Origin of the sequence: Bacillus sp. P14.5 (genome assembly GCF_003316765.1) — a bacterium.
Taxonomy (GTDB): domain Bacteria; phylum Bacillota; class Bacilli; order Bacillales; family Bacillaceae_B; genus Rossellomorea.
The window spans coordinates 1-57,671 of record NZ_NIJF01000095.1 but is presented as its reverse complement, the minus strand read 5'-3'; the positions used below and the strand labels follow the sequence as shown (position 1 = coordinate 57,671).

Below are 57,671 nucleotides of genomic sequence, written 5' to 3'. Positions count from 1 at the left end.
TGTCAGATCTTCAAGCGATTGCAGAAGTGCTTGTTCGACGAGGTTTTCAAGTTCATCGTTCTCTTCTTCTGTTTCTTCAATAGATATAAGTTCATCCCTCTGTAAGATATCCTGCAGCCGGACTTCATCCTTAAGGGAGAATTTTTCTTTCAAAGTATGTATGCTTTGTATATAATCATCGGCCAGCTGCCAATCGACCTTAAGTTTCCGGTGGACAAGCCCTTCCCCTGTAATTGTGATGAAGGCGTCTGCTTTCCCCCGCTTTATGTATTCGGTCATTCGTTTCTTTAACTTTTCCTCTATTTTAACCAGTTGTTTAGGCGTGCGGATATTTAACTCGCAAAAGCGGTGATTCACCGATTTCATCTCGACCGTAACCACATGTTGTCCCGACTCCACTCTAGCCCTGCCAAAGCCGGTCATGCTCACAACCATTAACAGTCACATCCAATCTTTCAGTCGTTTTATCACTTAGTTACGCTGTTTTGCATACACACTGCTGCTTGCTGCACCCTGTACATTGTAATAGCAGAGTAAAATAATTAAATAAAAGCCTTCAAATTTAGCATTATAGAAAGAAATCTGAAGTCAGCAAACGCAGCCCCATGTAATGAGAAAGCCTGTTAATTGTACTGCTATAACGTCTGTCATGCATTACAAGAGGAAACAATCATAAAAAAGGTAATAGAGTATGCACTCTACTACCTTTAGGATTATATCACATCTTAACGTTTTTTCCTGCAAAAAATGATCCAGCAAGTAAAAACGTCGGTAATGCACTCATTCCAGCGATCAAGAGCCAATCTTTAAGTTCAATTGAAACTGTATGGAAAATTGGCTGCAGTCCAGGCAGATAGATGACGAGCAGCATTAAGATAAGTGATGATATGACCGCCCAGACAAGATACATATTTCCGAATGGGTTACGGGCAAATACCGATTTTTCGCTTCTGCAGTCAAACACGTGGATTAATTGAGCCATGACCAGAGTAGCAAAGGCAACTGTCTGAGCGTAAGCAAGATGATCTGGATGCTGCTTGTAAGCCAGGATGAAAGCAGCAAGAGTCGCGAGTCCGATTAAAAATCCCCTGGAAACAACTTTCCAGCCCAGCCCCCTGGCAAACACCCCTTCTTTCGGATGCCTTGGCTTCCGCTTCATCACATCCTCTTCAGGCTTATCAAGTCCAAGAGCCATGGCCGGCAAGCCATCTGTGACAAGGTTGACCCATAGAATCTGAATCGGTACGAGCGGTAGTGGCAGGGCAAGAATCATCGCAAAAAGCATGACCAGTATCTCACCGACATTGGAAGCGAGAAGATACCGAATGAACTTCCGGATATTTTCATAAATATTTCTGCCTTCGTTGATAGCCGACTTAATCGTTGCAAAGTTATCATCCAGCAATACAAGGGAGGATGCCTCCTTTGCCACATCTGTTCCAGTTATACCCATAGCCACCCCGATGTCAGCCGCTTTGATGGCAGGAGCATCATTCACGCCATCACCGGTCATGGCAACGACATGTCCCCGGTTTTGAAGCGCTTTGACGATTTTCAATTTATGTTCAGGAGAGACCCTTGCAAACACCGAAACGTTTTCGACAACTTCCTCGAGATCCGAGACTTCCATGCTGTTCAATTCTGCCCCCTCGAGAACCTTATCCTGTGTTCTTAGTATACCGAGTTCCCTTGCAATCGCTTTTGCTGTTATGACGTGGTCTCCTGTGATCATCACTGTCTTGATGCCGGCCTGCCTGCATTCTTTGACAGCTTGTTTTACTTCCGGCCTCGGAGGGTCTATCATTCCCTGCAGCCCAATGAGAGTCAGTCCTTTTTCCGCTTCCTCCTCATTCTTCGGGAGTACAGTCGATGTCCAGGGGGCATAAGCGATAGCGATCGTTCTCAAAGCATTGGATGCCAGTTCATGAATGGCTCCCTGTACTTTTTCTGTGAATTCTTTAGTCCGGTATTGAAGCTTTTCATTCCAAAGAATCGATTCACTTATATCCACCAAGACATCAGGTGCACCTTTTGTCACAATGAACCGTTTGCCTTCATTGTCTTTAACCACTATACTCATCATCTTCCTGGTGGAATCGAATGGAAACTCCTTCTCGATTGTGAACTTTCCAAGAAGCGCTTCTCTTTGCATTCCAGCTTTTAAAGCAGCAACAAGCAGGGCTCCTTCTGTAGGATCTCCATCCAGGACATACTCTTCATCCTTCACCCGCAGTTTTGCATTATTGCACAGCAGTCCGAATGTCAGCAGCTGGTTTAACGATTTTTCCGAAACTGGGCTTACTCTTTCTTCACGATGGTAGAAGCTTCCTTCAGGATCGTAGCCTGTGCCGCTGACTGTCCATGTGTTTCCCCCACTCCAAAGATGTGTCACAGTCATCTTGTTTTGGGTCAATGTTCCTGTCTTATCCGAGCAGATGACAGATGCACATCCGAGTGTTTCCACTGCAGGAAGTTTTCGGACAATGGCGTTTCGCCTGATCATCCTTTGAACCCCCAGGGATAATGCAACGGTAACGATTGCGGGCAGTCCTTCTGGTATAGCAGCTACTGCCAAAGAAACTCCAGCAAGGAACATTGTGTACATATCATGTCCCTGAATGACCCCTATCCCGACTACAAGAGCGGTTAACACCAAAGCCACCGTAATCAAAATCTTTCCAAGCTGCTCAAGCCTTCTTTGCAGAGGAGTCACCATTGTCTCAGCTGTTTGGATCATGTCTGCAATTTTCCCCATCGCAGTACCCATCCCGGTAGCTGTCACTACACCGACTCCATTTCCTCTGGTCACCATCGTGCCCATGAAAGCCATATTTTCCAAGTCTCCAAGATTTACATTTTCTCCTACAACTTCCCCTGTTCTTTTGGCAACAGGTACAGACTCCCCTGTCAAAGCAGACTCTTCTATTTCAAGATTGTTAACCGTAATCAGCCTTACATCTGCCCCGATACGGTCACCGCTTGAGAATTTAATGATGTCACCCGGAACCACTTCTTTCGACGGAACTTTTGTCCAATTCCCATCCCGCAGTACATTCACTTGCGGCGCCGAGAGTTCCTTTAAAGCATTTAATGACTTTTCAGCTTTTCTCTCTTGAAAGAAACCAAGAAAGCCGTTTATCAGAACAATGGCTATAATGGCTATCGCATCTATATACTCTCCCAGCAGTCCCGAGATAAGGGTTGCAGCCAATAATACGATGACCATGAAATCTTTGAATTGACTGAAGAACAACAATAAAGCTGACTGCTTCTCAGCCTCCTGCAGTTCATTGAATCCAAACTGCTTTTGCTTTTTCTCTGCTTCCTCTTGGGTAAGGCCATTTGTAAAATCAGTATTGACCGTCTTTTCTATATCTTCCTGCCGCATCTCATGGTATCTCATTCAACCAACTCACTCTCCCATTTATTCTCCGAAAAGTTCTCCTGCTCATTGCATTATTATTCAGACTCGTCCCAAAAAATGATATGATTCTTATAGAAGGAAGAATAATTGAGGATTTACTTCAAGAAAACAAAAAAAGATGATAGATGAAAAAGCAAAAAAATAAGGATATGCTTTTTCACAAAGTGTAGTTGATTTCCGCTAAAGGTGTACGACTCCGCGGGGCGGGCGATGAGCCTCCTCGGCTACGCCTCTATAAAAAGTGGATGCGCCCTGCTCAGGCCCGACAGGCAAATGTTCCAAAGCGAAAAAAGGCGGTCTTTCCTTTTATTCTCTTGAGGTTATTTGACCCCGAGGGGCTAGGTGCTGGAACTAGACGCCCGCTAGTCAGGAGGTCGCACACCTTCCGCCACAATCTACGCTGAATAGCAAAGAGAGTTCACCAAGGTCATGTTTAAAAAAGGAATATTTCTTTCCATACAATTTTTTCTACCATATTATTAAGCTTTGCAAATGTGAATCCAAGGATTTTATAAATTGCTTTCTTCCCTCTGTATGTTGCTGCCTTTTAAAGTACGGATTGTTATCCTTTTAGGATTTCAACTAAAAATTCAGAAAACCAATTCTGCTTAAGTTGTATGTAACTATCAATACTTCGAAAAACGGGGACTATTCTAAAGCAAAAGACTCTAAGTACAAAAGCTAAAATTATAAATTCTAATTATCTATAGAAGAGGATGTAGAAGATGTCATTCGATGGATTATTTACTAAAGCAATGAGCGAAGAGCTCTGCGATAATTTAAGAGGCGGGCGCATCAACAAGATACACCAGCCTTATAAAAACGAAATCATTTTAATAGTACGATCTCAAGGGAAAAATCATAAATTACTGTTGTCCGCACACCCCAGCTATGCACGAGCGCAGCTGACTTCCCAAAGTTATGAAAATCCCGCAGCGCCACCCATGTTCTGTATGCTGCTGCGAAAACACCTTGAAGGCTACATCATAGAAGATGTTTACCAAAAAGAGCTCGACAGAATTATCATTTTTGAAATAAAAGGACGCAGTGAAATCGGGGACGTTTCTTATAAGCAGCTGATCATCGAAATCATGGGCCGGCACAGCAATATCGTCATCGTAGACAAGAGCAGGAATATGATCCTCGATTCGATCAAACACATTCCGCCTTCCATCAATAGTTACAGGACGGTGCTGCCTGGTAACGAATATAAGTTTCCACCGCCACAGGATAAAAAAAATCCTCTTGAGACAGACAGTGAAGATATCTTGAGAAGCATCGATTTCAATAGCGGAAAGCTCGATAAGCAAATTGTCGGCTCGTTTTCAGGTCTTTCTCCATTGTTTGCAAAAGAAGTACTGCACAGGGCAGGACTTCCGACCAGGACCAGTTTGCCGAATGCGCTTCTTCAGCTGCTGCTCCCGGTTAAAGAGCGTGCGTATCGGCCGACATTGATCAGAGGAGATAAAGAAACGTTTTATTTCCTGGATCTTCAGCATCTAGAAGGAGAGCATACCAGTTTTCCCAGCCTAAGCAGTCTCCTGGACCGCTATTTTCATCAAAAGGCAGAGAGAGACCGGGTCAAACAGCAAGGAAACGACCTCGAAAGGCTGCTTAAAAATGAGCGGGACAAAAATAAAACCAAAATCTTAAAACTTCAAAAGACCTTGAAAGAAGCCGAAAATGCGGACACCTATCAGCTGTACGGGGAACTTTTGACAGCCAACCTGTACGCGGTCGAAAGAGGTATGAGCGAGATTGAAGTGGTGAATTATTATGACGAAGAAAGCGGGACAGTCATTATCGATCTGGACACCAGGAAGTCTCCTTCCGAAAACGCCCAGCATTACTTCTCCAGATATTCAAAGGCAAAAACAGCCATCAGGATCGTCCAGGAGCAGATTGTAAAAGCAAAAGAAGAGATACTGTATTTAGATCAATTGCTGCAACAGCTTGAATCGGCCTCACCTAAAGATATCCTGGAAATTCGTGAAGAGCTTGGCGAAGAAGGCTACCTCAAAGCAAAAAAAGAGAAGAAGAAGAAGAAGGTCAATGAGAAGCCTTCCCTGGAGTCTTATTTAGCAAGCGATGGAACAACCATCCTTGTCGGCAAAAATAATAAACAAAACGATTATCTGACGAATAAACTAGCCGGCAAAGAAGAAATCTGGCTGCATACAAAGGATATCCCTGGTTCCCATGTTGTCATCAGAAGCAAGACTCCTTCTGAAGAGACAATAAAAGAAGCCGCAGTATTGGCTGCCTATTTCAGCAAAGCCCGGGAATCAAGTTCTGTCCCTGTCGACTTCACAGCTGTAAGAAACGTGAAGAAACCGAATGGCGCGAAACCAGGTTTTGTTACTTATGACGGACAGCAAACGGTCTATACTACACCAAGTCTTGACACAGTACGAGGTATGAAAAAAGAATAATGCGTTTACGGAATCATCTTTTCTTAACAAGATTCCGTAACCTAGCGAAAAGGACGAAATCTCATTGGATTTCGTCCTTTTTCATATTCATGGTCCTGAAAACCCCTGGCTATGCCAAGGGTTCCAGCGAGCTCATAGCGAGGTATAGAAAATCTTTCTTCATGAGAGGAGAAGCAGATCTCCCTAACACTTCCTCCATTCAAGCAGGCGGTTTACCTGTAAAGGAAATGAATAATCTAGAATAAGCGGAATTTTTCCGCTTATGCACAGCTAAATGGACCATTTTCATCATCTTTTTAGCAAATAAGCGGAATTTCTTCCCTTATTTTTTTAGCTTTTTAGCCTCACTTGGGTGGTATTGATTTTAAAGAAAATAGTTTCAGTGCAAAAAATAGACTTAGCAGTATGATTGGCATTTGAACACCCTGCTATTAAAGGTACACGCTTGGCAATTTCCATTGACATTGGACCTTTAGGAGCTCATTCAAGACACCTTTTCTATCAGTTAGGGTCTCTACATACCCACATCGATACCATCAACTCGAAGTATTCAAGACAAAAAAAACTTGCAGGCTAAAGTCCATTTTGGTCTTTGTCTGCAAGCTGAAACAGGCATCACTTAATGCCCGCTTCTTAACCCTTAGTATTTCGTTCCCCATTTTTCAGGGTTTTCTTTCCAGCTTCTTAACGCTTCCAGGTCCTGCTCTTCTATGTAATTATTTTCATGAGCAGCTTCCAAAAGAGATGAATAGTCTGAGAGAGACACTGCTTTAATATCTGCTTCTGCCAATTTGTCGATGCCGCTATGCAGCTCGTAGGTGAAAATAGCTGCTACCCCCAGCACTTCACAGCCTTCCTCTCTCAGTGCGTTGACAGCAGATATACAGCTGCCTCCTGTTGAAATAAGATCTTCCACTACGACAACCTTCTGCCCTGCTGACACTTTTCCTTCAATCTGGCTTCCTTTGCCGTGTGCCTTCGGTTTTGATCGCACATAGCACATCGGCAGATCGAGGATTTCACTGACCCAGGACGCATGCGGAATTCCCGCTGTTGCTGTTCCGGCGATCATTTCTGCATCCGGAAAATGATTCTTGATATTTTCAGAGATTCCCTGGGCTATCATTCTGCGCACTTCAGGGTAAGAGATAGTCAGACGGTTATCACAATAGATTGGAGACTTCAAACCGGAAGACCATGTAAACGGGTCATTCGGTTTAAGGAATACTGCCTCAATATTCAATAACTGCTGTGCGATTTCCTTTTTCATACTTGCCCCTCCCATTCTGATTTCACTTTGAGATACGCTTTCGCGGGATCATCCGCTCCTGTAATGCTTCTGCCTACCACAATCGCAGATGAACCAAGCTGACGGGCTTGTGAAGGCGACGCTATCCGCTTCTGATCTTGAGTGGCATCACCAAGAAGGCGAATCCCAGGGGTTACACGCAGAAAATCTTCACCGCATAACTCCCTGATGGCTGCAGCTTCATGGGGGGAACAAACCACCCCGTCCAGCCCCGCTTCCATGGTTATCTTCGCATAATGAAGGACCGAATTGATCAAAGGCTGGTCTATCAACTGTTCCTTCTTCATTTGTTCTTCTGAGGTGGAAGTTAGCTGTGTGACAGAAATCAGCATTGGCCTTTCTTTCCCCGAAGGAGTTCCCTGAACCAAGCCGTTAAGGGCATGCTCCATCATTTGCACCCCTCCAGCTGCATGGACATTGATGAGATCGATTTCCAACTGTGCAAGCCCCTTCATTGCCCGGCCGACAGTATTCGGTATATCATGAAGCTTTAGGTCCAGGAAAATTCGGTGGTTCATCTTTTTCAACTCTTCGATGATCATCGGACCATTTTGCAAATAAAGTTCCATTCCCACTTTGACAAAAAGGGAAGTATCCATTTTTTCTAAAAAAGATCTGCTGATTTCCCATGTTGGAAAATCAAGCGCGACTATAGGCTCCCGCTCCATTAGTTTTCCAGCTCCTTCCTGTCAATTGAGATATGTGGTCCACGCCCATCTCATCCAATATTTCCTGCAGGCCGTTGATCAATTCCGGGCAAATGAACGGATCGACAAAATTGGCAGTGCCGACCGCGACGGCACTTGCACCCGCATAAAAAAATTCAATTATATCGTCGACCGTCTGGATGCCGCCCATACCGATGATCGGGATGCTGACATGCTGGCTGACTTCATACACCATGCGGATGCTGACAGGTTTGATGGCAGGGCCTGATAGTCCGCCTGTACCATTGGCGATGACCGGCTTGCCTGTTCTTGTATCAATTCTCATCCCGATTAGTGTATTGATCATCGTCAGACCATCTGCTCCGCCTTCTTGCACCGCTTTCGCCATTTCAACTATATTCGCGACATTTGGAGAAAGCTTCACATATACAGGAACGGATGAAACTGCCTTCACTTTTTTAGTCAGTTCTTTTGCAATTTCAGGCACTGTTCCGAAGGCGATTCCCCCGGTTTTGACATTCGGGCAGGAGATGTTGAGCTCCAGCGCCTTAACATTGGGTGCGGCCGAAATGGTTTCAGCAACCTCCACATAGTCTTCTGTCTGGGAACCTGCTACGTTCGCAATGATTGGAACATCATATTTCTCAAGCCACGGAAGTTCCTCTGTCATGACTTTTTGGAGACCGGGGTTTTGCAGCCCTATAGCATTGAGCATCCCTGAAGAGGTTTCTGCAACACGAGGGGTTGGGTTTCCAAACCTCGTATCAAGAGTGGTCGCCTTAATCATGATTGCACCAAGCTGGCTCAAATCATATAGTCCGGCGAATTCCTTCCCAAATCCGAAACATCCCGAAGCCGGCATGACAGGGTTCTTTAAGCTCAAACCTGGAAGCTCTATCTTCAGCTTATTCATAACTTCACCATCCCTACTGGAAATACTGGGCCGTCGCTGCAGATCTTTACATAGTTTTTATCAACGTCGTTAACCGCCTTTTCACATACACAGGCAAAGCACGCACCAATTCCGCAGCCCATCCTTTCTTCTAAGGAAATATACCCCTTGCTGTCTCCATACGTGCTGCTGAGGGCAGCCAGCATGGCTTTTGGTCCGCAAGAATAGAAGAGGTCAAATTGAACCCCCTCCTCTTTTATTACATCAGTGACGAATCCTTTGGATCCAAGTGATCCGTCCACTGTTGCGATATAAGTAGGGCCAAGCTGGGCAAACTCTTCTTCATAAAAGGCTGCACTGCGATTTTGAAAACCTAATACATGCAGAACCTTTATCCCTTTTTTCACCAGCTGCCTCGACAGCTCATAGAGCGGCGGCACTCCAATGCCGCCCCCTACCAGCAAGGCTGTCTTTCCTTCATCTTCTGCGTGGATTGGGAACCCATTCCCAAGGGGGCCCAGCACGTCTGCAAAAGCACCTTCTCTTTCCCCCGAAAGTAGTTTTGTCCCTCTGCCTTCCGCCCGGTAGATGACCGTGAGACTGTTATTCTCTTTATCTATCTCTGCGATACTGATGGGACGGCGCAGGAGCGGTTCCGCCCCTGTCCCTGTTTTAAAGTGAAGGAACTGTCCCGGTTCATTCAATTCGGAGACAAGATCCCCGGATACAACCATTTTGAAGATATTATCTGCGATTTCTTCATTGGATAGTATTTTCATAAGATCCTTTTTGATCATAGAAGTACCGCCTCTTGCTTTTCGTCTGCACCATCCATGGCTTCCGCGGAGAATGTCATAGATTCGAACACTTTGAGGATGGCTTCCGCTGTATCAAGGGATGTCAGGCATGGGATACCATTCTCGACTGATTCACGTCTGATCCTGAATCCGTCCCTCTGCGGCTGCTTGCCTTTTGTCAATGTGTTGATGACAAGCTGTGTTTCACCACTCTGGATAACATCCAGCAATGTTGGCCCATCGGAACCGATTTTATCGACTTCTTTGACCGGGATTCCTTCTGATCTCAGGACATCCGCCGTTCCTTTGGTTGCCAGGATCTGATAGCCGATATTCACAAAGCGCTTTGCCAATCCTAGAGCTTCTTCTTTATCTTTATCAGCGACTGTCAGAAGAACCGAACCGTACTCCTTCATCTGCATTCCTGCCGCCACGATTCCTTTATACAAAGCTTTTTCCAGTGTCAAATCTTTCCCCATGACTTCGCCGGTGGATTTCATTTCAGGCCCTAAAGTAATGTCCACTCTTCTCAGTTTGGCAAACGAGAATACTGGAACCTTTACATATACACCCTTCTTCTCAGGCACAAGTCCGGACTGATATCCCATTTCTTCCAGCGTTCTTCCCAAAATGACCTTGGTCGCTAGGTTTGCCATAGGCACATTCGTGATTTTGCTCAAGAATGGCACTGTCCGGCTTGAACGCGGATTAACCTCCAGGACATAGACTTCATTCTTGCTGATGACATACTGGATGTTCAACAAACCAATAATATTCAATCCTTTTGCAAGCTTGGTGGTATATTCTATTATTCTATCTTTCTGTTCCCTGGTCAGCTGCTGAGGCGGATAGACAGCAATGGAATCTCCTGAATGGACACCAGCTCTCTCGATGTGCTCCATAATCCCTGGAATCACGACATCTTTACCGTCTGAGATGGCGTCGACTTCTATCTCTTTTCCGATTAAATAACGGTCAATCAGGACAGGGTGTTCCGGGTTGATCTTAACTGCATTCTTCATGTATTGAAGAAGATCTTCTTTTCCATAAACAATTTCCATTGCCCTGCCACCCAGAACATAGGAGGGGCGGACCAAGACAGGGTATCCGATGTTTTCAGCAATCTTTACAGCCCCTTCAACCGTAACGGCCGTTTTGCCTTCAGGCTGCGGGATGCCAAGGGTTCCCAAGGTATATTCAAATTTATCCCGGTTTTCAGCGCGGTCCAGATCCTCCAATGATGTCCCGAGGATTTTCACACCTCTTTCCACCAGCTGTGCTGCCAGGTTGATCGCTGTTTGTCCGCCGAATTGCACAACAACACCTTCTGGCTTTTCGAGGTCGATGATATGCATGACATCCTCAATGGTTAGTGGTTCAAAGTAAAGCTTGTCAGAGATGCTGAAGTCCGTTGAGACGGTTTCTGGATTATTATTGACAATGATTGCTTCATAACCCGCCTCTTTGATCGCCCAGACAGAGTGGACAGTTGCATAATCGAACTCCACTCCCTGTCCGATGCGGATCGGCCCGGAACCGAGCACCATCACACTTTTCTTTTCCGTTACAACTGATTCATTTTCTCTTTCATATGTTCCATAAAAATATGGAGTTTCAGATTCGAACTCTGCTGCGCAGGTATCCACCATTTTATAAACCGGTATCAGTTCTTGTTCTTTTCTCCACTCATAAACTTCTTTTTCAGCTGCATTCCACAACTTCGCAAGGGTAATATCCGCAAATCCCATCCTCTTTGCTTTTTCAGCAATCTCCAGGTTAAAAGGAGCGGCTGACAGTTCAGCCTCAAAGTCTACAATTTTCTTCAATTTATGAAGGAAGAACAAGTCGATTTTGCTCCATTCATGGATGGTTTCAATCGTCACTCCGCGGCGCAGTGCTTCACCTATATAGAAAAGTCTTTCATCTCCGGCTTTTCTAATGCGTTTTTCAATCAGCGCATTCTCAAAGCTGCCGGCATCTTCAAGTTCGAGATGATACACGTTGCTTTCCAAAGAACGCACCGCTTTTAAAATGGACTCTTCAAACGTCCGGCCGATCGCCATGACTTCGCCGGTAGCTTTCATCTGTGTGCCAAGGTTTCTTTTTGCCGACTCGAATTTGTCGAATGGCCAGCGTGGGATTTTCGAGACGATATAGTCTAATGCCGGCTCAAAGCTTGCATAGGTTTTTCCTGTAACAGGATTCATCATTTCATCCAGGTTCAATCCAACCGCAATCTTGGCAGCCAGTTTGGCGATTGGGTATCCAGTGGCTTTGGAAGCCAGTGCAGATGAACGGCTCACCCGCGGATTCACTTCAATAATGTAGTACTGAAAGCTGTCTGGATCCAGGGCGAGCTGAACGTTGCACCCTCCTTCTATACCGAGAGCGCGGATGATTTTCAATGAGCAGTTTCTCAGCATTTGATACTCACGGTCGCTCAGCGTCTGGCTTGGAGCCACAACAATGGAATCTCCTGTATGGATTCCTACAGGGTCAAAGTTCTCCATATTGCAGACTACGATGGCACTGTCATTGCTGTCCCGCATAACCTCGTATTCAATCTCCTTGAAGCCTGCGATGCTTTTTTCCAGCAAACATTGAGTAACAGGACTGTATTTCAGCCCGCTGCTGACAATTTCGATCAATTCTTCACGATGATGGCAGATTCCTCCACCGGTTCCTCCCAGTGTATAAGCCGGGCGCACTATGACAGGATACCCTACCTCTTCAACAAACTGGAAAGCTTCTTCGACATTATGGATGATTTCGCTCTGAGGCACAGGTTCATTCAGCTCATTCATCAGTTTGCGGAAAAGATCACGGTCTTCAGCTTGTTCGATTGCTGATAATTTCGTTCCGAGAATTTCCACATGGCACTCTTCCAATACACCCGCGTTAGCCAGCTCAACGGCCATATTCAAGCCCGTTTGTCCTCCAAGAGTCGGAAGAAGGGCATCCGGACGCTCTTTGCGAATGATTCTGCTGACAAATTCGAGAGTCAAAGGCTCGATGTAAACCTTATCCGCGATTTCACTGTCTGTCATGATTGTCGCCGGATTAGAGTTAACGAGAATAACCTTGTAGCCTTCTTCTTTCAGTGCGATGCAAGCTTGTGTACCCGCATAGTCAAATTCTGCAGCCTGGCCGATGACAATCGGTCCGCTTCCGATAACTAATATGGTTTTGATATCTGTACGTTTAGGCATGTGAAATCTCCTTTCTCTTTTCCGTTTCCATCATAGTCATAAATTGATCGAACAATCCATTGGCATCCTCGGGTCCTGGTGAAGCTTCCGGATGATACTGTACCGTGAATGCGGGGAGGTCCAGATGCTTCAACCCCTCAATCGTTCCGTCATTCAAACCGATATGCGTGGCTTCAAGCCGGGTTGCGCCTAGAGAATCAGCATCAACTGAGTAGCCATGATTCTGTGAAGTAATGGCGATTTTACCTGTAGCGAGATCTTTCACTGGATGGTTGGAGCCGCGGTGCCCGAATTTCATTTTGAAAGTATCTCCTCCACCTGCAAGGGCAAAGAGCTGATGCCCAAGACAGATTCCGAACAATGGGATCTCCCCGAGAATTTCATTGATCATCGTTATGGCTTCCGGTACATCTTTCGGATCTCCAGGACCGTTTGAAAGCATGATACCATCAGGGTTCAAGGCTTTGATTTCCTCCGCAGTCGTATTATAAGGAACAACAATTACATCGCAATCCCTTTTATTCAGTTCTCTCAGGATTCCATGCTTCATTCCGAAATCAACTAATACCACACGAAATCCACGGCCCGGGCTCGGGTAGGCTGTTTTAGTCGAAACCTGTTTGACTTGATTAGTCGGCAATTCCGTTGCCATCAGCTTGTGGAGCATTTCCTCTTTATCCACCTCGACACCGCAAATTATCCCTTTCATGGTTCCGCGTTCCCTGATCTTTCTTGTCAGCATCCTGGTATCTATGCCTGACAATCCAGGAATCCCCTTGGCTTTCAGGAGATCATGCAATGTATTCTCACTTCTCCAGTTAGAAGGAAAGTCAGCCGCTTCTCTTACGATAAAGCCTTTGATTGCCGGCGAGATCGATTCAAAATCGTCACGGTTGATTCCATAATTCCCGATCAGAGGGTAAGTCAGTGTGATGATCTGTCCGCAATACGAAGGATCAGACAAAATCTCCTGATACCCCGTCATCCCTGTATTAAAAACAACCTCTCCCACTGAACCTGTGTCTGCTCCGAAGCCCTCTCCTATAAAAACTGTACCGTCATCAAGGATCAACTGTCTTTTCATCATTCTTCGCCTTCCTTCCATACTAGAGTTCCTTCTGCAAATGTAGCTTTCGGCCAGCCTTGACACTTCCAGCCGGCAAATGGGGTATTTCTTCCTTTTGATAAGAAGCTTTCAGGGTTGATTGACTTATGTTCCTCCAGGTCAACCAGGGTAATGTCAGCCAAGCTTCCAACCTCCAAAGTTCCATAAGGCAGCTTAAACGTCTCTGCCGGCTTGGCCGTCATCCAGTTCACCAACTGGTTAAGTTTGAAAACTTCTTTTTGAACAAAATGGGTATATAGCAGCGGAAATGCCGTTTCCAAGCCGACAATCCCAAATGGCGCAAGCGCTATGCCTTCTGATTTTTCTTCTTTCGTATGAGGGGCATGATCCGTTGCGATAAAGTCAATGGTTCCATCAAGCAGTCCCTCAATCAGGGCTTCCCGGTCCTCTTTGCTTCTGAGAGGAGGATTCATTTTGTAGTTGGCATCGTCTCCAGGGATATCATCCTCTGACAGCAGCAAGTGATGCGGTGTAACTTCTGCGGTCACTTTGATTCCAGCTTTTTTAGCATCCCTTACCACCCGGACAGATTCTTTTGTACTGATGTGGCAGACATGATAGTGGCAGCCAGCCGCTTCTGCAAGAAGCACATCTCTGGCAATTTGGACGGACTCACAGATTGAAGGGATCCCTTTGAACCCATTTTCTTTGGAAAAACGCCCTTCATGCACTGCTCCCCCGTAAATCAGGCTGTTATCTTCACAGTGAGCAACAATTGCTTTGTCGATGGCTGCGGCAGCTTTCATGGCCTCATACATCTTTCCTGCCTCCTGAACCCCGACTCCATCATCTGTGAAAGCAAAGGCCCCTGTTTCTTTAAGGGCGGAAAAGTCTGTCAAGTTCTTGCCCGTCTGTCTTTCTGTTATGGATGCATACGGAAGGACCCTGACACTTGCAGTCTCGCTGATTCTTTCATTGAGCCATTGAAGAGTTTCAGCATTATCCGGTACAGGCCTCGTGTTCGGCATTGCCGCGACTGTTGTATAACCGCCTTTTGCGGCTGCTTTTGTTCCAGTTGCTATGGTTTCCTTTTTTTCACCGCCGGGCTCGCGGAGATGGACATGAAGATCCACAAAACCTGGCAGGATCAATTGTCCTTTTGCGTCCACTATATCCGCCTTGTCATCATGGAGATTCTCGCCGATTTCAGAAATCTTCTTCTCTGCTATCTTTAAATCTTTTGCAGATATATTTCCGTTCTCTTCCAACCACATTGCGTTTTTAATGATCGTTGCCATGTTTTATTCTCCTCCTTGGTTTTCCAATGCTCTCTTTAAAACAGCCATCCTTACATAAACACCATTTTCCATCTGCTTAAATATTCTGGATCTCTCACTTTCCACAAGACTATCTGCTATTTCCACATCCCGGTTGACTGGTGCCGGATGAAGGATGATGCCGTTGTCTTTCATCATCTTTTCCCTTTCCACTGTTAAACCGTATTGCCCGTGGTACTGTTCCTTTGATAATGATGCAGTGGCCTTGTGCCTTTCATGCTGGACTCTGAGAAGCATAACGGCATCACCGGTTCTGACAGCTTCGTCCACCGGGAGGTACATTCCATTATCTATCAGGTCCTGCGGAAACCACTCAGGCGGACCTGAGAAGAATACTCGCGCCCCCAGTTTTTTCAATGCCTCCGCATTTGACCTGGCCACCCTGCTGTGTAAAATATCTCCTATAATACTTATCTTCAAATCCTTAAAGCTTCCAAACTCTTCTTTGATTGTCATAAGGTCCAATAAGCATTGTGTCGGGTGGTTTCCGCAGCCGTCTCCCCCGTTCAAGACGGGAATGGACAAGTGATCTTTGAGGTCATCGAAGTAGCGGTCTTTCTCATGCCTGATGACAACTGCGTCGACCCCGATTGCTTCCAGGGTCTTGACCGTGTCATAGAGTGTTTCCCCTTTGGAGACGCTTGATGTTCCCGTTTCGAAAGGGATGACTTCCAATCCGAGTTTCCGTTCTGCCATTTCGAAACTGCATTTGGTTCTGGTGCTGTTTTCGAAAAACAGATTTGCTATGTATTTTGGTTCTGCCGGTTTCCACTGTGCGCCTTTTTTAAACTCTCCAGCCTGGGAGAGGATTTCTTCAATTTCATGGGAACTTAATTCAGACATTGTCAGCAAATGCTTCATCTTCTAACCTCCTATTGATCGGCTGAGGGCAAGAACAAAAGCGTAAGCGCCTTGCTCAGCCCCGACAGGCAAATGTTCCAAAGAGAAAAAAAGGCGGGCTTTCCTTTTATTCTCTTTGGGTTATTTGACCCCGAGGGGCTAGGCGCTGCAGCTGGACGTGGATAACATCACTATAAATTGTCCTCAGTCTTTGATTTTATAATTTCCTAGGCAGCAAAAAAACACCCTGACCTTCTAATCAGGGTGTTTCGAATCGGCAAGGGGTATACCTGTCCGCCATCAGGCAAAACAAGTTCCCATGCTTCATCCAAACACCCTTCTAAGCCTCTCTGGACTTCTTTTAAAAGGTGTTTACTTCTTTATTTATTCTCTGCGTTCTCATTAAACATTTCTTCTTCGACTACAGGATCCTGTCCCGGCAATACAAGATTCAGCACCACACCGACGATGGCTGCCAGCGCCATTCCGGAGAGTGACAGCTTGTCAGTGATTTCCACAAAAGCACCACCGACGCCGATGACCAGGATGACAGAAGAGATAATCAAGTTTCTCTTTTTACCTAAATCAATGTTATTGTCGATCAGCATGCGCAGCCCGCTTGAAGCTATGATACCGAACAACAGGATCGATACGCCCCCCATTACGGCGGTTGGAATCGATTCGATCAGCGCTGTGACCTTTCCAATGAAACCGAAAGCGATAGCAATTACCGCGGCACCGCCGATGACAAACACGCTGAATACTCTCGTGATAGCCAGAACTCCTATGTTTTCACCGTAAGTGGTGTTTGGAGGCCCTCCAAGGAAAGATGCGATTATGGTTGCCACACCATCACCCATTATCGAGCGGTGAAGGCCCGGCTGTTTCAAAAAGTTCCTTCCAGCTACTTTACTCAGGACCATCTGGTCTCCCGTATGTTCTGCAAGTGTTACGATTGCCACAGGCACCATGATGGCTGCAACTTCCCATGAGAAGGAAGGTGTGTAGTTGACGAAAGGCACAATAAAGTCGGGAACCTGGAACCAAGGTGCTGTTTTAACACCGGCCAGGTCTACAATCCCTGCAAAAAACGCGATGGTGTATCCTCCGACAATGCCTGCAAGAATAGGAATGAGACCAAGAAACCCGCGGAAGAACATCGATCCGATCACGGTGATGGAGAGTGTTGCCAATGCGACCATAAAGTGTGTGGTACTGTATACCAATTCAGTTGCTCCAGGATTTTCATACATGGCCATATTGACGGCCGTCCCTGCCAGCCCGAGTCCAATGACCATTATGACAGGTCCAACAACTACCGGCGGCAGAATCTTCAAAAGCCACCTTATGCCAAGCTTGGAAATCAGAAGTGCAACCACACCGTAAACCAAGCCTGCCAAAAAGCTTCCCATCATCGCGGCTTCTGGCCCGCCGACCGTTTTGGCTGAAATGATGGGGGCTATGAAGGCGAACGATGAACCTAGGTAGGCAGGTATTCTGCCCCTTGTAATTAACAGGTATGCAAGCGTTCCAAGACCGCTGGATACAAGTGCGACTGCCGGGCTGAGCTCCACAAGGTACGGTACCAGGACCGTGGCGCCAAACATCGCGAACAAATGCTGCAGACTCAGTGTCAGCCACTGTCCTGCTTTTGGTACATCTCTTACATCTAATACTATATCGTTATTATCTGCCATGTTGTTTCCTCCTCTTTCTCCACTGCATTAAAAAAACCTCTCTGCCAGAGGGCGCAAAGAGGTTTCTTCAATCAAGCCCCACCTGTGGTGAAACTGTATGGATTGAGATTCCTTTGCCAGCCTCTCTGGACTGTCTTTAAAAGGAAAGCTATCTAATTATCATGTATTGTTACTTGGTCTTCTTCGTCCACTTCCGTGAGTTCGACAACAATCTTTTCCGAACTTGAAGTCGGGATGTTTTTCCCAACAAAGTCAGCGCGGATCGGAAGCTCCCTGTGCCCTCTGTCTACCAGGACTGCCAGCTGTATGGTGCTTGGCCTTCCCAGATCCATCAGGGCATCCAGGGCGGCTCGTACCGTTCTTCCCGTAAAAAGGACATCGTCAATCAGGATCACTTTTTTATCTGTTACATCGACAGGAAGATCCGAACCTTTCACTTCCGGCTCATCATTTTGAGTCTTCACTGTCAAATCGTCACGGTACAAAGTGATGTCTATCTCCCCTACAGGAATTTTGGCGCCTTCTATTTCTTCTATGCGGCTTGCCAGTCTTTCCGCCAAGTGGATTCCCCTTGTTTTTATTCCCACAAGGACACAATCCTGTATTCCCTTGTTCCGTTCAATGATTTCATGAGCAATTCTCGTCAGCGCCCTTCTGATAGCAGGCTGATCTAGTACAACTGTTTTTTGGGCCACTGTCATCACCTCGTCCTTAATATTGCCGGGAAACGTTTCATTAACACTTATAAACAAAAAATCCCTCCCACCGCTATGGTGAGAGGGCATACTTATCGTTAGAAATCATTACACTGCGCTCGTAGTGTAATTCATGAAAAGTTCCTTCTCAGCCTCACGGGACTGTATTAAAGGTTTCCTTATTCGGTTAAATCAATCATAAGACCTAAAAGGCCGATTGTCAACGGATATTTTGCAATTTCTGCAGAGTTTGTCGAAAAACCTCCGGCGGCTCTGCTTCAAATTCAAGGTATTCACCTGTCCGTGGATGCTGGAAACCAAGGACGGCCGCATGAAGGGCCTGGCCATCAAGATCAATGGTTTTCCTTGGTCCATACTTCGGATCTCCAGCTAAAGGATAACCGATATACTTCATATGAACCCGGATTTGGTGCGTTCTGCCAGTCTCTAATTTACATTCTACATAGGTAAACGCGGAAAATCTGTCTAGCACATTGAAATGGGTGACCGCATCTCTCCCAGAATCCACGACAGCCATTCTCTGGCGGTCCTTGGGATCCCTGCCAAGTGGTGCATCGATAGTTCCGTGATCATGCGGAATGATACCATGGACAATAGCTTTATATTTACGCGTAACGGTTTTGTTAACCAGCTGCTCGACAAGCTTCTCGTGGGCGAGATCATTCTTCGCCACCATTAATAGACCGGATGTATCCTTGTCGATGCGGTGAACGATTCCCGGTCTTAGAACACCATTGATTCCAGAAAGGTCCTTACAATGTGCCATCAATCCATTCACCAATGTTCCATTAGGATGACCGGGTGCAGGGTGGACGACCATGCCTCTTGGTTTATTGACAACGATGACATCGGCATCTTCATAGTAGATATCAAGGTCAAGATCCTCTGGAACGACATCCAGTTCCTCAGGCTCAGGGATGGAAATGCTGATTTTATCATCAACGGCACACTTATAATTGGTTTTCACCTCAGCACCGTTCACTGTGACATTTCCTTCTTTGATCCATTGCTGGACCTGTGATCTGGACCACTCATCTTCAAGCTGGGTCAGCATCTTGTCCAATCTTAGGCTTTTTTCTTCTTCACGAACGATATGTTCCATTGTTTCCATATAATTTCTCCTTCTTTTCTCTTCGCTCATCCAGCAGCATAGTTATGATCATCATCACTACACCGACAGTAAGAGCAGCATCAGCTATATTGAAGATTGGAAAATCATATTGAAAAATATATGTATTCAGAAAATCAACGACTTCTTTCCTAAATAGCCTGTCAATAAAATTACCAATCGCTCCGCCAAGCAGCAGCGCAAGGCTCATGCTGAACAGTTTATTTCCTTTAGCTTGTTTTTCAAGATAGTAAACGATTCCAATGATTACTCCGATAGTGATTATATAGAAGAACCACATTTGGCCTTGCAGTATGCCCCAGGCCGCTCCCTGGTTCCTGTGGGAAGTGATGTAGAACAAATTTTCAATGACTGTTATGCTCTGCCCTTCTGTCATGTTCCGCACGACCAGCCACTTTGTAAGCTGATCCAATGCCACTACAACCAAAGCAATCAGATAATAAAACATACGGGAAGCCTCCGTCTCCAATCAAATTGATTACTTTAGCATTTTAGCATAATAACGGGAAGAAAGACACAGTTATTCAAATGGGCATATTATAAAACTGCTTCCATGAGTATTTACTTTTTAAAAGGAGCCGTTGATTTCCTCTCCATACGCCCGACTCCGCGTGGGCGGGCGGTGGTGTATAAAATAACAGCGGCTGTTTAGCGACTTATGGATTTCAGGGGTTTTGCATCAAGGAGCAGGATCTCCTTCTTGTATTACTTCTTCCTCAAATGCAGAGTGGAGATTAAACTGATGTTATCAATCATCTTAGTAAAGCGGCTTCTTTGAATAAGGGTTCCAGCATCGATAATCATTGGTCCCGCTGCCAATCCAAAAATATGAAATCAGTTCATCGCAAAAGGCGGGGTCTGTAAACTGCCTTGCGTAATATTGTTCCAATAGAAATTGTATTTCCCGTTTTTCTTCTTGAATGTAATGTTGAACTAAAACATTTTCCGAGCGGGCATTTTCGAGCTCTAGTAAAGAAACTTCCAATTCCTTGATCGTTTGCTGTAGTTGTTCTTCCATATACATCCCTCCGTGTTTTTAGTATGGTTCAAACTCGGAAAAATGTTGATATGTAAGTATTAGTAATAGTGGGTAGTACTGCTTTTTTACTTTGTAACGAACACAGGCATCGTGGATTATAAAAGGGATTGGTGTATAACTAAAATAAATTAGAAAGACAACTGCTTTGGGGAGATTATTTTAACTCTTTATTATCTAGGCTCTGTTATAAAATCTTGTTGTTTTTAAAGGGGTATGTTGACTTCCGCTCCAGGTGTCCGACTCCGCGGGGCGGCCGTTGAGCCTCCTCGGCTTTGCCAGCGGGGTTACGTTCCAGTGGGTACGTAACCTGTCCCGCTAGTCCCGCAGGAGATCGTACACCTTCCGCTTCAGTTAACATATGGGGAGGAAATGAGAATCCATTGCTCACTGGACATATCAACTTTTGTTAATATTTTTGACGCTAGATTATAAGAAGCTGCAAGTTGATCAACCTAGTAACTGTACCCCAAAAAGATTATAACAACCATATTAACTAACAGAGCCTATCACTAACGCGGGTCAATTTTATCGTAAAGTTAACTTTAATTTCTTTTTGTAAATGTACTTCTCCTGTTGATTGTACCACTAACTTTTTCTTGCTCACTTATTGGTACGTTTTCCGGCTAATCATGCCACTAACTCTTTTTCCTGCTCTCTTATTGGTACGTTTCCCCGCTAATCATGCCATTAACTTTTTGCTGCTCTCACTTATTGGTACGTTTCCAGGCTTATCATACCGCTAACTTTTTGCAACGCTCACTTATTGGTACGTTTCCCGGCTGATCATGCCGCTAACTTTTTGCTGCTCTCACTTCTTGGTACGTTTCCAAGCTAATCATGCCATTAACTTTTTGCTGCTCTCACTTCTTGGTACGTTTCCAAGCTAATCATGCCACTAACTTTTTGCTGCTCTCACTTCTTGGTACGTTTTCCGGCTAATCATGCCACTAACTCTTTTTCCTGCTCACTTCTTGGTACGTTTCCCGGCTAATCATGCCACTAACTTTTTCCTTGCTCACTTGTTGGTACGTTTCCAGGCTAATCATGCCGCTAACTTGTTGCCGCTCTCACTTATTGATACGTTTGCCGGGTAATCGTGACACTAACTTTTTGCCGCTCTCATTTATTAGTATGATTCCCATTAATCGTACCATTCCCCCCGAGGCACCTTTCCATCAGCCATACACAAACCATGGCATCACATCTCAAAGGCACAACCGGTAAAGAAACTAGTCACAAATCAGCAAAAGACCCCGCAAGATAAACTCGCAGGGCCTTTAAAGGTATTAAGAATAATGCTTTTTCACAACATCCGTACAGCGCGGGCACAGGGCCGGGTGATCAGGATCGTCGCCGATACGGGTTGAAACCGTCCAGCAGCGGTCACATGTTTCACCTTCTGCCTTTTCAACGACAATTGCATTGTTCTCCAATTTTAACGCACTTTCCGGAGCCTCTTCCAAGCTTCCGCCAATTTCAAATGCAGAAACAATGAACAGCTGCTTCAGGTCTTCTTTAACAGATTGAAGAAGATTCTTTGTATCATCATTTACGTAAAGAGTGACTTTAGCTGTTAATGATTTACCGATAATCTTTTCATTTCTTGCTTCCTCAAGAGCTTTCAATACATTATCACGTAAATTAAGGAATGCTTCCCATTTAGAAAGAAGTTCCTTGCTGTTTGGAAGTTCCTTGTACTCAGGCATATCCGTGAGTTGAACACTTTCCTCTTGCTGGGAAGACATGTGAGTCCATACTTCGTCAGCTGTATGGGAAAGAATTGGTGACATTAATTTTGTCAGCGCAATCAGACTTTCATGAAGAACAGTCTGCATTGCGCGTCTTTCATAATTGTCTTCCGCTTCAATGTAAAGCACGTCTTTTGCAAAATCCAGATAGAAGGAGCTCAAATCAAGCGTACAGAAGTTATTGACACTAGTGTAAATGCTTGAGAAATCATAGCTTTCGTAAGAAGAACGGACATTCTTGATCAGTTCATTCAGCTTCACAAGCATGAATTGGTCCACTTCTCTTAAGTTATCGTAGGATACCGCATCTTTTTCAGGGTTGAAGTCTGCAAGGTTTCCTAAAAGGAATCGGTATGTGTTTCTGATTTTGCGGTATACTTCAGAAACCTGTTTTAAAATGCCATCGGATAAGCGTACATCTGCCTGGTAATCCACTGAAGCTACCCAGAGGCGGAGAATGTCCGCACCCATTTGCTTGATTACTTTATCTGGAGCAACAATATTGCCGATGGATTTACTCATCTTGCGCCCTTCTCCATCATTAACAAAGCCGTGGCTCAGGACCCCTTTGTAAGGCGCTTTCCCTGTTACGGCCACTCCGGTTGTAAGAGAGGAGTTGAACCATCCGCGATATTGATCAGATCCTTCCAAATAAAGATCTGCTGGACGCTGAAGGTCTTTTCTTTGATGAAGCACTGACTGATGGGAAGACCCTGAATCGAACCAGACATCCATGATATCCTGTTCTTTAGAAAATTCTCCATTAGGGCTGCCTTCATGTGTAAAGCCTTCAGGCAGCAGCTCTTTTGCGCTCTTTTCAAACCAAATATTCGAACCGTGTTGACGGAAGAGCTCGGACACGTGGGCAATTGTTTCTTCAGTAATAATTTCTGCACCGTTTTCTGCATAGAATACCGGGATTGGAACACCCCATGCACGCTGCCTGGAAATACACCAGTCGCCTCTGTCCCGCACCATGTTGAACAGTCTGGTTTCTCCCCAGGCAGGGACCCACTTCGTATCCTTGACTGCTTGCAGAAGGTCCTCCCTGAATGCATCAATGGAAGCAAACCACTGCGGAGTCGCACGGAAGATGACAGGTTTTTTTGTACGCCAGTCGTGAGGGTAGGAATGCTTGATGAAGCTAAGCTTAAGCAGCGCCCCTGCTTCTTGTAGTTTTTCTGTGATCGGTTTGTTTGCAGTATCATAGAATAGTCCTTCAAAACCAGGAGCTTCTTCTGTCATTACACCTTTATCATTGACAGGGCAAAGCACATCAAGACCATATTTTTTCCTACAAGGTAATCATCTTCACCATGGCCGGGGGCTGTGTGTACACATCCTGTGCCTGAATCCGTTGTAACATGCTCTCCAAGGATAACAAGGGACTCCCTGTCATAGAGAGGATGCTGAGCTTTTACCAATTCAAGTTCCGATCCTTTGACTGTCTTTACGACTGCCGGTTCGTTCCATTCAAGAACGGATGTGACTTCCTCAAGCAAGTCTTCTGCCACGACATATTTATTGCCTTCAACTTCTACAACAACGTAAGAAAGATCGGCATGAACAGTGATGGCCAGGTTGGCTGGAATTGTCCATGGAGTTGTAGTCCAGATGATGATCTGCGTTCCTTCCTCAAGTACTCCATTTCCTTCTTTGACCGCAAAGCCAACATAAATGGATGGAGAACGTTTATCCTGGTACTCGATTTCCGCTTCTGCCAATGCCGATTCACTGGACGGGCTCCAGTAGACAGGTTTTAACCCTTTGTAGATATATCCTTTGTTCGCCATGTCGCCGAAGACTTTAATTTGTTCTGCTTCATACTCAGGCTTCATGGTGATATAAGGATTTTCCCAGTCACCCCGTACTCCAAGCTGTTTGAATTGGCTGCGCTGGCTGTCGATTTGGCCGTATGCATACTCTTCACAAAGCTTGCGGAACTCAGCAACTGTCATTTCTTTACGGTTTACCCCTTTTTCGTCAAAGCCTGTTCGATTGGCAGACCGTGTGTATCCCATCCGGGAACATATGGGGCATTGAAACCGCTCATGGATTTGTATCTGACAATGAAGTCTTTCAGTACCTTGTTGAGCGCGTGTCCCATATGAAGATCACCATTGGCGTATGGAGGTCCGTCATGCAGGACAAATAACGGCCTGCCTTCATTTCGCTCCTGCACCTTTTTGTAAATATTCATTTCTTCCCATTTTTCCTGCATTTCCGGTTCGCGCTTTGGCAAGTTGCCGCGCATCGGAAATTCTGTTTTCGGCATCAATAAAGTATCTTTGTAATTCAATCTATTTTCCTCCTGTCTGGAAGCAGTATCTGAATACTGGTCCTAACTCTTTTATTACGTTCTGTATGCGCAGCTTCTGACTGTAACAGGATTATCGGTTTGGCTTTTCCTAATACATAATGTAAAAAAATAAACCAATAAAAAAAGCTTTCACATCCCTGGAAAGGGACGAGAAAGCTAACCCGCGGTACCACCCTAATAGGCAATTGAGATTGCCCACTCTGACATTCGTAACGAGAATGATACGCCGGAATCTAATTGCTGTTCGCGTTCAAAGCCGGTGCTCGAGGGTGATATTCCGCTTCCTTTGCCTGTGCCAAGCTTCCACCGTCCTTGACTCGCTTTATTCAGGCTGTTTGATAAAGAAACGTACTGTCCCTTTCATTGCGCTGCAGTATAATTGTAAAATCCATTATATGAAATATAATCTTATTTCGTCAAGGAATCTTCTTCTTTTAGTGTCTTTAAATCGGTAGCATCGATTTCAAATTCCATGATTTGGTCCCAGTCATCACTGCTCAGCAGATCAAGCTGTGCCTCGATGAGCATTTTAAAGCGTGTTCTGAATACTTTGGACTGTTTTTTCAATTCCTCAATTTCCATGGCAATTTTTCTTGCCTTGGAGAGGGATTCATTGACGATCCTGTCTGCGTTCTTCTCTGCTTCTTTGACAATCAGCTTCGCTTCTTTAGAAGCATTTCGTCGGACTTCCTCCCCTGCTTCCTGGGCAATGACGATTGATTTGTTCAACGTCTCTTCAATGTTAGTGAAGTGGCCCAGACGCTCATTCATCGAGCCAAGAGTTTCCTCCAGCTCTTTTTTCTCGCGAAGGAGAATTTCATAATCCTTAATGATCTGATCAAGAAACTCGTTCACTTCGTCTTCATCATAACCGCGGAAACCGCGACTGAATTCTTTGTTATGTATGTCCAACGGCGTTAAAGGCATAATGCCACCTCCATCTCGAAGTAAGTATTGCTTTTCCTATTATAACTGAATTTTCGACAGTTTGTGGGAATTTCCCTTTATTTTTCGAAAATTTATTTTAAAACACCTGCAGCTATCCGGATTTTGTCTTTTTTTGTCTTGCCTTCAATTGAAATAAGCTTGCTTCTTCCAAAGCCCCTCATGGAAAAAATATCTCCCTCAGCCACTTCAAAGGCCGCCGATTCCACTACTCTCCAGTTGACTTTTACAGTTCCGCCTGTGATCAAAGTCTGGACTTTCTGCCTGGAAATGTTGTATAGAGCTGAAAGAATCACATCAAGGCGAAGGGAACTGACAGTCGTAATGACTTCGCGCCATTCTTCAGTTGAAGCTGCCAGGCTGTTAAAAGGAACTTTCTCCAATGTTACTTTGCTCCTGCCCGCCTCTTGGAAATTCATTTCTACATAATCTCCAATTTCAGAAGCAGTCATTAATTGAATTCTGTCCCCATCCATGAGGATATCCCCGAATTTTTCCCTTTTTAAACCGATTGACATCAGTGAACCAAGGATCTGCCGGTGTTCAAGTGTAACAAACTTCTTGGGATAGTGTATCTCATACAGTGTCACTGCGTAATCGGATTCTGCAGGTTCATAATAATCAGGATACAAGACAGCCCTCTTTCTTTCAATTGAAGCAAGATTGGGAAAAAAACTAATTTTGATGTCACTGTTTGTTCCTATAACGGCTTTTAATATGTGCTGCTGTCTTGGATCTAAGAAATCCGTGACTTTAGGAGAATAGGAATTCTCTACATACTCCCGCCACTCTATGACATTATCAATGAATTCTTTTTCGTCTTTCCTGAAGTGTTGATAAATGGATGTCACCTTTACACCTTCTTTGAGTATGAAGATATGGGCCCTAAATGCGCCCTGCTAAAAACTTAGCGCTTCTTCAAAAAATTAACCTTTGTTAAAGAGTACTGTTGTTTTTAAAGAGTATGTTGACTTCCGTTCCAGGTGTACGACTCCGCGGGGCGGGCGGTGAGCCTCCTCAGCTTCGCTTCCGGGGTCTCACCTGTCCCGCTGCTCCCGCAGGAGGTCGTACACCTTCCACTCCAGTCAACATATGTGGAGGAACTGAGAATACCTTATAAACTTGACGTATTAACTTTTCTTATTAAAATTGGTTATAGATTTACGTAGGATCTTAAAGGAGCAACGAGTTGATTAAGCAGCATCTTTTAAATTTCTTATTTAGAATGACGCATTCTTATTCGCACTTGAATCCAAGATATCTTAAAAGCCAAAAATTAAAAAGGGAGTACCGTATGGCCCCCTTAATTATAATAATGCTTGTGTTCTTCACGGGTTTAGCTAAGATTAGACAAACCACCTGTATAGTTCGAGAATTCCCGCTTTCGCTAAGTTCAGTGTTATGAAAGCAACGATAGGAGAAATGTCAATCATGCCGATAGCAGGGACAATTCTGCGGAAAGGCTCTAAATAAGGCTCGCAAATTCTTGCTAAAAACTTTCCGATTGCTGTTTCCCTTGCATTAGGAAACCAGGACATCAAGATATAGATGATCAACGCCCAGGAATAAATATCAATCAGTCTGTATAAGATTACTATAACAAAATCCATTATTCACACTACCACCTTGTATTATGGTTATCTTCTTCCTGAAGGAATTCAGAGATATTCCCAGCAACCTCGACATTGTCAGGTGTGCATAGGAAGATGTTGCTGCCGATTCTCTGTATGTCGCCTCCAAGAGCATAAACGGTCCCGCTTAAAAAGTCGACAATCCGCTTCGCCTGATCATGCTGAATTCTTTGCAGATTCACTACAATTGATTTGCGGTTCTTCAAATGATCCGCTATTTCCTGAGCTTCGGCATAGACTCTTGGTTCTACAATAATCATCTTAGACGACTTTTGGACACTTTGCAGGCTGACAACATTTTGTTTGGATGATGAAGGCTGTTGTTGCTTCAAGGGCAGCGTCTCCTCATATCGATCTTCATTTTGACTCTGTTCCTGATCATATTCTTCCTCGTCCAGCAGAAAAAAGTTCTTGAACTTTGACTTGATCCCCACTTGTCTGCCTCCTTTTAATCTTCTCCTACAAGGGCCGTGCCTACCCGAATAAAGGTGGCTCCCTCTTCAATTGCAATCATGTAATCGTTAGACATTCCCATAGATAGCTCCTGGCATGGTGCGTGCTTCAAATTCAATTCTGCAATCTTTGTCTGCAGGCGCTTCATTTCTTTGAAAAATCCCCTTAATTCCTCTTCATTGTCTATATTCGGCATCATCGTCATTAATCCATCCACTTTGATGTTTTCGAATTCACTCAATCCTTCAATAAAGTCAGTCACTTCATGCGGGGGGAGTCCATGCTTGGATTCTTCACCCGAAATGTTAACCTGCACAAAGCAGGATACCGGTTTGGATGCCCTTTTATTGATTTCCTTTGCCAGAGACTTACGGTCCAGCGAATGTATGTATGAAACCTTATCTATTATATTTTTCACCTTGCGGGATTGAAGGCTGCCAATAAAGTGCCATACAGGCTTGTCCTTTAAGTGCTCCCATTTCGAGTCAAGACCATCATCCCTGTTTTCACCCAGATGGATAAGTCCGGCTTCCAAAGCTTCCTGAGCCCTTTCGTTAGAAACGTATTTAGTCACTGCGACAATGGTAATATCCTCGGGGTTTCTGCCAGAGGCATCGCAGGCTGACTTAATTTTTTCATTGAGGAGTACAAGCTTATCTTTTACATCCATAGAAGTCACTCCTTCCAGCCAATAAAGCTCATTATTCTGCCGGTCTTCCCTTTATCCCGTCTGTGGGAAAAGAACTCCTCTTGTTCACAAGCTGTACAGAGCTGTGAAACTGAAATATTTTCTGAAGGAATTCCGTATTTTTGGAGGACAAGTTCATTGGCTTTTTTTAAGTCCAATTCATATTGCCCCTCATATTTTAAATTATATGGCTTTTCATTACAATCTTCCAGCAGTTTTTCAACTTTGTCAATAACTCTGTCGTCCACTTGGTAGCATTCCCCGCATATTGAAGGTCCGATTGCCACAAGTATATCTGCAGGTTCTGCCCCGGCTTCTCTAAACTCTTCAATCATTTTACCGGCTATATTCAGCACTGTTCCTTTCCAGCCGGCGTGGGCTACCCCAATAAGGCCGCTCTTTGGATAAAGAAAGTATATAGGAACACAGTCGGCGTAACACATTGTCAAAAGGAGATTCGGCTCATTGGTGATAAGTCCATCCGTATCGCCGATGCTTTCTGAATAATTGAACGCACCTTTGCCGCCATGCCTTTCAGTAACCCATTGAATGTTGCAGCCGTGTGTCTGTTCTGAGCACACCCATGCATTTAGAGGGAAGCCTAGTCTGTCCGCGGCTTTCTCCCTATTCCTGCGGACAAGGTCTTCTTGATCATGGACATGCAGACCCATGTTCAGTGTTTGGAAGTCACCTTTACTGAAACCGCCTTGTTTGCTCGTGATTCCAGCTTTCAGCCCTGGCAGCAATCTTTCCCATTGAGGAAGAGAGAATAGAAGATCGTCTGCTTTGATAAAAACTTCTGTCATTGCAAAAAATCTCCTTCCTTTTTCTATAGTTTACCATAAATCCCCCTGTACCGTCATAAATCATCCAGATCCCTATTGTTTCTTGGGTTCCTCCAGTTGAGCCTGAAGGTAATGATTATCTTTATGACGCACTAAGATGACATCTTCCCCAATTTTGACAATCGATGTCCATGGAATTACAACATCCTCTTCCTTTCCAAAGAAACCGAGCAGCTTTCCATTTCTTCCTATAACAATGGCTTCGATTCTTCCGGTATCAAGATTAATCTCTATATCGGCAATGTTCCCCAATTTACGGCCGTCTGAAATACTGACTACATCCTTCACTTGAAATTCTGATATCCTGACCATCTCTCTCCCTCTTTTCTTGAAGTCTTATAGTCAATATATGCAAAATAAAATGGGGTCATGCCCCGTCTTGCTTAAGGGGCATGACCCATTACTGGATATTTTTATTCATCTGTTTAATTGCTGCCTTTTCGAGCCTGGAAACCTGGGCTTGTGAAATGCCGATTTCCTCTGCAACTTCCATCTGGGTCTTCCCTTGGAAGAATCTCTTGCGGATGATCATTTTTTCCCTGTCATTAAGTCTTTTCATACCTTCTTGAAGGGCGATTTCTTCAATCCACGTATGGTCTCTGTTTCTTTCATCACTTAATTGGTCCATTACAAAGATAGGATCGCCCCCATCATTGTAAATCGGCTCAAACAGTGATACAGGATCCTGGATTGCATCCATTGCAAAAACAATGTCTTCATGCGGGACATCCAGTACCTTTGCAATCTCTTCGGCTGTCGGTTCTTTAGATGTTTCCCCCATCAGCTTCTCGCGTACTTGCAAAGCTTTATAGGCTATATCCCTAAGTGACCTTGAGACTCTAATCGGATTATTGTCCCTTAGATAACGGCGGATTTCTCCGATGATCATCGGCACGGCATATGTAGAAAACCGGACGTTTTGTCCCAAGTCGAAATTATCAATCGATTTCATCAATCCGATACATCCAACTTGAAAAAGATCATCAACATATTCTCCGCGATTATTGAACCTTTGAATGACACTGAGGACAAGGCGAAGGTTCCCGTTTACAAGTTTTTCCCTGGCTGTTATATCTCCAGCCTGCATTTCCCGAAATAGCTTCCTCATCTCTTCATTCTTAAGAACAGGAAGTTTCGAGGTGTCCACACCACAGATTTCAACTTTATTTCGTGTCAAATTCTTTCCCTCCTTGCAGGAGCTGCTGTACAAAAGTCAGTATCTCCCCAGCAGGAAAAATTATGCATCACTAAATTGTCCACTCCGGCATGGTAATACTTCCACTTCAGAAAGGACAAGGGTTCAATGAACTTTAAATTTTTTGAGAGTGCATTTTTTTGATTTTTATGATTTTTCCCAAAATATCCTATAAGCAGGTTAGTGCCTCGAGCCACTAACATCGAGGAAAATTCACCATATAAAAAGAGGCTGGGACATAAGTTGAAAACTAATAGATTTAAGTCGTAATAATCGAAAATAAAACCGCATGAGATCAAGGATATATACTTGACTTCATGCGGTTCTTTCATTTTATTAGGCTTTATTTAAAAGATGTTGCTTTTAAGGTTATTTACCGCTTTTTCCTAAACGTAGATGGATTGGAGCGGAAGGTGTGCGACCTCCTGCGGGACTAGCGGGACAGGGGAGACCCCACAGGCAAAGCCGAGGAGGCTCGCCGCCCGCCCCGCGGAGTCGTGCACCTGGAGCGGAGATCCATTCTTTTTACTCAGCCACAATCTTTGCGAAGAGAGTCTTTTATTAAGGTTTTGTCCCAGCCTCGCTTGTTATTCTTATACCATCTTATTAAATTCCTTCTTCAGTCTTTTAATGATTCGCTTTTCCAGCCTGGATATATAAGATTGTGATATCCCGAGCATATCCGCTACATCTTTTTGAGTTTTTTCTTCTCCTCCCATCAACCCAAACCGCAGTTCCATGATCTGCTTTTCTCGGTCTGATAATTCGGTAAGTGCATTAAACAGCAGCTTTCTGTCAACCGTCGCTTCCAAGTCTTTAGTAATGATATCTTCCTCAGTTCCCAGAACATCGGAAAGGAGAAGTTCATTTCCATCCCAATCAATGTTCAAAGGTTCATCAAAGGAAACTTCAGAGCGGATCTTATTATTTCTCCGGAGGTACATTAGTATTTCGTTTTCAATGCACCTGGAAGCATATGTCGCCAGTTTGATCTTCTTTTCCGGGTTGAAAGTATTTACCGCTTTAATCAGCCCGATAGTGCCGATACTGATGAGATCTTCAATATTGATTCCCGTATTCTCAAACTTTCTTGCAATGTAAACGACAAGCCTCAGGTTTCTTTCTATAAGAAGTGAACGTGCCGTCTTATCGCCATTAGGCAGTTTTTTCAGCAGGACTTCTTCTTCGTCTTTTGTCAAAGGAGGCGGCAAAGCTTCACTGCCGCCAATGTAGTAGATCTCATCCGTCTTAATCCCTAATTTTATAAGAAGCTTATACCAGTAATATGTAAGTCTCAGCCGTAAATTTTTCAATGTAGTTCCCCCTTCTATTTTGGTGAATTGTGAGTATAGTAATAGTGGCAATGTATTAAGATACGTGCTGGAGCGGCGCAGAAGACAGCATGCGCGGATGTACTATGCAATTGAAGGTGTCATCCGCAGAAAACACTATATTTTGAAAAACTACCAGACCTTTTTGGCAGATCCAGGTCTCTTTTCCTTTTCTTATCTTAATGGAGTCTGGCTTATAGGCAATGAGAAGCTGACTCTTTTTCCCGATTGACTGTGCCGGAATAAACCGCACCCGCTCTTCCCATTTTCCAGGAAGAGAATGGTCTCCACTCATGAAGCGGTCATTATCTTCGGATAATTGAAGAATTTCCGCAGGGATGATTTCCTCGAGTTTATCCGTCGATACCAGCATGACTGGACTCTTGCTTAATGGATCATATAGTTGGTTACCGCTGTCCACGAGACCTTTCAATTGGAGATTCAACCCATTCATTTCAATTTGTATGTCCACAAGCTGATCGTACTGGATTTTAACGGTTTCGATACTATTCATGCGGCCGCGGGCAAAATACCATGAAGCTGGCAAAGCAAACATGACAAACACCCAGCTGATTGGATCTCCAAACCCCTTTACACTTGCCAGGAACATCGAGGATTGAAGGCTGTTATCGAACCTAAGAAAATAATGAATGCCGATTAATATGCCCCCTGTTAAAAAAGTGGAAAAATAGAGCATAAGCAAATTTCCAAGGTAGAAGCGAAATCGCTTGAATCCAAAAGCGGTAAATACCATGATCATCGAGAAAAACAGTTTCATTAATGGATGCCCGCTTATATATGCATAAGGAGTAAAAGAAAATAGCACGATTAATGATCCGATGAATCCTCCCAGAAATATTCTCCACCATATTAGATGTCTTTTTAAAAATACCGCGGTCATCACCAGCAGAATGCTGTCTATCAATAAATTTAATAGCCAAATGACATCTAAATACAGAACCAATCTCTTCCCTCCTTTTTGTTCTACAATTCAGACTGTTACGAGAAGTATATCGTACATACTCTCAGGAAGTGTGTCACTTTCTGTAATGAAAGTAGTGAAACTTTTCATACTCTCGTTCGAAAATTGTCAAAATACTTTTTTGAAAAATGCCTTAGGGAAACACTGTTAATAATTCCCTAATTTAGGTTTGATAATTTTATAGTTTATTTAATCACACAATTAAACCACCAGAGAGACTGGTGGTTTGCTTCGGCTTGAAACCTCTGTTATCGGCCTCGCTCTAAAGGACCTACTGATTGATATCATATGCAATTTATCCCAAATGAAAAATTTTAAAAAAGAGGAGAAATTCCGCTTATTTTAAATAGAGCACCAGAAACAGTTAAATTAAACGGAGAAATTTCGCTTATTTGCTATAAACTTTTAAAAATGGTCCATTTAAACTTGCTTAAGCGGAAAAATTCCGCTTAAACATCCCATATCGAATGCAATTTCACAGCTTAGCCGGAGACATTCCGCTTATTTTAGATTATTCAGGTCCTTCACAGGTAGACCGCCTGCTTGAATGGCAGGAAGTGTCAGGGGAACCGGCTTATCCCCTCGTGATAGGAGGTTTTTGCTATAAACCTACTGAAACCCGCGGCAAAGACAGGGGTTTTCAAGAACATAAAAAATAGACCCAAGGAAGTTTCCTTGGGTCTATTACATACAGTTAGATTATCTGCGGCGGTTGCGATTTCTAAGGAACGTTGGAATATCCAATGTTTCCTCCACTCCCTGCCCATTTGAACGGGAAGGTTCCTGCTGTTGAGGCTCCTCCCTCTTTGGTTCGCGTTTTGGAGCCTGCTGGCTTGCATTGGTGCTGGAAGGTTTCATCCCACCGAAAGATGGTCTTGTTTGTTTCGGCTGAACAGCTTCTTCATTGAATCCAGTGGCAATGACAGTAACCACGATGTCATCTTTCAATTCTTCATTGATTACTGAACCGAAGATCATGTTCACTTCCTGATCTGAAGCAGAAGCTACGATATCTGCCGCTTCTTGTACTTCATAAAGGGAAAGGTTGGTTCCTCCCGTTATATTCATGAGGACACCTTGAGCGCCATCAAGAGAAGTTTCCAGCAATGGACTTGAGATCGCTTTCTTGGCTGCCTCTGTAGCACGGTTTTCACCAGACGCTGCACCGATTCCCATCAAAGCAGAACCTTTATTTGACATGATTGTTTTCACATCAGCAAAGTCAAGGTTGATGAGTCCAGGAGTGGCAATCAAATCGGAAATACCTTGAACACCTTGTCGCAGTACATTATCAGCTTCACGGAATGCTTCAAGCATTGGAGTGCTCTTATCCACAATTTCAAGCAATCGGTCATTTGGAATGACGATCAAAGTATCTACTGCCTCTTTCATTGCTCCGATTCCGCCGCTTGCCTGTGTAGAACGCTTGCGCCCTTCAAATGTAAACGGACGTGTAACAACACCTACAGTAAGCGCTCCGATTTCACGTGCGATACTTGCGATGACAGGAGCAGCACCAGTTCCAGTACCGCCGCCCATTCCTGCTGTAACAAAGACCATATCTGCGCCTTTAAGTGCTTCCTCAATCTGCTCTTTGCTTTCTTCGGCCGCCTTCTTGCCGACTTCAGGGTTAGCCCCTGCTCCAAGTCCTCTCGTCAGCTTGCCGCCGATCTGCATTTTAATCTCAGCTTTTGAAAGGTTCAGTGCCTGGGCATCTGTATTGACTGCAATGAATTCTACTCCTTGCACACCATGCTCAATCATTCGATTAACGGCGTTATTACCGCCGCCTCCTACTCCGATTACTTTAATGGTGGCTAATGAATCTAAATTTGTATCAAACTCTAACATGAAACATCCTCCTAATTCCTCGATTCTCAACCTATTTGAAGCTATTCAAAAAAGTAGCCGAAAAATTTCTTCATTTTTGATGACACTTTTTCGTCGTCTGGCTTGTCCGTCTTCGGTTTTGGTTTTGGCTTATCTGTCTGTTCAGGTTTCTTGGCATTGCGCTTTTCAGCAGGCTCTGCAGGAACAGGGGACGTACTGACGCTTCTCCCTTGCAATCTAGCATTCTTGTGAGCATATTTTATCAGTCCCACAGATGTTGTATACTGTGGTTCACGAACGCCGATATAATCAGGCACCGCTACTCTGACACGATTTTGGAACACCAGCTGGGACAGCTCAAGCACTCCCGGAAGGTTGGCAATACCGCCTGTGAGCACATAGCCGCCAGGCAGGTCATGGACACCCATCCTTCTTAGTTCTTGTCCAATGATATCGAAAATTTCTTCTAATCTAGCTTCTATGATATCAGAAATCTCAAGCTGATTAAATTGTTGATGCTGGTCACTTCCGATAATCGGTACACTGAACACCTCATCTTCTGAAGCATGATCATAAAAGGCATGACCATATTTCACCTTTATCATTTCGGCATCCTCTGTGGAAGTCCTTAATCCGATTGATAAATCTTTAGTAATATGCTCCCCTCCAACCGGAAGGACGGAAGCCGCTTTAATATGTCCTTGCTCGAAGACCGCGATGGTTGTGGATCCACCTCCGATATCAATCAAAGCCGCGCCAAGGCTTTGTTCATCCTTCGAGAGAGCGATGGAGCCGGATGCAAGGGGCTGCAGAACAATATCCATGATCTCCAGTCCGGCTTTTTCGACACAACGCAGTGTATTATGTAAAAGTGTTTTGGATCCTGTTATGATTGTTCCTTCCATCTCCAGCCTTACTCCAATCATCCCTCTTGGATCTGTGATTTCGTCGAGGCCGTCTACAATAAATTGTTTTGGGATGACATTGACGATTTCCCTTTCAGGCGCGATGGAGATTACTTGGGCAGCTTCCATGACACGTGCCACATCTTCATCAGTTATTTCCCTATTCTCGCTCGATACAGCCACTACTCCATGACATGTTTGGAGGGCGACCCCGTTCCCAGGAATCCCGACGATTACCTGGTTGATATTTATACCGACCATCCTTTCCGCTTGCTCGACGGCCTTTTTAATGGATTGAACAGTTTCATCGATATCTACGATGGACCCTTTACGGATCCCTTGAGATTTAACATTTCCGACACCGATTATATTCAGGGAATCATTGGACATTTCTCCGATGATCACTTTCACTGTGGATGTACCGATGTCAAGACTTACAAAAATTTCATTGCTGTTCACTCTGTGGCACCTCCTTCAATTAGTATTCGTTATAGAACAACAACTTTTAAAAAGTTGAATTTTGAATATATCTTATAAAAATATTCGTCGCTTTTAGAGGATTCCCTTTTAAATTTTCATTTTTTTTCTTTTTTTCTATTATTTGCACTCCAATTGCTGATCAATATCCTGCGAATAACCGCTATGTTCTGGAACAGCCTTACACCAAAAGCGAAAACAGCTGCTAGATATAAGTCTACACCAAGATGAACACCTAGAAAAGCCAAACTTGCGGCCAAAAGGATATTAAAGAAAAAACCAGAGACAAATACCTTATCATCGTAAATATTCTGGAGGTGGGCTCTGATCCCACCAAACAATGTATCGAGAGCTGCTAATACCGCAATGGATAAGTAATTTGAATATTCATCTGGAATCCTGATATCGGTAAGCAATCCAAGGATCACCCCTAGCAGCAACCCTAAAACGGGAAGCCACATGCTGTTAACTCCCTCCTTCTATAACAGGCTCCATATGGCGGACCCTAATGGTGTCTCTGTATGCCGGGACTGTCAAGCTCTCAACAGGAGCCCCGATATTGACCCTCAAATTATCAATAAAGAAATCCTCTATTGCCCGGGAAACTTGCATCCGGTTATATAAATCTTCCGCTTTGCCCAGGTCCAAGGTCAGGACTCTTACTTCGAAAGGAATGGAATTGATCGGATAACCATCGATTTTGGTTTCCCCGTTGATATCCCTTATGACAGTTGTATTGATTAGACGATGTCCGTCTATGGATATATCTTTGGCACCATACCGGTTCAACTCATTGACCAGCCTTTCAAGAAGCTCAGGGGAAACTGATTTTACTTTTGTGCCCAGGAGCAATTCTTCAGTGGAGGGCTCCACAGTGAGAACCAATCCCGGCCCGCTTTTCTCCAGCAGGCCCGCTTCCTGCTTAAGTTCGTCCAGTGTTTCCCTTAAAGCCTGCTCCTGGCTTGTCTGTCTTTCCGTTTCATATTTCTCCAGCTTCTCGTTAATTGACTGAAGTTCCTGCAGGAGACCCCTCGCTGCATCATTTTCATTTTGTATCGCTTCTCTTAATTCCCAAATATCTCTGGTATCCCTGATCACCGGTTCTTGAACAGTTTGAAATTGGACAGCCACCATGAACCCGATAATCAACGTAATAAGAGTAAAGCTCACCTTATTGCCCACTCTTGTTCACCTTGCTTTCTTTTTTCCCAGCAACAGGAGTTTTTGAGTATCACGATTCACTGATTACAGGCTCAAGGATCAATTTGCTCTCTTTCTTGAGGCTGAAATCTATGTTGTCGTTTACTAACTGATCTTTCACACCGCCCGTCAAATTCAAGGCAGATGCTAAAACTTCAGTATCTCCAATAGCTGTAATTTCAAATGGCGCAGCCGAAGCCACCCCGTCTACTGTGATTACCGGGCCGGTACAAAGGATGTAAGAGTCATGTTTAAGCCTTTGGCCGTTTATGGCGACAGCAGAAGCTCCCGCAATATATAATTCGTTAATCACTTTAAATACATGATGTTCATGAACAATATAGTTATTGACATTGGGATCATCAGGATTATAGTGAGAGTCGGCTAAAGTAACACTTACACCCTGCCCCTCAACTTTTACTTTTCCCAAAAACATCCTGTACTTTTCAGCATCCTCTGCAAGATTGAAATAAATCTGCTTTTCCTGGGACAGATCCTTTTCAATGTCAACAACCTTTTGTTGTTTTTCAAAAACTTCTTCTTGTAATTTCGAGTTCTTTTCCTGGTGGTTTATTAGCTGGCTGCGGAGATCATCTTCCCTCTCCCACTGTCTATCCGTAATCTGGGTCCCTTCTTTCCTTTCAGAATTGGCAATACTGTACGAAAAGGCAAGGATGAACCCAAGCACAAGGCACACCAATGAGAGGACGACATGCCTAACTTTCACTTTCATCTTCATCTGTCTCAGGTGCTCCTTCCTTCTCATATTCTCTGAAATAAGAGCCTACTTCCAAGTCTATGACTCCTTTAGAAGATTCATCGAGCTGACTGACGATGGATGGGTAATGAACCATTTTCTCAGAGAATGTTCTGATTGAAGCACTAACCTCAAAGCCATCATTCATATATAATGACACATGGTACTGATCGGTTTTTTTTGGTGCCAGCACGATTTCGGAAATTGAATTTGTGATCTCTGAGGGGAGATTTTTCAGTTCATTAACCATCTCCTTCAGAATCTTATCTTCTTTAAAGCCGAGCAGAATGGGGGCGTCAGTCGGTAATGACTCCAAAGCCCTTGAATCCAGGATTTCACCGTTTTCCAGTATGGGATAAAACTGGTTTTCATCAATGAGGTAAGCGGTTTTTTCAAATTCATCGATATTTACTTTCACTGTGTTGGGAAGTTGAAGCTTTACTTCTGCTCCCGCTATTTCGGCAATTCCCTCAAGCTCCTTTTCTGCCTTGGACCTGTCTACACTCCAGACATTCATGCCTTTTTCTATCGTAATCTCTTTAAGAATGTCTTCATTAGAAACCAGCTGATTGCCTGCTACTGAGATTTCATTCACTTGACTTAAAGAGGATTGAAAGTAAACAACTGCCAAGATTAAAAGAAGAAAGAGTGATAACAAAAAAGTCAGTCGCCGATTAGCTTTTTTCTTACGGTGTTGCTTCAGTTTTGGTATCCGTTCCTCCAAGGACACGATTTTTCCTTTGTCCATATTTTTCTTTCCCCTCCAATGATCTGGCCGTGCAGAAAAAAGGCAAGCAACTCATTCAACCCATTCAAAGATATGTCAATTGGAGATTTTCCCCGCTGCCATCTTGCAGACTGCCTTGTTGATTGGGCCTGCATAGAGAATGGCATCCATTCCCATGATGGATTTGTAACAGCGCAAATGCTTCTTGCTTTAACTGTAATAACATGTCCTTTTTTCTTTATGTAAGGCTCTTTTCGTATACTTTGTTGCTATTTAATACATAATTCGGAAAATAATACCGTAATTCTCCAAAAAATCCTGGTAAGCAAGAAAGAAAAGAGCTACACCCTCCGTTTATAGAGGAAATCCTTTATATCCGGGGATATCCGAAAGCAACAATTAATGCGAAAACAGCCTTATGTAAATATGTGCTTCATAAAATTTGAACCAAACAATTTTAACTGTGCTGGATCAAATCTGCAAATATTCTAATTCAATACCTTTATTCTATATGAAGGGAAAAGATGATTAAAGAGGGTAGACCATTATTTTCACAATATTTTTCTATTTTTTGTATTTTGGGATGCACTATCCCCTTTAAAAATGAACTGATGCGCTAAATACCTCCAAAATCTTCCTGATTATTTTATCAAAAGTGGACAAGCCTTACAAAATCAAGGCTCTTCAGCGTATTCCCTATACTACTATATTTTAAACGCGAGCGGGACTTGATTACCAGAATGTCATTGAACTGTAAATTAGGTGAGTTATTTTGTTACACGATTAAATTTGCAGGAGAGCAAATCTTTTATTAAAAAGCCTCAGAAAAAGAACCGAGATCCAGGATTATCTGGATTTCGGTTCTTTCTGTTGGATTATTTTGCAAATATGGTTTTGCTGAGATGTATTACTCCAGTCACTATAATTTATAAGCTGTGAGAATGATGGGTAAACATCATTCTTTCTGATCAATGACTTTTTGTTAATACCTGGCATACCGGCTGATGTTCAACAGGACACCCACCGCTAAAAGCATCAGCGTCAAAGAAGAGCCGCCATAACTTAGGAATGGAAGGGTAATGCCAGTTACCGGCATTAAACCGGTCACCACTCCAACATTGATCATTACCTGGATGGCAATCATTGAAACGATTCCGACAGCAAGGAAGCTTCCGTAAAGATCAGGGGCTCCCAGCGCTATCCGGATTCCCCTCCACAGAAGGAGTGAGAAAAGCAAAAGGACAAGGCTGCCGCCGATGAACCCTAATTCTTCTGCCAAAATAGCAAAGATAAAATCGTTTTGCGGCTCCGGTAAATAAAAGAATTTCTGTCTGCTTTCTCCCAGGCCCAGACCGAGAAGCCCCCCAGGCCCTATCGCATACAGTGACTGAATCATCTGGAAGCCGCTATTCAATGGATCTTCCCAAGGGTCAAGGAAGGAAGTAATCCGTTTAATCCGGTAGGGAGCGGACAGAACCAAGGCAGCAAACCCTGCCACACCAACAAGCCCCATAAAAGCAAAATGGCTGATTTTTGCACCGGCAATAAATATCATAACAACCGCTGTTCCAACCATGACAGTGCCAGTTCCCAGGTCAGGCTGCAGCATGATCATGCCAAAAGCTGTGAACACGAGCAGCAGCGAAGGAATAACCCCCTTGCGGAATGAAGTTATGTACTTCTGATGTTCTGATAAATATTTGGCAAGAAAGGCTATCATCGCAATCTTCATAAATTCCGATGGCTGAACGGAAAACGCGCCGACACCAATCCAGCTTCTTGACCCATTGCGAAGAACACCGACGCCGGGAATGAGTACCAGCACCAAAAGCACAAAGCAAATGATGATAATCACTTTCCCCCAAGTCCTCCATGTCCAATAATCAACATTCATGATAAAAAACATGGCCAATACCCCTACCCCGGCAAACAGCATCTGCCTTTTAGCGAAGAAGAAGGTATCATCGAATTTGTAATCGGCCCAGACTGCACTTGCGCTGTATACCATAATAAGCCCTATGGCCAGCAATGATAGTGTTACAACAATCAAAATGAAGTCGGGAGTTGATTTTTTCAAAGGCAATTCAAACACCTCGATAGACTTATTTGAGCCGTTTCGAGCAATCAAAACCTTTGATTTTTTGTTGTCAGCACACGGTTGTTTATCTTATTGCTCCAATATAGACAAGCTCTTATTTAAGCTTATGCACCTCATCTATAAAAATGTCACCGCGGACTTCAAAAGTGCGATATTGATCCCAGCTCGCACATGCAGGCGAGAGCAGGATTACATCCCCTTCTTCCGCAATCTCATAAGCAGCAGGTACTGCAGCCTCTACATTATCGACATGTTTCACTGTTTGTATCCCTGCCCTTTCCGCTGTCTCCATTAATTTTGAAGCAGTCTCACCGAAAGTGACCAGGGCTTTTACATTTTTCATATAAGGGATGAGCTCATCAAAGCTGTTTCCTCTATCCAGGCCGCCTGCCAGCAGGATCGTCGGCTGGTCAAATGCTTCCAATGCACTTTTAGCAGCCAATACATTGGTTGCTTTGGAATCGTTATAAAAAGAGATGCCATTGAGGGACCGCACAAATTGGGTCCTGTGCTTCACACCGGCAAATGTCTTCAAAACTTCTTCTATATCTTCATTTTTTACGCCGCTTAATTTTGCCGCAATGACAGCACATAGAATATTTTCAAGATTGTGTTTTCCCGGCAGTGCTATCGAGTCTGTATCCATAATTTTTTCTTTGTTGAAGTAAATGGCGCCGTCCATGATGCACGCCCCATCTTCAATGACCCTCTTGGTGGAGAAATAAATTTTTTCCGCTTTTGAAAAACGTAAAAGATCTTCAAGCTGAGGCTGGTCCGCATTTAGGACAAGGTAATCTTCATCAGTCTGATTAGCGGTTATATTTGCTTTTGCTTTGGCATAGTCTTCAATTGAACCATGGTAATCCAGATGCGCTTCATAAAGATTAATGAAAATACTGATTTTTGGCCGGAAAGATTCTATCCCCATCAGCTGGAAGGAAGAAAGTTCAATAACGATATTATTTTCTTCCTTCGCCTCCTGTGCTACTTCGGATGCAACTGTCCCGATATTCCCCGCTATTAAAGGCATTTTCCCGCCTTTATTCAACATTTCAAAAACTAAAGTGGTTGTCGTCGTCTTACCGTTCGTACCTGTGATGCCAATGAACGGTGCCTCTGACACCAAATAGGCAAGTTCAACTTCTGTAATTACCGGTATACCTTTTTCGGCAGCACCGCTTACAAGGGGGTTGTCATAAGGGATTCCTGGATTTTTGACAATATAGTCAAAGCCCTCATCCAGCAGTTCAATCGGATGGCTCCCGCAGATCACCTTGATCCCTTGCTGCAGAAGGCCTTGAGCTTCAGGATTTTCAGAGAAAGGCTTCCTGTCGTTAACTGTTACGAAAGCTTCCAATTTATGCAGCAGCGAAGCCGCACTGACCCCGCTTTTGCCAAACCCAATACTAGTACTTTTTGTGTTTAAACTTTAGTATTGTTTTCAATTAGATCCACACCTCAATATAAATTCCTAATACTGCACAAAGCAGTCCGACCGTCCAGAAAGTCACGACGACTCTCCATTCAGACCAGCCTACCAGCTCGTAATGGTGATGAAGCGGACTCATTCTGAATACCCGCTTCCCAGTAGTTTTGAAAGATATTACCTGAATTATGACAGATAGCGTTTCAATTACAAAGACCCCGCCTATCAAAACGAGCAGAATTTCAAGCTTTGTAAGGATTGCGATCGCAGCAATAGCCCCTCCAAGAGCCAGCGACCCTGTATCTCCCATGAATACCTTGGCGGGATGTGCGTTAAAGACGAGGAACCCAAGAACGGCGCCGACTACAGCGACCGCAAATATGGAAATATCATATTGAGATTGATTCCAGGCAAGCACAGCAAGCGCTCCGAATGCAATCGCCGAGGTACCTGAAACCAGTCCATCCAATCCATCCGTCAAATTAACTGCGTTCGAGAATCCTACCAGCCAGAAAATGATGAAGAACACATAAAACCATCCCAGGTCGACACTGATATCTGTCAACGGAATGGAAACAGTCGAAGCAAAATCATTTTGTTGATAAATATAGAAGAAAATGGCTGAAATCACGATTTGCCCAGCAAGCTTTTGTTTCGAAGTCAAACCGAGGTTTCTCTTCATCACTACTTTAATGAAGTCATCAAGAAAGCCAAGGATCCCGAAGCCCACTGTAACGAGAAGCAGCAGGAAGGTTTCAGCTCCCAGGTCTGAATATCTGCTTGTTATGAACACTGTCGTAATCATGATGGACAACAGGAACACAAGTCCTCCCATTGTCGGCGTTCCGGATTTCTTCTGATGCGATTTCGGTCCTTCTTCCCTGATGCTCTGGCCGAATTTCAATCTTCTCAGGAATGGGATGAAGATCGGAGAGAGCACGACCGTTACTAAGAATCCCATAAGGATTGTATAAAATATGACATTCTCCATTATCCCAATCCCCCTTCCTTATTAAGCAATGATCTCTTTGCAAGATCTCTGGTGTTACAAAATTGCTGTTGATTGGTAATCTTGTAAAGTTTATTCTTTTCTTCGTCTTTAAAAATAAATTTTGTCATCGTTCCCCACTCTTCTTGTTTCGTATTGTTGTAATAATAATCCAGAATTGCTAGTGCGTCCCCTGCTGGGTTATCAGAAAGAAATACCGGGAAATGATTCGGCAGCCATGCTGGCAATTCTGTACCATTCGGCCATAATGAACCAACCGCTCCTTTATGTATTGCCTCAAACAAATCCCTTCCTGAAGAAGGAATGAAGAGGCCCATCGGCATTTCTTCTATTGTTTCTCCAGTCACAACGGCAAAATGAAGAGTGACTTCCTTAATTCCCCTAGCTCCAGAAGCAAACTTCTCAACAGTATTATAGGCCAGCATCATCCCAGCCTCTCTATAGCAGCCTTCGCAGCTTCCCTGTCATCGAATTGGGTCACGGTGTCGCCGATGATCTGATAGGCTTCGTGGCCTTTCCCTGCAATAAGCACCACATCTCCTTTGTCCGCAATGGAGATTGCATGATTTATAGCTTCCTCCCTGTCATCCAGGACACAATAATTTGTATGCTTTAAACCCTCGGTCATATCCGATATGATTTCCAAAGGATCCTCATTCCGAGGATTATCGGAAGTGAAAATAACTTGATCTCCATACTTACATGCGATTTCCGCCATAACCGGTCTTTTGGTTTTATCCCTGTCGCCTCCGCACCCCACGACAACAATCACCTTTTCCTCTGTTATGCTTTCAATCGTCTTTAAGACATTTTCCAGGCTGTCAGGCGTATGGGCATAGTCAACAATCACAGAAAAATCCTGGCCGGCTTCCACATGTTCAAACCTTCCGCTTACCCCTGTGATCGATTGGATCGCAGACTTGATCTTTTTTAATGGTATGCCTGAAATATAAGCCGAAGCTGATGCGGCAAGAACATTATAAATATTGAATTTTCCAGCCAATTGAATATTCATGTCGATATGTTCCTTGGGTGTGACCATCGTAAATGAGGAACCATTGCGGCGCAGGTGGATATCCTTGGCATGAAAGTCTGCCCCTGAATGAAGACCGTATGTAATAACATGTGCTGCCGTTGATTGGATAAAGAATTCGGCGGAAGGGTCATCGAGATTGATTATGGAGTATTTGGGCCGACCCTCCATAATTGAATTCCCAAGCTGTGAAAACAGCAGACTTTTTGCACTTTTATAATCTTCCATTGTTCGGTGGTAATCCAGGTGATCCTGAGTGATGTTGGTGAATACGGCTATATCAAAGTCACAGCCATGCACCCGTCCTTGATACAATGCGTGAGACGAAACCTCCATAACTGCCTTTTTGACCCCGGAGCTGATGAATTCACGAAAAAGCTGCTGCAAGGTAAGACTGTCGGGCGTAGTATTCTTGCTCGCCACCACTTCATCTCCTGTTTTCACATATAAGGTGCCAATTAAACCTGTTTTGTCACCATTCATACTGAAAATCCTTTCGATTAAGTGGGTGGTCGTAGTCTTTCCATTCGTCCCTGTGACACCGATCAACTTCAGCTGCTTGGATGGATGATTATAAAAACGGCATGCCAGTACCGCCATCGCCCTTCTGGAATCCTTCACGATTACCACCGGAATATCCAGGTCGAGATCCAGCTCCTGCTCGGCAATCACCGCTGCTGCACCGGAGAGAACTGCTTCTTTTGCTAGAGTATGGCTGTCAACATCTGACCCTTTTATACAAAAAATAAATCACCATTTTGAACCTTTTTATGATGGTTTTTTAAGTTTGCAATTTCAGGATTTCCATTCCCCCTGGTCGTATAGAACGGCAGTACTCCCAGCAAAGTGTGCAATTTCATCTTTTCAACTCCTCATGTATGTAAAGCAACCATTTTTTATTTTACAGAAAAACGCGGCTGAAATCTATTAACCTTTTAGATTAGTTTTGACAATTTATTAAAACCCCGAAATATGTTTCATGGTCATCTTCTGCACCAAAATGCTTCCACGTTATAAGATTATGTTCAGACAACGAAAGAAATGAGTGATTCTCAAGGATTGTGCCTGAAACCGATAACCGATTTTATGTTCCGGCTTCAGGCTGACAGCATCCTATTATGCCTTGTGAATCACTCTGACATTTGAATTCTTATTGTCCCGCCCTCTTTGATTTTCACACCGGGATCAGGCGACTGGGCCACTACCTTATTACCCTCTCCGCTAATGTCAAGCTTCAAATTGATGAGCTGCTGCTGCAGCTCTTTTCTAGTGAAGCCTATCAGATCAGGTGTCTCCAGTAAAGGAGTGTCAAGCCATGTCATTTTTTTCTCAATTTGATCTTCTCTCGGAGCTACGCCCATCGCCCGTAAGCTGTCACCAATGATATTACCAACTATAGGAGCAGCCACTACGCCGCCGAACTGAACTGTTCCTTTAGGGTTATCCACCGCGAGATACACGACTATTTCCGGCTTGTCTGCCGGTGCAAACCCCAGGAAGGAGACGATGTGGTTATTCTCCATATAACGGCCGTCCTTAACCTTCTGGGCTGTCCCGGTTTTTCCGCCCACTCTATAACCGTCAACAAATGCCCCTTTTCCAGTTCCTTGTGCGACTACACTTTCCAGGGCAAAGCGGATTTCTTCTGAAGTTTCTTTGGAAATGACCTGTTTTTTCGCCTGCGGTGAATTCCTCATCACCACTTCCCCTGTTTTCGGGTCTACAAGTTCCTTAGCCACATATGGCTGATAAAGAGTACCGCCGTTGATGGCTGCCGAAACGGCGGCAACCTGCTGGATTGGAGTCACTGCAACACCCTGGCCGAAAGCAGTGGTCGCCTGCTCAACAGGTCCGACACGATCCAAGTTAAACAAAAGCCCTTTCCCTTCACCTTGAAGATCAATCCCTGTTTTCTGTCCGAAACCAAAATCTTTTATATACTTGAACAGTGTATCCTTGCCAAGCCTCTCTCCCAGTTCCACAAAGCCCGGGTTACAGGAATTCTGGACTACTTCCAGGAAGGTTTGGGTCCCATGCCCCCCTCTCTTCCAGCAATGAAGAGTGGAACCCGCAACTTCCACATGTCCTGGATCATGGAATTTTTCTTTAGTCAGGTCTACTTTATTCTCTTCAAGTGCAGCTGCCAGGGTGATGATTTTAAAAGTGGAACCGGGCTCATAAGTACTCCATATCGGCAGGTTTCGATTATAGATCTCCTGTGGAACGTTCCTGAAGTTGGCAGGGTCAAAGGTCGGCCTGCTTGACATTGCCAATATCTCCCCATTATTCGGATTCATTGCAATAGCGATGATGCCATCAGGGTTATATGCCGCTTCAGCTATATCAAGCTCTCTTTCTATGATAGTCTGAACCTTGGTATCTATGGTCAATTTGAGATCAAGACCGTCCACCGGCGCCTCATAATCATCCGCCATATCCGGCATGCGTTTGCCTTTAGCGTCCGAGAAGAACTTGACCGAACCGCCATCCCCGCTCAATTCCTTGTCATAAAAAAGTTCCAGCCCCATCAGCCCCTGGTTATCGACTCCCGCAAATCCAAGAACATGAGACAGATAACTTCCAAAAGGATAATATCTTTTGGAATCCTCTGCTATATAAACCCCTTTAAGATTCAGGTCGCGGATTTCCTTTGCCTTTTCGTAGGAAATCTTTCTCGCCTCATTGATTCTTACCATGGAAGCTGACTTTGTTACATATTGATAAATTTCCTCCAACGGCAGGTTGAGCGCTGCTGCCAGCTTCTCTGACGTTTTAGCGGGATCAGTGATCTGTCTGGGAACAACAAAGACAGTTGGAGCACTCTGGTTGGTTGCAAGCTCCACTCCATTCTTATCCAATATCTTACCTCTCTCCGGTTCAAAAGGAATGTTCCTGCTCCAGGAATCCTTCGCCAAGCCCGTCAGCTTGTCCCCCATGAAAAACTGGACATACCCTAGCCTCACATCTATAATTGCGAATATTAAAATTCCCATTACCAGAGCAAATGCCAATCTCTTCCTCACCGTTACATTCGATACTCTTTTCACACGCAGAACCTCCCCTTATTTGGCTCGTTCCATTATATGCCTGTACAAGTGGAAGTATGATAGGAAGAGAACTATGCGGGAAGCCGGGGATCATTCCTGGTGAGCTCATCCCAGAGAGAGATAGACAGCTCTTTTTATAAAGCTGTTTTCGCATATTTTGTTGCTTTCGGAAAAATCCCAAGAGCCGGATTATTCCCCGGATACTAGGAGTTTTTCTTTAATCGGGGAAGAGTAGCTCTTTTCTTTTCATTAATACTAAATTATTCCTTCGTACTATGATTATTTTTTCAAAATTAGTATTAAATAGCAACAAAGTTTACGAAAATAGCCTTTTATAAAGCTGTTTTCGCAAAGTTTGTGGCTATTTTAAAAATAATGCATTTCCGCTCCAGACGCGCGACTCCGCGGGGCGGCGTTGAGCCTCCTCGGCTTCGCCTGCATTGTTGTTTTCTGAAAAATCCCAAGTCCCGGATATTCTCTCTGGAATCATAGTTTTCTCTCTAAACAGGCAGAGAAGATCTTTTTTCCTAGCATACTAGGCTCATTCCGCCCAATTATGGCAAACGAAGAGACTTTCATAATGCACCTCAACAACTTGTGCCTTTTCAGACGATCTATATTGAACAGCTTGTGGAGAATAGCAAAAGACCGGAGAACCATCTCCGGTCTTTATTATTAGTTCAATGGGGCTTCTTCGTCGGTCTCACTCGCATTTTTCTCTTCCTCCTGCTGCTGTTCAGGAGTCTGGAAGGTTACTACAAGCGGCTCATCTTCTTTGACTGTAGAACCTGGTGTGATGTTTTGTTTGGTAACATAGCCTGTTCCTGCAATATTCAATTTCAAGTTGGACATTTTCGTTACCTTCAGGACATCCCTGACCGACCATCCACGCATATCCGGCACGGTCAGGTCCCCATCTGTACGCAGTACAATCCTTTCCCCCTGCAACAGTTCTTCACCGGAAGAGACTGACTGGTTTTTAACCTGGGGACCGTTCCCTATAATAACCGGTTTGAGCCCTGCATCCTCCAGCTGTTTCTTCGCCTTCTCTACAGATTCTCCCGTCAGGTCAGGCACTTCAGCTTTTTTCAAGCTTTTACTTTTTTCAGGTTTGATGTTCAAGTATTTCAAGCTGTTGAGCATTACCGGATTGAAAACATCGGAAACGGGATCGGAACCTATTTCACTGCCGCTTAATGTAGGCTTTTTCACAGCAACATAAACAATCAGCTGAGGATCGTCTGCTGGGGCCATCCCTAAAAAGGAAAATAAGAAATTTTCTTTACCGCCTTGATATTTTCCATTCTCATCAATAATCTGAGCTGTTCCAGACTTACCTGCAACTTGATATCCTTCTAAAGCAAAAGGTTTCCCTGTTCCATTTTCAGAAGTTACAGTTGAGGCCAAATATTCACGGACTTTTTTCGCAGTTCCTTCAGAAATTGGTGTACCGGCAATATCCGGTTCTCTTTTTTGAATCACTTTTTTCGAATCATGATCCACAATTTTTTCAATAATATAGGGTTTCATCATTTTCCCGTTGTTTGCTATTGCAGTTTCAGCTTGAATTAATTGAAGGGGTGTAACAGTTGATCCTTGACCGAAGATTGTAGTTACCCTTTCAATTGGGTAGTTATAAAGAATTCTTCCTGCACTTTCATTTGGAAGTTCAATTCCCGTTGCTTTTCCAAACCCAAAGGAATTTAAATATTCTTTATACTTATCTTCCCCAATTCGTTCCAGCAGCTCCGCAAAAGCAACGTTAGAAGATCTTTGAAGACCTTCTAGGTAAGTAATGGTTCCCCACCCTTTTCCATAGTTCCAATCTCCAATCGATTGATCACCAACATAGTACCTTCCAGACTCATAGTATGCATTAGGATCAAACACGCCTTCCTCCACCGCGGCTGCCAAGGAAAAGCTTTTCATGGTCGACCCCGGTTCGTATGAAGACTCGACTATCTCATTCTGCCAAGATTGAAGGTCTTCTCTTGTATCAGGATGAAAAGTGGGTCTCTGAGCCATGGCAAGAATTTTGCCTGTTTTTGGATCAGCTACAACTGCCAGCATGTTTTCCGGTTTATATTGCTGATCCACTTTGCTCATCGTCTCTTCCAAGAAGGTTTGAATCTTTTTATCAATCGTCAGGTACACATCGTTACCATTTTGCGGCGGTGTCACATGCTCTTCGGTCTGTGGAAGGATATATCCCCACTTGTCGCTGTCATACTTTACCTTTCCGTTTTTACCGGTAAGGTAGTCATTCAGGCTTTGCTCAATGCCCATCTTGCCGACAATTTCAGTGGAATTGTCATCCTTTTCTTCTTTTTGGGCAAAACCAATCAAGTGAGAAGAGAATATTCCATTGGGATAAAATCTCTTAGACTCTTTTACAAAGGTGATGCCAGGAAGTTCTTGCTTTTCAATATCAAGCTTTAATTGATGGGAAAGCCCTCTTCCCGGGCTGCCGAATTCAACCTGGAATCTCTTTTTCTCGACCCCTTGGGAAAGACGTTCGTAAAGTTCGGACTCATCAGCCTCCAGTAAAGGGGCCAGCACTTCTGCTGTTTTTCTGATATCCTGAACATGTTTTGGCTTTTCACTGTCCTTTGATACAGAATCATCCAGGATGGCCACAAGGGTATAAGCAGATGTATCCTCTGCAATCACTTCCCCTTTTTGATCATAAATCGTTCCTCTCGCTGCTTCAAGAACCCCGGTTTTGAGGTACTTCTTTGCGGCTTGTGCAGCCAGTGCCTTTCCATCAGCTTCACCGGTGACCTGAATTGTCACAAAGCGAATCATCAAAACAAAAAAGAGCAGGCCGAAAAATCCAAAAAGGATGGCTGCTCCGATTCTCATTCCCGGTCTCTTTTTCATTGATTCTGCACAACCTTAACATTCTTTTCTTTCAGATCAAGTCCCAGCTCTTTAGCCTTCTCCAGGATCCTTTCGTATGTACTTAACTCACTGACCTGTAATTTAAGGTCACTGTTGGCTTTTTCCTGCACGTCAATTTGAGACTGTACAACCTGAATTTCTTTATTTGCTTTATAAATGGAAGACTGTGTGGAAATGATGTTGACGGCCATAAAGCAAAATACTACTCCTATGAGTGCCACCAAAATTTTCTCCCCGGGTGTAATGAGGGGCCTTTCTTCTCTTACCGGAATTGCTTCCTGTTGCCGCTGAGGCTGCTGGACTGTTTGTTCACGATACTTCCTTGCTAAATTACTCACTCTCTCTGCTCCCTTCTGTTATTTTTTCTACGCTTTTTCTGCAACCCTTAACTTGGCAGAACGAGCTCTATTATTTTCTTCTAATTCTTGATCACTTGGCAGTATCGGCTTTCGGGTCACCAATTTCAGTTCCGGCTTATACTCATCCGGAATAATCGGGAGGCCGTGCGGCAGATCAGGTCCTGAAGCTTTCTCTTTAAAAATTGTTTTGCAAATGCGGTCTTCAAGAGAGTGGAAGGTTATCACACTTATCCTTCCGCCCGGCTTCAGTATCTCTATCGATTTTTCAAGTGCTTCTTCAACTGCGTCCAGCTCATCATTGACGGCAATCCTGATTGCCTGGAATACCCGTTTGGCTGGATGTCCGCCTTTTCTTCTCGCCGGTGCGGGAATTCCTTCCTTGATTAAATCAACCAGCTCACCTGTGGTTTCAATTGGCTTACTCTCTCTCGCTGCTTCAATCTTTCTGGCAATCTGCTTGGAGAACTTCTCTTCTCCATAACGAAAGAAAATCCGAACAAGGTCTTCATAACGCCACTCATTCACCACTTCATGCGCTGTCAAATCGCCTTCCATATCCATCCGCATATCAAGAGGCGCGTCATGGTGATAGCTGAAACCTCTCTCCGGGGTATCCAGCTGTGGAGAGGAAACTCCCAAGTCAAATAAGATACCATCCACCTGATGAACGCCCAGTTCTGCTAGTTCTTCTTTTATATAGCGAAAATTGGACCTTATGAACGTTACCCTGTCAAGGTAGGGACTAAGCTTCTCTTTTGCATGGTCTATGGCAGTCTGGTCTTGGTCGAAGCAGTACAGCTTGCCGTTTTCACCGAGCTGTGAGACTAGGTATTCACTATGGCCCGCGCCGCCAAGCGTGCAATCCACATAAATGCCATCTTCTTTGATGTCCAGTTCATCCACTGTTTCTTTCAATAAAACTGTTGTATGTTCAAACATTCTCATTCACCTTTCCAATCGAACTGCTTTCAATTCAGTAAAGTCTATTTCCGGATAGTTGGTTGGTTCTGCAGGAAATTGATTAGATATTAAAATCAATCATATTCTCAGCAATTTCTGCAAAGGAATCTTCTGACTGTGAGAAATAGTCTTCCCATAAAGGCTTACTCCAAATCTCAATTCGATTGGAAACTCCCAATACTACACATTCCTTCTCTAGCTTTGCATAATCCGTAAGTGTGGAGGGGATATTGATCCGTCCGGTCTTGTCCAATTCACATTCGGTTGCTCCTGAAAAGAAAAACCGTGTAAAAGAACGTGCGTCTTTTTTGGTCAGCGGCAGAGTCTTCAGCTTTTCCTCTAAAGCTCTCCATTCCTCCATGGGATATCCGAATAAACATTGATCAAGCCCACGTGTCAAAACAAACGCATCACTAAGATGCTCCCTGAACTTGGAAGGGACGATTAAACGACCTTTATTATCAATGTTATGTTGATATTCGCCCATGAACATGTCCACTGCCCCCACTTTCTAACACAAATGTACCACATTCCCCCACTTTTCTCCACACATATATTAATTTCTTTTTTGTTACAATAATTCCTGCTTTTTTAAGTTTGTTTGAATTATTTCTTTAGCCCTCAGCAAAGCCAGTCTTGGAAGCAGTTTCCCTGCAGGAATTATGATGGAGATACGAGCTATAATTGTTTTTTCATCTCTTCTCTAAAAGGAATTCTTTAAATTAACTTCAATTGGAATGGGCTGGGCTATACGGGATGTTTCCTATATTTGGGCTTTTACTTTTTGCATTGTCTCTTTGAATGGGCACGAGTGACACCTGGGACGCTTTTTTGGCTTTGTGGTGGTTCTTTCTCATGGTCCTCTCGAGGGACACCTGAGACGCTTTTTTGGCCTTCTGGTGGCACTCACGGTGTTCTCGAGGGGCACCTGGGACCCTTTTTGCCCTGCTGGTGGCTCTCATGGTCCTCACGAGGGATACCTGAGACGCTTTTTTGGCCTTCTGGTGGCTCTCATGGTGCTCTCGAGGTACACCTGGCACACTTTTTTGGCCTGCTGCTGGCACTCACGGTGTTCTCGAAGGACACCTTGGGCCCTTCTCCACCCTCCTGATATTACTCACATTACTCATCAGCGACACCTGCGAGCCTCATTTCCCGCAGTGCTCTTAGACAAAAAGAAAAAAGCGATGCAGGACTGCACCGCTTTCTAACTGACTCATCATATGTTTATTATTTTGTGCTTACCGTCAAACTCCATCGGCAGTTTCATCAATTCCTTGACAAAACCTTCTCCATACCGGTTCATGAAGTAGTATAGATTCCATAACCGCTCTTGAGGTGCTCCTCCAGGTCTGAGAGAAGACTCGACCCTGTCGTATTTACCCAGCTGCAGCTGATATTTACTTTGAAGGGAATGGTTGGTTTTGAGTCGCAAGTATTCGAATTGCTGCTTGTGAAAGGAGAGGTTTTTTTCAATGATGCTCTCCAACCCTTTGTCAACAGCGCAAGCCTTCGGAAGGATACCTTCATAGCATTCCATAAGCATTCTTTCTGCTTCACCAATCCTGCTTTCAAGGTCTTCATCCTTCACTGATTCCCAATATTGGACTCTCTCCCTTTCCACGCCATCCTTCAGGACAGAATCAAGAGAAAGGTTAAGCTCCTCTATATTCCTTTTAACATCTCTCTCAAGAATAGTAAGGTTCAAACGCGGTACTATCGGCGGCATCTTGTTTCCTGCCCAATCAAAGGCACTCTTCAACTCTCCCCAGTAGGCTATTTCACCTGGTCCTGCTATGAAAGCAAGGGTGGGAAAAAGCCACTCCTGCATCAGCGGACGGGTGACTACATTATTACTGAATCTATGAGGCTCGGTATCAAGGATTTCTTCAAGCTGTCCAAGAGTATATTGTACTTCTCCATTTTTTCCCTTGAAAGAATCCCCCTCCCGTTCAAGGAGGATTCTTTCTCCATTTTCATTAATGAACAGATTGGCTGCGTTATCTTTCATTTCAATGGTCAGCGGAAACCCCTTTTCCAAAATGGTGTTTTGCTGATCTTTGACTTTTTCGGATAGGATATCGCTTCCCTCAAGCAGGTGACGGAAAAAGGGTTTCTCCAATTTCCTCAATGGAGGATAAGCAGAATCGATGATCAGCAGGCCATACTCCTTGAAAAGGGACATGATGATACTGCTGAAAAAGTCTACAATCGATTCAGATTGTGCTATAGATTTTTCAAGGCTCATTAATAATCCTTTTGTGAATTCTGTTTCTCCAAAATGATGAATTATCTGATTTACCCATTTACGCATCGTCTCTTTATTGAAGTGAACCTCACTTGTCATCCTCTTATCAGAAGCTCTTTCAGGATAACCCGTTTTCTCCAGTTTTCCCTTTTGTTCAACGAAGACATGATTGATCTCCTGGTAATCATGATCTTCACCGGCAATCCAGAAGACAGGAATGACCGGATATTTGAGCTTTTCTTCCTGCTCTTTTGCGAGTTTAATAATGGAAATGACCTTATGTATAGTATAGAGCGGACCCGTCAATAATCCTGCCTGCTGGCCGCCGATGACGACAACAGCATTTTCTTTCAGCTTTTTCAATGATTTTTCAACCTGCACACTTGAAGGGAAAGGCTTCATGTACCCTTCAATGACTTCCGTTAGAGAGTGCCTTGGAAAGTCTCTATTGTTTAAATCCCTGATTCTGCCTGAGAATAGTTCGGGATCTTTAAGGTTGTAATGAAAAAAGAAGTTACCGGGGGTTCCTGTTGTATGTATAGTGAAGCAAAACGATTTGTTGCTGGAATATATAAGCTTTCCAGTTCCATATTAACTGACTCCTTTTCTTCCATCTTCTACTGTTCGTAGTATAGCATTCCACAACAATAAAAGGAAAAAACTTGCCTGAATGGTTCGTTGTTAAAATTCTCAAGAGGAAGAATTTGTTAAAACGCCGATTGATGGTTCAGGGTGTGCAAAAACCTGCCAAGCCTTTCATATACAGTGATGGCATCTGAAAAGGAAGATTGATCCATAAAATTTTTTAAAACTATCTAAAAGGTTTGCATGATCCTTGAAGCTACACCGTAAAAAAGCAGGAGGATATAAGCTGTGGAGAATAAGAGAAAATTTAACCGCCAGCCTCCTTTGATGACATGGAGGAACACGATTTCCTCTTTGACTTTCCAGTGGATTACCGAAAGAATGCCCGTACTGATCAGAAGCACCAGAATAAGCACCCAAAGCAGCGACTTATCCCATATTGCCTGAATGATAAAATGCACTGAGAATATCAAGAGAAAAGTTGTAACATTGACAGCAGTATTCAGAGCTCTTCTGTGGCTGCCGGTTAATTGTTTCATTGCGATGAATGAAGCAAAATAACCTAAAAAAGGAACCAGAGTGAAGACAGCGACTAGGCTGGAAAATATAGTAGACAATTATTCTTTCCTCCTATCATGATCCATCCCTTTGACCATCTGATATAATACAGGAATGACACTCAGCGGGGTGCGTGAGTGATCCGCTTCTTCGATGACCACCCCCAAAATTGCTTCTACCTCTGTCCTTCTCTTTGCCTTGATATCCGCCAGCATGGATGAAGTATTTTCCCGTGTCCTATAGGCAATTGCTTTTATTTCTTCAAATCCAAGGACACCCTTGAGTTTCGGATATAAAAGAATAATCTCATTGAAGACCTCCTTAGCGAGAGCCTCATACTCAGCAATCTCAAATAAACGTCCGTTCTTAACCCCCAGTACAGCCGTAAGAGGGTTAATAACAGCATTGACCGCCAGTTTTTCTAAAAGCATCACTTCATAATCCTGCTGCACCTCGAGCGGAAAGTCCCTGCTGTTTCGCGACAGCTCCTTAAGCAGGTCGATGTTTCCCCGGTAAACAGCTGTGTTCGTTTTCCCTTTCCCTTTGTGTGCCACGACATGATCTGATTCCTTAAGCGAACCATGTTCAACCGTTCCAACATATATATGCTCGTGCGGCAGACTTTCAAGGATTTTCAAATGGCCGATCCCATTCTGGAGAAACAGCAAAGGGATACCTGGAGGGATTTTTGTTAAGTCCTCATAAAGATCTTCTAAATGGTACTGTTTGACAGCTATGATGATTAAATTCTGTACACCCAAATCCTCAAGGTCTGCTGAAGCCTTTAAATACGTAGAGGTCGAAGTCCCACCCTCAAGCAGAGTGATGCCTTTTCGATTAAGGGTATCTTCCTGCTCTTGTCTCTTGACATAAAGGGTAACCTCAAAAATTTTACCAAGATACGCTGCAAATAGAAGGCCGATCGACCCTCCGCCAATTACTCCAACTTTCATTCAATCTCCTCTATCCGTTCATTCTGGTTAATATTACTAATATCATTCTACCATTGCCCCATAGGTGAGAAAATAGCTTCAGGTCATTCTTACACATTTTTTTACCAATGAATCAAATTCCTTCAACTTCAATAGAAAAGGGTTAACCCCGATTTTGAATCTGAAGGTTAACCCTTGGCCGTTAAACCGGATAAACCGGATGCTTCCTGGAACTGAACTCCACTTCTTTTGTCTCGTATACTTTATAGCGCTCGATAAGGACATTTCGTAATTCATTAGGTCCTGTTATTTCATCTACAATCATTTCAGAAGCGAGTTTGTAAATATCGATATGCTCTTTATACTCTTTTTGTTTTTCCTGAACATAGGCAATCCGTTCTTTAGGATCTTCGATTGCCTGGATTTTATTTGAATACACTGCATTTACAGCAGCTTCAGGTCCCATAACTGCTATTTGAGCCGTCGGGAGGGCGATGCAGACATCCGGCTCAAAGGCGGGTCCTGCCATTGCATAAAGTCCTGCACCATATGCTTTTCTGACAATGACCGAAATCTTCGGCACCGTCGCCGAACTCATTGCCGCAATCAGCTTTGCTCCATGCCTGATGATTCCTGCTCTCTCTACTTTGGTGCCAATCATGAAGCCCGGTACATCTGCCAGGAAAAGAAGAGGGATTGAAAAAGCGTCACATAAAGTTATGAATTTTGCTGCTTTATCAGCAGAGTCGACAAACAGTACGCCGCCCTTCACTTTTGGCTGGTTGGCGATGATTCCAACCGGCTTTCCGTCAATTCGGGCAAAACCGGTCACGAGTTCCTGTGCAAATAACTTCTTCATCTCAAAAAAGCTGCCTTCATCAATCAGAGCATCAATGCATTCATACATATCGAATGGTGCATTTTGATGTTCCGGGATGATTTGCTCCAGCGACCGTCCTTCTTTAGGTTTCACACTTTCTGCTGCTGCAGGCTTATGAAGATAATTAGAAGGGAAGTAAGTCAAATAATTTTTTGCAGCTTCGATAGCCTCTTCCTCTGAATAAGCCAGCATGTCTCCCACTCCGCTTATCGAACAGTGCATTCTTGCACCGCCCATTTCTTCCAGTGTAACTTTTTCACCAATGACCTTTTCCGCCATCCTCGGAGATCCAAGATACATTGAAGCATTGCCATCCACCATGATGACGATATCACAGAATGCCGGTATGTATGCGCCACCTGCAGCTGACGGTCCAAATAAAAGGCAGATTTGCGGAACCATGCCTGACATTTTTACTTGATTATGAAAAATCTTTCCTGCACCTCTTCGGTTAGGAAACATTTCGAGCTGGTCTGTAATCCTCGCTCCAGCTGAGTCGACCAAGTACAGAATGGGCACTTTAAGATTCAGGGCAGTTTCCTGGATACGGATGATTTTTTCCACTGTTCTGGCACCCCATGATCCAGCTTTGACTGTAGAATCATTTGCCATAACACAAACTGTTCTTCCTCCAATTTTGCCAGTTGCCGTCACTACACCATCGGCAGGAAGCCCTTCTTCCTGGCAATTGGCGAACATGCCGTCTTCTTGATACTCCCCGTTATCGAACAATAGATTCAAACGATCTCTTACAAAAAGCTTATTTTGTTCTTTAAGCTTTTCATGATATTTCTGCTGGCCGCCGCTGGATATTTTCTCCCTTTGCTCTTCCAGTACATGTTCATATGTCTTCTGTGACACAAAAAATCCCCCTTTGTTTTCAAATGCATTACTGCCATCTGTCTTTTTAAAAATTGATTACCGCTCCTGAGGCACAACTTCGCAAGGGGCAGATGGACCTTCTCCAGATGAAGGTTCCGATAGGCGAGGACCCCGGGTCAGAAGCTGGATTGTCATAAATAGCGAATGCGCCCTGGTCAGCCCGA

45 protein-coding genes, 3 pseudogenes and 1 other annotated feature (1 of these 49 running past the window's edge) are annotated in these 57,671 nt (G+C 44.0%); of the genes and pseudogenes, 2 read left to right on the top strand and 46 right to left on the bottom strand.

Features of this window, described 5'->3' with window-relative positions; translation table 11 throughout:
- Both B9Z54_RS18340 and B9Z54_RS18335 read right to left on the bottom strand, forming a co-directional pair.
- Positions 1–435, bottom strand: the 5' portion of a protein-coding gene (locus B9Z54_RS18340; RefSeq protein ID WP_113929842.1) for a YicC/YloC family endoribonuclease. 441 nt of this gene lie to the left of the window's left edge; only the first 435 of its 876 coding nucleotides appear in the window; the start codon lies at positions 433–435; its stop codon lies off the left edge, out of view.
- Between the two features lie 283 nt (positions 436–718).
- The gene (locus B9Z54_RS18335; protein ID WP_113929841.1) at positions 719–3,403 is read right to left on the bottom strand and encodes a calcium-translocating P-type ATPase, SERCA-type; all 2,685 of its coding nucleotides are present in this window, start codon (positions 3,401–3,403) and stop codon (positions 719–721) included.
- Between the two features lie 746 nt (positions 3,404–4,149).
- Between B9Z54_RS18335 and B9Z54_RS18325 the strand changes: the two genes are divergently transcribed.
- A complete protein-coding gene (locus B9Z54_RS18325; protein WP_113929840.1) occupies positions 4,150–5,856 on the top strand; it encodes an Rqc2 family fibronectin-binding protein in 1,707 nt (568 codons plus the stop codon).
- A 640-nt stretch (positions 5,857–6,496) separates the two neighbouring features.
- Here B9Z54_RS18325 and pyrE read toward each other — a convergent pair.
- The 24 genes and pseudogenes from pyrE to spoIIGA form a co-directional block, all read right to left on the bottom strand.
- Positions 6,497–7,126 (bottom strand): orotate phosphoribosyltransferase, encoded by a 630-nt coding sequence (pyrE, locus tag B9Z54_RS18315; RefSeq protein ID WP_113929838.1) that lies wholly within the window; start codon positions 7,124–7,126, stop codon positions 6,497–6,499.
- Positions 7,123–7,833 carry an orotidine-5'-phosphate decarboxylase gene (gene pyrF, locus B9Z54_RS18310; protein ID WP_113929837.1) on the bottom strand — a complete coding sequence of 237 codons (711 nt, stop codon included), beginning with the start codon at positions 7,831–7,833 and terminating at the stop codon, positions 7,123–7,125. Before pyrF ends, pyrE begins: the two co-directional genes overlap by 4 nt.
- A complete protein-coding gene (locus B9Z54_RS18305) occupies positions 7,805–8,746 on the bottom strand; it encodes a dihydroorotate dehydrogenase (protein WP_113929836.1) in 942 nt (313 codons plus the stop codon). Before B9Z54_RS18305 ends, pyrF begins: the two co-directional genes overlap by 29 nt.
- Positions 8,743–9,522 (bottom strand): dihydroorotate dehydrogenase electron transfer subunit, encoded by a 780-nt coding sequence (locus B9Z54_RS18300; protein WP_113929835.1) that lies wholly within the window; start codon positions 9,520–9,522, stop codon positions 8,743–8,745. The genes B9Z54_RS18305 and B9Z54_RS18300 overlap by 4 nt, the downstream gene beginning before the upstream one ends.
- On the bottom strand, positions 9,519–12,731 hold the full coding sequence (carB, locus tag B9Z54_RS18295; RefSeq protein ID WP_113929834.1) for a carbamoyl-phosphate synthase large subunit: 3,213 nt from the start codon (positions 12,729–12,731) through the stop codon (positions 9,519–9,521). Before carB ends, B9Z54_RS18300 begins: the two co-directional genes overlap by 4 nt.
- Positions 12,724–13,818: a carbamoyl phosphate synthase small subunit gene (locus B9Z54_RS18290; RefSeq protein WP_397541222.1), complete on the bottom strand. Its 1,095-nt coding sequence runs from the start codon at positions 13,816–13,818 to the stop codon at positions 12,724–12,726. Before B9Z54_RS18290 ends, carB begins: the two co-directional genes overlap by 8 nt.
- Positions 13,815–15,095: a dihydroorotase gene (locus B9Z54_RS18285; RefSeq protein WP_113929833.1), complete on the bottom strand. Its 1,281-nt coding sequence runs from the start codon at positions 15,093–15,095 to the stop codon at positions 13,815–13,817. The genes B9Z54_RS18290 and B9Z54_RS18285 overlap by 4 nt, the downstream gene beginning before the upstream one ends.
- 3 nt (positions 15,096–15,098) lie before the next feature.
- Positions 15,099–15,995 (bottom strand): aspartate carbamoyltransferase catalytic subunit, encoded by an 897-nt coding sequence (locus B9Z54_RS18280; protein WP_113929832.1) that lies wholly within the window; start codon positions 15,993–15,995, stop codon positions 15,099–15,101.
- A 359-nt stretch (positions 15,996–16,354) separates the two neighbouring features.
- Positions 16,355–17,671, bottom strand: coding sequence for a solute carrier family 23 protein (locus B9Z54_RS18270; protein WP_113929831.1), 1,317 nt, complete (start codon positions 17,669–17,671; stop codon positions 16,355–16,357).
- Positions 17,672–17,823: 152 nt separating this feature from the next.
- Entirely contained in the window at positions 17,824–18,372 is a 549-nt protein-coding gene (gene pyrR, locus B9Z54_RS18265) for a bifunctional pyr operon transcriptional regulator/uracil phosphoribosyltransferase PyrR (protein ID WP_113930122.1), read from the bottom strand.
- A gap of 214 nt (positions 18,373–18,586) precedes the next feature.
- A complete protein-coding gene (locus B9Z54_RS18260; protein ID WP_113929830.1) occupies positions 18,587–19,498 on the bottom strand; it encodes an RluA family pseudouridine synthase in 912 nt (303 codons plus the stop codon).
- Entirely contained in the window at positions 19,470–19,964 is a 495-nt protein-coding gene (lspA, locus tag B9Z54_RS18255) for a signal peptidase II (protein WP_113929829.1), read from the bottom strand. Before lspA ends, B9Z54_RS18260 begins: the two co-directional genes overlap by 29 nt.
- 309 nt (positions 19,965–20,273) lie before the next feature.
- Entirely contained in the window at positions 20,274–20,534 is a 261-nt protein-coding gene (locus B9Z54_RS18250) for a hypothetical protein (protein ID WP_113929828.1), read from the bottom strand.
- 1,307 nt (positions 20,535–21,841) lie between these two features.
- A pseudogene (ileS, locus tag B9Z54_RS18245) lies at positions 21,842–24,602 on the bottom strand (isoleucine--tRNA ligase).
- 161 nt (positions 24,603–24,763) lie between these two features.
- Positions 24,764–24,996, bottom strand: a binding site (T-box leader).
- A 35-nt stretch (positions 24,997–25,031) separates the two neighbouring features.
- Entirely contained in the window at positions 25,032–25,550 is a 519-nt protein-coding gene (locus B9Z54_RS18240; protein ID WP_113929827.1) for a DivIVA domain-containing protein, read from the bottom strand.
- A 92-nt stretch (positions 25,551–25,642) separates the two neighbouring features.
- Positions 25,643–26,419, bottom strand: a complete 777-nt coding sequence (locus B9Z54_RS18235; protein ID WP_113929826.1) for a YlmH family RNA-binding protein — start codon at positions 26,417–26,419, stop codon at positions 25,643–25,645.
- A gap of 495 nt (positions 26,420–26,914) precedes the next feature.
- Positions 26,915–27,178 (bottom strand): YggT family protein, encoded by a 264-nt coding sequence (locus B9Z54_RS18230; RefSeq protein WP_113929825.1) that lies wholly within the window; start codon positions 27,176–27,178, stop codon positions 26,915–26,917.
- 8 nt (positions 27,179–27,186) lie between these two features.
- Positions 27,187–27,633: a cell division protein SepF gene (locus B9Z54_RS18225; protein WP_113929824.1), complete on the bottom strand. Its 447-nt coding sequence runs from the start codon at positions 27,631–27,633 to the stop codon at positions 27,187–27,189.
- Positions 27,634–27,647: 14 nt separating this feature from the next.
- Positions 27,648–28,322: a YggS family pyridoxal phosphate-dependent enzyme gene (locus B9Z54_RS18220; protein ID WP_113929823.1), complete on the bottom strand. Its 675-nt coding sequence runs from the start codon at positions 28,320–28,322 to the stop codon at positions 27,648–27,650.
- A gap of 5 nt (positions 28,323–28,327) precedes the next feature.
- Entirely contained in the window at positions 28,328–29,146 is an 819-nt protein-coding gene (pgeF, locus tag B9Z54_RS18215; RefSeq protein ID WP_113929822.1) for a peptidoglycan editing factor PgeF, read from the bottom strand.
- Positions 29,147–29,218: 72 nt separating this feature from the next.
- A complete protein-coding gene (locus tag B9Z54_RS18210; RefSeq protein WP_113929821.1) occupies positions 29,219–29,497 on the bottom strand; it encodes a YlmC/YmxH family sporulation protein in 279 nt (92 codons plus the stop codon).
- An 88-nt stretch (positions 29,498–29,585) separates the two neighbouring features.
- On the bottom strand, positions 29,586–30,362 hold the full coding sequence (gene sigG, locus B9Z54_RS18205) for an RNA polymerase sporulation sigma factor SigG (protein ID WP_113929820.1): 777 nt from the start codon (positions 30,360–30,362) through the stop codon (positions 29,586–29,588).
- 611 nt (positions 30,363–30,973) lie between these two features.
- Entirely contained in the window at positions 30,974–31,693 is a 720-nt protein-coding gene (sigE, locus tag B9Z54_RS18190; protein WP_113929817.1) for an RNA polymerase sporulation sigma factor SigE, read from the bottom strand.
- Positions 31,694–31,748: 55 nt separating this feature from the next.
- On the bottom strand, positions 31,749–32,675 hold the full coding sequence (gene spoIIGA / locus B9Z54_RS18185) for a sigma-E processing peptidase SpoIIGA (RefSeq protein WP_113929816.1): 927 nt from the start codon (positions 32,673–32,675) through the stop codon (positions 31,749–31,751).
- A 485-nt stretch (positions 32,676–33,160) separates the two neighbouring features.
- Between spoIIGA and B9Z54_RS18180 the strand changes: the two genes are divergently transcribed.
- Entirely contained in the window at positions 33,161–33,352 is a 192-nt protein-coding gene (locus B9Z54_RS18180; protein ID WP_113929815.1) for a hypothetical protein, read from the top strand.
- A gap of 40 nt (positions 33,353–33,392) precedes the next feature.
- On the opposite strand, the gene ftsZ is transcribed toward B9Z54_RS18180, so the two are convergent.
- The 20 genes and pseudogenes from ftsZ to B9Z54_RS18075 all read right to left on the bottom strand — a co-directional run bounded on the left by ftsZ (position 33,393) and on the right by B9Z54_RS18075 (position 57,459).
- Positions 33,393–34,544 (bottom strand): cell division protein FtsZ, encoded by a 1,152-nt coding sequence (gene ftsZ, locus B9Z54_RS18175; RefSeq protein ID WP_113929814.1) that lies wholly within the window; start codon positions 34,542–34,544, stop codon positions 33,393–33,395.
- A 41-nt stretch (positions 34,545–34,585) separates the two neighbouring features.
- The gene (gene ftsA, locus B9Z54_RS18170; protein ID WP_113929813.1) at positions 34,586–35,887 is read right to left on the bottom strand and encodes a cell division protein FtsA; all 1,302 of its coding nucleotides are present in this window, start codon (positions 35,885–35,887) and stop codon (positions 34,586–34,588) included.
- A 116-nt stretch (positions 35,888–36,003) separates the two neighbouring features.
- The gene (locus tag B9Z54_RS18165; RefSeq protein WP_113929812.1) at positions 36,004–36,366 is read right to left on the bottom strand and encodes a small basic family protein; all 363 of its coding nucleotides are present in this window, start codon (positions 36,364–36,366) and stop codon (positions 36,004–36,006) included.
- Between the two features lie 4 nt (positions 36,367–36,370).
- Positions 36,371–37,087, bottom strand: coding sequence for a DUF881 domain-containing protein (locus tag B9Z54_RS18160; RefSeq protein WP_240190000.1), 717 nt, complete (start codon positions 37,085–37,087; stop codon positions 36,371–36,373).
- A 49-nt stretch (positions 37,088–37,136) separates the two neighbouring features.
- Positions 37,137–37,844: a DUF881 domain-containing protein gene (locus tag B9Z54_RS18155; protein ID WP_113929811.1), complete on the bottom strand. Its 708-nt coding sequence runs from the start codon at positions 37,842–37,844 to the stop codon at positions 37,137–37,139.
- Positions 37,822–38,610, bottom strand: a complete 789-nt coding sequence (locus B9Z54_RS18150; RefSeq protein WP_113929810.1) for a cell division protein FtsQ/DivIB — start codon at positions 38,608–38,610, stop codon at positions 37,822–37,824. The genes B9Z54_RS18155 and B9Z54_RS18150 overlap by 23 nt, the downstream gene beginning before the upstream one ends.
- Before the next feature lie 961 nt (positions 38,611–39,571).
- The gene (gene spoVE, locus B9Z54_RS18145; protein WP_113929809.1) at positions 39,572–40,672 is read right to left on the bottom strand and encodes a stage V sporulation protein E; all 1,101 of its coding nucleotides are present in this window, start codon (positions 40,670–40,672) and stop codon (positions 39,572–39,574) included.
- 109 nt (positions 40,673–40,781) lie between these two features.
- Positions 40,782–42,132, bottom strand: a pseudogene (gene murD, locus B9Z54_RS18140) (UDP-N-acetylmuramoyl-L-alanine--D-glutamate ligase).
- On the bottom strand, positions 42,133–43,107 hold the full coding sequence (mraY, locus tag B9Z54_RS18135; protein WP_113929807.1) for a phospho-N-acetylmuramoyl-pentapeptide-transferase: 975 nt from the start codon (positions 43,105–43,107) through the stop codon (positions 42,133–42,135).
- Positions 43,104–43,547, bottom strand: coding sequence for a hypothetical protein (locus B9Z54_RS18130; RefSeq protein WP_113929806.1), 444 nt, complete (start codon positions 43,545–43,547; stop codon positions 43,104–43,106). Before B9Z54_RS18130 ends, mraY begins: the two co-directional genes overlap by 4 nt.
- Positions 43,547–45,015, bottom strand: a pseudogene (locus tag B9Z54_RS18125) (UDP-N-acetylmuramoyl-L-alanyl-D-glutamate--2,6-diaminopimelate ligase). The gene B9Z54_RS18130 and the pseudogene B9Z54_RS18125 overlap by 1 nt, the downstream one beginning before the upstream one ends.
- A gap of 270 nt (positions 45,016–45,285) precedes the next feature.
- A complete protein-coding gene (locus tag B9Z54_RS18120) occupies positions 45,286–47,202 on the bottom strand; it encodes a stage V sporulation protein D (protein ID WP_262371009.1) in 1,917 nt (638 codons plus the stop codon).
- 675 nt (positions 47,203–47,877) lie between these two features.
- Positions 47,878–50,082 (bottom strand): penicillin-binding protein, encoded by a 2,205-nt coding sequence (locus tag B9Z54_RS18115; RefSeq protein ID WP_113929805.1) that lies wholly within the window; start codon positions 50,080–50,082, stop codon positions 47,878–47,880.
- Entirely contained in the window at positions 50,079–50,441 is a 363-nt protein-coding gene (gene ftsL / locus B9Z54_RS18110) for a cell division protein FtsL (RefSeq protein ID WP_113929804.1), read from the bottom strand. The genes B9Z54_RS18115 and ftsL overlap by 4 nt, the downstream gene beginning before the upstream one ends.
- Positions 50,442–50,468: 27 nt before the next feature.
- Positions 50,469–51,401 carry a 16S rRNA (cytosine(1402)-N(4))-methyltransferase RsmH gene (gene rsmH, locus B9Z54_RS18105; RefSeq protein WP_113929803.1) on the bottom strand — a complete coding sequence of 311 codons (933 nt, stop codon included), beginning with the start codon at positions 51,399–51,401 and terminating at the stop codon, positions 50,469–50,471.
- Between the two features lie 82 nt (positions 51,402–51,483).
- On the bottom strand, positions 51,484–51,915 hold the full coding sequence (gene mraZ / locus B9Z54_RS18100; RefSeq protein WP_113929802.1) for a division/cell wall cluster transcriptional repressor MraZ: 432 nt from the start codon (positions 51,913–51,915) through the stop codon (positions 51,484–51,486).
- Between the two features lie 726 nt (positions 51,916–52,641).
- The gene (bshC, locus tag B9Z54_RS18090; protein WP_240190018.1) at positions 52,642–54,135 is read right to left on the bottom strand and encodes a bacillithiol biosynthesis cysteine-adding enzyme BshC; all 1,494 of its coding nucleotides are present in this window, start codon (positions 54,133–54,135) and stop codon (positions 52,642–52,644) included.
- Positions 54,136–54,485: 350 nt separating this feature from the next.
- The gene (locus B9Z54_RS18085) at positions 54,486–54,872 is read right to left on the bottom strand and encodes a DUF3397 domain-containing protein (protein ID WP_113929800.1); all 387 of its coding nucleotides are present in this window, start codon (positions 54,870–54,872) and stop codon (positions 54,486–54,488) included.
- On the bottom strand, positions 54,873–55,766 hold the full coding sequence (locus tag B9Z54_RS18080) for a 2-dehydropantoate 2-reductase (protein WP_113929799.1): 894 nt from the start codon (positions 55,764–55,766) through the stop codon (positions 54,873–54,875).
- Positions 55,767–55,947: 181 nt separating this feature from the next.
- Positions 55,948–57,459 carry an acyl-CoA carboxylase subunit beta gene (locus B9Z54_RS18075; protein ID WP_481747807.1) on the bottom strand — a complete coding sequence of 504 codons (1,512 nt, stop codon included), beginning with the start codon at positions 57,457–57,459 and terminating at the stop codon, positions 55,948–55,950.
- Positions 57,460–57,671 lie beyond the last annotated feature (212 nt).

Excerpts from the sequence above, each read along its gene's own strand:
- B9Z54_RS18335 (WP_113929841.1), bottom strand. The coding sequence starts at position 3,403 with ATGAGATACCATGAGATGCGGCAGGAAGATATAGAAAAGACGGTCAAT.
- B9Z54_RS18325 (WP_113929840.1), top strand. The coding sequence starts at position 4,150 with ATGTCATTCGATGGATTATTTACTAAAGCAATGAGCGAAGAGCTCTGC.
- pyrE (WP_113929838.1), bottom strand. The coding sequence starts at position 7,126 with ATGAAAAAGGAAATCGCACAGCAGTTATTGAATATTGAGGCAGTATTC.
- pyrF (WP_113929837.1), bottom strand. The coding sequence starts at position 7,833 with ATGGAGCGGGAGCCTATAGTCGCGCTTGATTTTCCAACATGGGAAATC.
- B9Z54_RS18305 (WP_113929836.1), bottom strand. The coding sequence starts at position 8,746 with ATGAATAAGCTGAAGATAGAGCTTCCAGGTTTGAGCTTAAAGAACCCT.
- B9Z54_RS18300 (WP_113929835.1), bottom strand. The coding sequence starts at position 9,522 with ATGATCAAAAAGGATCTTATGAAAATACTATCCAATGAAGAAATCGCA.
- carB (WP_113929834.1), bottom strand. The coding sequence starts at position 12,731 with ATGCCTAAACGTACAGATATCAAAACCATATTAGTTATCGGAAGCGGA.
- B9Z54_RS18290 (WP_397541222.1), bottom strand. The coding sequence starts at position 13,818 with ATGATGAAAAGACAGTTGATCCTTGATGACGGTACAGTTTTTATAGGA.
- B9Z54_RS18285 (WP_113929833.1), bottom strand. The coding sequence starts at position 15,095 with ATGGCAACGATCATTAAAAACGCAATGTGGTTGGAAGAGAACGGAAAT.
- B9Z54_RS18280 (WP_113929832.1), bottom strand. The coding sequence starts at position 15,995 with ATGAAGCATTTGCTGACAATGTCTGAATTAAGTTCCCATGAAATTGAA.
- B9Z54_RS18270 (WP_113929831.1), bottom strand. The coding sequence starts at position 17,671 with ATGGCAGATAATAACGATATAGTATTAGATGTAAGAGATGTACCAAAA.
- pyrR (WP_113930122.1), bottom strand. The coding sequence starts at position 18,372 with ATGACAGTGGCCCAAAAAACAGTTGTACTAGATCAGCCTGCTATCAGA.
- B9Z54_RS18260 (WP_113929830.1), bottom strand. The coding sequence starts at position 19,498 with ATGGAAACAATGGAACATATCGTTCGTGAAGAAGAAAAAAGCCTAAGA.
- lspA (WP_113929829.1), bottom strand. The coding sequence starts at position 19,964 with ATGTTTTATTATCTGATTGCTTTGGTTGTAGTGGCATTGGATCAGCTT.
- B9Z54_RS18250 (WP_113929828.1), bottom strand. The coding sequence starts at position 20,534 with ATGGAAGAACAACTACAGCAAACGATCAAGGAATTGGAAGTTTCTTTA.
- B9Z54_RS18240 (WP_113929827.1), bottom strand. The coding sequence starts at position 25,550 with ATGCCTTTAACGCCGTTGGACATACATAACAAAGAATTCAGTCGCGGT.
- B9Z54_RS18230 (WP_113929825.1), bottom strand. The coding sequence starts at position 27,178 with ATGGATTTTGTTATAGTAATCTTATACAGACTGATTGATATTTATTCC.
- B9Z54_RS18220 (WP_113929823.1), bottom strand. The coding sequence starts at position 28,322 with ATGGATGTAAAAGATAAGCTTGTACTCCTCAATGAAAAAATTAAGTCA.
- pgeF (WP_113929822.1), bottom strand. The coding sequence starts at position 29,146 with ATGACAGAAGTTTTTATCAAAGCAGACGATCTTCTATTCTCTCTTCCT.
- B9Z54_RS18210 (WP_113929821.1), bottom strand. The coding sequence starts at position 29,497 with ATGGTCAGGATATCAGAATTTCAAGTGAAGGATGTAGTCAGTATTTCA.
- B9Z54_RS18180 (WP_113929815.1), top strand. The coding sequence starts at position 33,161 with ATGCAATTTCACAGCTTAGCCGGAGACATTCCGCTTATTTTAGATTAT.
- ftsZ (WP_113929814.1), bottom strand. The coding sequence starts at position 34,544 with ATGTTAGAGTTTGATACAAATTTAGATTCATTAGCCACCATTAAAGTA.
- B9Z54_RS18165 (WP_113929812.1), bottom strand. The coding sequence starts at position 36,366 with ATGTGGCTTCCCGTTTTAGGGTTGCTGCTAGGGGTGATCCTTGGATTG.
- B9Z54_RS18155 (WP_113929811.1), bottom strand. The coding sequence starts at position 37,844 with ATGAAGATGAAAGTGAAAGTTAGGCATGTCGTCCTCTCATTGGTGTGC.
- B9Z54_RS18150 (WP_113929810.1), bottom strand. The coding sequence starts at position 38,610 with ATGGACAAAGGAAAAATCGTGTCCTTGGAGGAACGGATACCAAAACTG.
- B9Z54_RS18130 (WP_113929806.1), bottom strand. The coding sequence starts at position 43,547 with ATGCTGGCCTATAATACTGTTGAGAAGTTTGCTTCTGGAGCTAGGGGA.
- B9Z54_RS18115 (WP_113929805.1), bottom strand. The coding sequence starts at position 50,082 with ATGAAAAAGAGACCGGGAATGAGAATCGGAGCAGCCATCCTTTTTGGA.
- rsmH (WP_113929803.1), bottom strand. The coding sequence starts at position 51,401 with ATGTTTGAACATACAACAGTTTTATTGAAAGAAACAGTGGATGAACTG.
- mraZ (WP_113929802.1), bottom strand. The coding sequence starts at position 51,915 with ATGTTCATGGGCGAATATCAACATAACATTGATAATAAAGGTCGTTTA.
- B9Z54_RS18080 (WP_113929799.1), bottom strand. The coding sequence starts at position 55,766 with ATGAAAGTTGGAGTAATTGGCGGAGGGTCGATCGGCCTTCTATTTGCA.